Raw genomic sequence first — 45,839 nt, forward strand, 5'->3', positions numbered from 1 at the left:
AGCGGCGATCCGCTCAACGACCCGAACCGGCGGACCAGACTCCAGAAGCTGTACTGGAACGCGGACGGCACCCCGAACTTCGGCATCCCGGTGCCCGACGGAGCCACGCCGGTTCGGCTGCGGGCACACGACCTGAGCGGCAGCTACGTACGGCACTACGACTACCGGGCCCGGGTCGAGCCGAACGTGACCAACCTGGCCGACTCGCAGTTCCGCATCGTCAACGGCCTCGCCGGCGGCGGCTCGGTGTCGTTGGAGTCGACCAACTTCCCCGGCTACTACCTGCGGCACCGTGGCTATGTGCTCTACGTCGAGAAGAACGACGGGTCTTCCCTCTTCGGCAACGACGCGAGCTTCCAACGCCGATCCGGCCTGGCCGCGAGCGATGGGCTCTCCCTGGAGTCGCAGAACTTCCCCGGGCGGTACGTGCGCCACCGCGACGGACTGCTCTACCTGGAACCGGTGACCTCGACCGCCGAGCGTGGTTCCGCCACCTTCCACCTCGAATAGCCGCCACCAGCAGGAGGACCCATGTCCCTCACCACCACGCCATCCAGCGCCGAGCCGGTCCGCCGTGCGGGGCGTTCCGGTCTGGTGCTGGCCATGATCACCACGTTGGTCGGCGCGGCCGGTGCCGTTCTGGTCGTCGCACCGCCGGCAGCGGCGGCAACCATCGACACCAACGCCTACTACGTCCTGGTCAACCGGCACAGTGGCAAGGTCCTCGACGTCCGGGACACCTCGACGCAGGACGGCGCTGTGATCCAGCAGTGGTCCCGCAACGACGGCGAGTGGCAACAGTTCCAGTTCGTCTCCTCCGGGAGTGGCTACTACCGCCTCAAGGCTCGGCACAGCGGCAAGGTGGTCGACCTGTGGGAGTGGAACGCGGCCGACGGCGCCGACTACCGCCAGTGGTCCGATCTCAATGCCGCCAACCAGCAGTTCCAGGTTCTCGACTCCGACGGTGGTCATGTCCGGCTGATCAACCGCCACTCGGGTAAGGCACTGGAGACCTGGGAGCGGTCCACCGCCGACGGTGGCCGCATCAGTCAGTACACCGACATCGGCGGCACGAACCAGCAGTGGCAGATGATCGCGGTAGGCGGCGGGAGCACCGGCTGCGGCAGCGGGTCGACAAACGCGGAGGCCGTCCTGAGCGGAAGTACCTGGACGGCTCGTAACGGCTCGTCGACGGTCTATTCGGGATCCAGCATGTTGTCGGCGATGCAGGCGGCGGTCAACTCGCTGTCGGCGGGTCGGACGTCCAAGCAGCGCGTGGTGGTGCGCGGCTCCGGGTCGATGAGCGCGGGTTCGCGGTTGTCGCTGCCGTCGTACACGACACTGGCGGTGTGCGGCACGATCAACGTGACCGGGTCGGGTTCGGGCGACCAGGCGCCGGTGTACTCGCGCGGAACCACGGACGTCGAGGTGCAGAACCTGACGCTGACCGGGTCGCCGCTGTACGGGATCTTCACGCGCAACGTGAACAACCTGACGCTCGGGCAGATCGACATGCGGCTCTCCGGCGGTCTGGGTGTGCGGATCGACAACCACGGTGGGGATCGGTCGGTCAAGGTCCGCAACGTACGCATCGACAACGTGTACGTGTCGGGAACCGGCGCGCACGGGGTGGAGACGTACGGGGTGGACGGACTGACCATCGGAACGGTCACGGCGCGGAACACCGGCTACTCCGGCCTGCTGCTCAACGACACGATCAACGCCACGGTGGGCACTGTCGACGCGCAGAACGCCGGTGCCGGGACCGGGTACGCGGCGTTCCGGATGGCCAACCGCAACGGCCGGGTGGACAGCTCGTATCCGACCAACATCCGGGTCGGGAACGTGATCGCGTCCGGGGGCGGCCGGGGGATCTTCTGCGTGTCCGAGTCCGGTGGCGCGGTCATCGACCGGGTGACGATCTCGAACACGGGAAACAACTCGATCCTGGTGGAGAACTGCTACAACGTCGTCATCGCCGGAGTGTCCGGGACGGTGACGGGCGGCGGCGAGATGAGGATCGCGTCGCGGACGGAGTTCCCGATCTCCTCCGGCATCCGGTTCCAGAACCTGAGCGTCAACGGCACCAACATCACCCAGAACCCCTGCGGTGGTGCGAACAACACGATCAGCAACGTCACGAGGGTCAACTCGACGCTCACGTGGTGTTGATGGCCGCCGCCGCGTCACCCCATTCCCTCCAGGACAGCGGCAACGAACCCGAGGCCGACCGCGTACGCCAGCGTCTCACCGCCATGGTGGACCACGTCGCGGCGTACCTCAGGAAGAACCCCGACCTCGTCGAGGCGACCGGCCTGATGCTCGACGCGGCCATCGCCCAACTGCCTCGACCAGCCGAACAGGATCTCGCCAAGGTCCTGCCCCTGTTCCCGCACCTCGTCGACGACGGCGGGACCATCCGACCCCTCAGTCAAGGAGGCTGGTTGCACAACGCTTTTCACGCCGCCGGCTGGACACACTGAGCGGGACCGCTGCTGGCCGACGGGTTCGGCCGGACGCGTCGACACGAGCGCGCCGCCCGGCGGTCACCCCGCCGGGCCGCGCGCTCGGTTACCGCCTCACGGGCAGGGCCTGCCCGGGCAGACGTCGACGACCTTGCCGGTGAGCAGGAAGACCGCCTTCTGTTTCTGGGCGCCGGCCTGGGCGCGCGGGAACTCGTGCGAGTCGTCACCGTACTCCGGTCCGGCCGGGGCGAGGTTGGTCGGCGGCGGCGCGTGGGCCGCCCCGCTGTTCCAGACCACCATCGCCGAACCGGTGTACGGGTACCTGCGGATCGGCGTGATCCCCCAGTACGGTCGCACGTCCGACGACCAGCCGTCGGCGAGCGCGGGAGTGTGCAGGCGGGCACCGATGGTGCGCGCCTGGACCTCCGCCGCGGCGGGCGACACCTGCTGGTCGGCGAAGGCCACGTGCATCAGCACCTGATGGGCCGGGGTACCCGGCAGCGGCCGGTCGGTCATGTGCTGCGCGTACCCGTTGGCCTCGGCCCGGTCCCACAACATCTGCAGCAGCGCGAAGACCAGCTGCTGGTCGGCCCTGTCCGGATAGTAGCCGTCCAGGACCGTCTGGAACGGGGCGAAGTCCACGCTGCGTTGCAGCAGCGTGGAGTAGTTCATCGCCGGTACGCCGAGGACGGAACGGGTCCAGTCCTGGGCGATGGCGGTGAGTGCCCCGCCGTTGATGCCGCCCTGGCTGTTGCCGTCGTAGTGCAGCCCACCAGCCAGGTCGATCAGCGGTCGCGCGGTGGTGTCCCGGAACGCCGGATGGGCGGCGAACCCGCCCGGGTGGATCATCGCGCGGCCCAGGAAGAGGAAGTTCAGGAAGCTCTGCTGCAACCGGTCCGCCACGGCGGGGAAGGCGCTGAGATCGGTGAAGGCGCCGGCCACATAGGGGACGTCACCGGCGGCCATGCCGATCCAACTGGTCGCGCAGAAGGTGAAGTTGTGGGTGTTCGACATCGTCCTGACGTTGCCGGCGTTGATCTCGGTCGGTTTGCCGAGCAGGCCGTGTCCGTAGAGCGAGAGATGCGCCGGCTTCGCGGCGGTGGCGCTGCGCGGGATGTTGCAGACGAAGTCCGCAGCGATGGTCGCGCCGGACGGCGTGGGCGGGGCGTTCGGCGTCTGCGGCGTCCCGGGGCCGCCGGCTGGCCCGTAGTGCAGCCGGGAGCCGGGCCCGCCGTCGCCGGTCAGATATGACGGTACGCCGATGGTGCCGGTCACCTGCCGGGCGATCAACGGCTCCTGCTCAGGTGGGTAGTCGGTCACCTGGGTGACGGTGATCGACGGTGCGGCCCGACGAAGGGCGGCGAACGCGCCGTCCCGCATCGCCAACATCCGCCCGGTCAAGCCGTGCCGACTGGCCACGGTGAAGTCCCAGGCCAGGTAGAGGCTGTGCCGCTTGACGCCGGCCCTGCTCAGGTCGGCGAGGATCCGTTTCATCTGCGGCGCGCGACTGTCCCGATGGCCGAGGCCCGCACCTTTCACGTACGCCGTGAACGCCTTCGGCGTCGGGATCGCCGCCCCGGTGCCGTCGCGCATGCCGCGCAGGCCGACGACGTAGCGGGTGCCCTCGGTCAGTGCCACCGCCGGACGGATGATCAGCACCTGCCGGTCCGGCTGGCCGACCGCGTGTGCGTCCAGTTCGGCCCAGTACGGCGTGCGCCTCCCGGTTCGCGCGTCGAGCAGGACGATCGGCGCGTCCGGCGCCAGCGAGCGACCGATGTCGGTGACCGGTGCGATTCCGGTCGCCGCCGCGTCGAGGCCGGGCACACGAACCAGGATGGGTGAGCCGGGGCTGAACCCGTCCTGCCGGTTCCATTCGGTCGGGTCGATCGGGGTCCCCTGCACATTGGCAGGCATGGCGGAGGCGGCCAGTCGGACCCGCTTGCCGGTGGGGCTGGTCCGATCCGGCACTGTGAAGTAGTCGTTCGGGAACGGCAGCAGGCAGGCCGTCGGGTCGATCGGGTCGCAGGACGGCCGCCCCGCTGGTCCGGGAGTCGTTGGCGGTGCCGCGGGGGCCGCCGTGCCGAGCAGGACGGCGCCCGCGGTCACCAGCACGGACACGGCGAGACGGAACCCTCTGAATGTGGTCACACGCATCTCCTTCGACGCTGGACAGCGGGTCGATGCAGGGCCGACGGTGGTGGATCGTGATGTTCTTCCTACGCTCGTGAAAGAAGCTCAGCAAGCGTCGATCCGTCTGCCCCGCACCCGGCCGCTGTCCGAAGGAGTACGCCACCCCCGTCAGGCGGTGATCACCGGCCAGGCGTACGCGAGCAGGGCGCAGGCCGCGCCCAGAAGCGCGAGCGAGACACCCCGGGTCGGCAGCGGCAGGGCTGCGAGCACGATCAGGATGACGGCGACGACGTAGAGAAAGGCCTGGGCGGACATATTGGTCTCCTCGATCGGGGAATGACTGGCGAGTGAATCTCCCCGCCGAGATGCCCCAGGCCGTGATCGCGGAAACGTCCTGCCGGTCACGATCGGGTCCACAGTGGCGTGCTCGGCGCTCGTCGTCGACCGCGATCGCCACGGAGGCGATCCGGACGATCCGGAGGGATTGACCCGCACAGACCGCGAGCTGGAAGCGACAGCCCTAGCGCAGTTCCACGATCCTGGCCCGGGTGTTGGCTGGGGCTTCGGGGTGCCCGCGTTCGACGTCGGCCCTGACGTCAGCGACGGTCTTGCCGGCCAGCTCCCGCCGCCAGGCCAGGTCGGCACCCCGCATGGCTTGGGCGAACGCGCAGGACTGTCGATAGTCGACGCCCGCGTGCTCCCCCGGCCCCTTGCTGAGGATCTGGTCGCACTGGAACAGTTCCTCCGGGCCCTCGATCGCGGCCACGATGTCCAGGAGAGAGATCGCCGCAGGGGCCCGGGCCAGTTGGAAGCCCCCGCGCGGCCCTGAGGTCGACGTCAGGATGCCAGCCCGGACCAGGGCCTGAAGCTGCTTGTTCAGGTAGGCCGGCGGCAGCTCGTAGAACGCTGCGAGGGTGCTGGTTGGCACCGGGGCGTCCACCCAGCTCAGGTTGAGGCACGTGTGGAGGGCCCATTCGACGCCCTGACTCATCCGCATGATCCTGGACTCTACATGTCCAGATTTTGTGATGCATGCCATGATCACTGGCGCCGAAATGATCCTGGATATCTAATATCCAGGAAGTGGCATACAGCGAAGGAGCCGACAATGACACTGGTACGCGCAGCCCAGGCCGAGGTCCTTGACAGCGACCCGGCCAGCGTGATCACGCTGCTCCTCGACCCCGAGCACACCGGCGGCGCCCTGACCAGCAACCGGACCCTGCTCAAGCACGGCACCGACGGCGCGCCGCCGCACCTGCACACCCACTCGGGCGAGTTGTTCTTCGTGCTCGACGGCGCCCTTGAGATGCTCGTCGGCGACGAACTGCACACCCTGCACAAGGGAGACGTGCTCTTCGTCCCGCCGAAGACCCCGCACGCCTTCGCCCCCGCCGACGGCCAGGACGCCGACTTCCTCGTCGTGATCACCCCTGGCAAGCCCCGGTTCGACTACTACCGCCTGCTCGACAAGGTGCATCAGGGCGAAGCCACCTGGCAGGAAGTCGGCGAAACCCAGGATCGCTACGACAACCACTACGTGGACAGCCCGTTGTGGGCAGGTCGACGCGGCTAACCGGCTCGACCTGTTCCTGCCGAAATTCGATGGCGCACGACCGGTGCCCCGTCGGCGCGGGTAGACCGCACCAACGGGGCACCGACTATCGGAAAGGCGCTACCTCGTGGCGATCCTGATCGTCGCCGTACGGTAGTTGTTGCGCTTGTCCTTCTTCGTCGGGTCGTAGTTCCGCTCGATGTTGCCGGCGCTGTCGACCGAGAACCAGCGGAACGTCGTCGTCTCGGTCACGTGGAACACCTGCCCCGGCTCGCGGAACTCGGTCGCCGCGTAACGGGGCGATTCGAGGGTGGGTCGGCTGCCGTCCGTCGTGTAGTAGACGGTGGCCGGTTCGCTGGTCTCGAAGCGCACGTCGACGGGCTTGGAGTAGCGTCCCGCGCCCGGGACGAGCTGGGACGTCGGGTCCTTCTTGTCCCGACCCCAGTCCGCCGCGACCCGGAACATCTCCATGATCCCGTTGGCGTACTCCATCGTCTCGGCGTGGCCACTGACGAGGTCGGGGTTACCCACCCACTCCGGTTGGAACGAGCCGCCCTGCCAGTCGCCGGTGGCCGGGTTGTAGACGGAGCCGCCGACCTCCCAGCCGAACGCGTAGATGCCGTAGGTGTGGTACAGGTCCTCGCGCACGTTGCCCGCCGAGGAGTAGAGGACGTCGGACGAGCCGCCGACGTTCTCCGGCGTGACGACGGTCTCCCGGTGTGCCTTGACCTGCGACAGGATCCGGGCGGCCGACTGCCAGTAGAACGCCTCGTCACCCAGTGGAGGACGTGGCGTGGTGATCCGGCCGTCCGCGATGTAGGCGCCGGGCTGCCAGAAGAGCTGACCGCCGTTGGAGTGCACCGACATCATGAACTTGATGTTCGAGTACTTCTCGACCAGCCAGATGATGTTCTTCGACTCGGGCTCGGACAGCTCCGCCGGCCCCTGGTAGGTGCCACTGACGCAGTTGGTCGACGCTCCCGCGTAGCCGTCGTGGCCCGACCCGACCCGGTAGTTCCGGTTCAGGTCGACGCCCCAGGAGTTCCGCTGCGCCGGATCGGCGCTCGCGTCCGGGCAGTGGTTCGTCATGTTCTTACGCTGCGAGGCGAAGTTGTAGAAGCTGTAGTTCGCCCCGTCCGGGTTGTTGGACAGGATGAAGAAGACGTCGGTGTTCTCGACGATCTCCTTCGTCTCCCGGTCGCTCCGGTAGTTGTGCACCAGACGCTCGGCCGACTCCAGACTGGTCGTCGCCGGCACCCACTCGCGGGCGTGGTCCTGCGCCTGGATCAACACACCAGGCTTCCTGCCGTCACGGTGCTTGCCGATCCGCAGGACCGGAATCGTGACCGGGCCCCGCGGCACCTCGCCCGCCGGTGCGCCGACGCGCTTCTGGTCGAGGAAGTCGGTCAGCGCTACCGGGCCCGTCGTCGGCGCGACGACGCCGGTGCCCTCGTTGGCGCGGTACGGGTGCGCCCGGTCGATCAGACCCTGGGAGCGGGTCCGCAGTGCCTCCGCCACCTCGGTGGCCGTACTCGCCGGCACGCCGGAGGCGTCCTTCGCGAGCAGGACGCGGACGGCCTTGCCCGCGACCTCCACCGCGAGCGGAAGGTCCGCACCCGGCCGGTCGACGAAGTCCACGGTGATGTCGTTGCCGCCTTCATGGCCCCACGCCGCCGAGGTGACGACGACCGCCGCCTGCCCCGTGCCGCCGATCTGGGCCTGCGCCTTGCGCTGGTACCCGTTCGTCTGGTTCGGCAGGTAGACGATCTCGGCGATGTCCGGGTACTGACGGGCGATCTCCTTGGCGCGGCTGTAGAGCTGCTGCGGGTGCTTGTAGCCGTCCACGAAGTCCGACTTGTAGGACGGGTTCGCCGTCAGCGGCGGCGGGGCGTTCTCCAACCAGTTCGAGACGACACCGGTGGCGATCCCACCGGTGGAACTCGTCACCTGGATCTTGGACGGGCGGGCGTCGAGCTTGAACAGGTTCCGGTGGAACATGTACTGCCCGGAATCGACGAACCGGCTCATCGTCCGGGTGAAGCCGAACGCGGTGCCCTTGCCCGAGTCGTTTTCGAGCTGCATCCCGACGATCGGCTCCGCCTGCTGTCCCTCGGTGGTCCGGGCCTCCACGTAGAGGAAACCCTGGCCCTTGGTGGTGAACCAGTCGGCGCGGACGATGCGGACCGTCGCCTGGTGACTCGACGGCTGGACCACCCGCGCGCCGGCGGCCCCGATGCCGCCGTCGGCCTGGTCGGCCCAGGCGAAGCCCGCGTCGTCGTCGAGCACCTCGACGCCCATCGCCGTCAGTGTGGCGACCTGCTCGGCGGTCACCACCGCCTCGGCCTCGATGCCGGTCGGCACGCGCCGGAGACCGTGTTCGAGGTCGAAGCCGGCAGCGGTCACCTTGTCCAGCATGTCCGCGCCGGTCAGTCGAATGTGTACGAGGCGTACCGAATCACGATCTTCGAGCTGGGACGGGCCGGCGGTCGCCGACGGTCCCGTGGGGTCCGCGCCCGCGGGCCCGGTCGCCACGAGGATGCTTCCCACCAGGGCGGGCAGTGCGAGAAGCGCGATGCGCTGTTGTATGCGCCGCATTCCCCCTCCTTCTGCTTGGACGGTGATCGGGTTGGGTGGCCGGGCTCCGTACGCGTCGCCCCCGGTAGGACAGCCATGCCGAACGCGCGGTGAGCCTGGATACGACGACGATCGCCGTCGCGAGAAGGGACGGGAGGGCGTGAGCGGGCCGGGTCCGGTGAGCGTATGTGCGTTCGAGGGTTCAGCGGCTCGCGTCGATCGAATTTGAGCAATCCTTGAGGAGAACGGCGGGTCCCGGCCCAAGGCCGCGGATCGACAGCTGGATACTCCTACTGACCAGAGCCGGCGAGCACCCGGTTCCGAGGCTCTCCACGGTCGCGCGGCTGGAGTTGCGGCCCCGTATGCGGAGGTGGGTGTTGGGCCGTCCGGAGAAACCGGTGGACCCGGAGGCAGGCCCGGTACAGCGGTTGGCATGGCAGTTGCGGCAGCTACGGGAGCGGGCCGGCAACCCGAGCTATCGGCTGCTGGCCCGGCGTGCGCACTTCTCGGCGAGCACCTTGGCGGACGCGGCGAAGGGTGACCGGTTGCCGTCGCTGGAGGTGACGCTCGCGTACGCCCAGGCGTGTGGCGGCGATCTGGCCGAGTGGCGGGCCCGGTGGTCAGCCACCGCCGCGCCGACGTCCACCTCCGGGACCACCGCGACCACTGTGGAGCACAGCCCCTATCAGGGGTTGACAGCCTTCCAGCCCGAGCAGGCGGAGATGTTCTTCGGCCGCACGGAGCTGGTCGAACGGCTGCTGACACAGGTCGATCGGCGGTGCCTCACCGCCGTCGTCGGAGCATCCGGAAGCGGCAAGTCCTCCCTGCTGCGGGCGGGCCTGCTGGGAGCCGTCGCCGCCGACCCCGGGCTCACGCAACGGTGGCGGACGATGTTGCTGACGCCGACCGATCACCCGCTGGAGGCATTGGCCGCTGAGGTCGCGAAGCTGACCGGCCAGGACGCGCATCAGATCCGGAAGGACCTGGCCACGGATGTCACCGGGCTCGACATCGCGGTGCGTAACACCTTGGCCGGCGGCCCGCCGCAAACCCGCGCGCTGCTGGTGGTGGACCAGTTCGAGGAGGTGTTCACCCTCTGCGCCGACAAGGCGGAACGGCGTCGGTTCATCGAAGCGTTACTGGACGCCGCACACGGGCCGCACCGCCGCACCACTGTGGTGCTCGGCGTACGCGCCGACTTCCTCGCCCACCTCATGCAGCATCCGGAACTGACCGACGCGCTGCACGACGAGGCGTACCTGCTGGTGCGGCCGGTGACGGCCGCCGACCTCCGGGAGATCATCCTCCGGCCGGCCGCCCGGGTCGACATGGGCGTGGAGCCCGATCTGCTCAGCACGGTGCTCGCCGATGCCGCCGACGAGCCGGGCGCGTTGCCGCTCGTGTCCCACGCGCTCCTCGAAACGTGGCAACGACGAAGCGGGGTCGCCCTCACCCTGTCGGCCTACCACGCGAGCGGCGGTGTGCGCGGGGCGATAGCCCAGACCGCCGAGCGGGTCTACGGCGACTTCGCGACGGCCGAGCAACAGGCCGCTCGCCGAATCTTCCTGCGGCTCGCCGCGTTGGGCGACGGCACCGAGGACACCCGCCGGCCAATCATGCGCACGGAACTCGACGGCATCGCCGACGAGGCCGTCACCGCCCGGGTCCTGGGCCAGTTGGCCGAAGCCCGACTGGTGGTCATGGGTGACGGAACGGTGGAGGTGGCCCACGAGGCACTCATCCGGGCCTGGCCACGGCTACACCGATGGTTGACCGACGATCGCGCGACTCTACTCACCCATCGGCGACTCACCGAAGCCGCACACACGTGGGCCGTGATCCAGCGAGATGCCGGGGCGCTGTATCGAGGAACCCAACTCCTGGCCGCGCGGGCCTTCGCCGAGGACCATCCAGAAGAGCTGAACCAGCTCGAAAGTGCCTTCCTGCGGGCCAGTTCGGCCCTCGTCGAATCCGAACAGAACAGCGCACGACGGCAGGCCCGCCTGTTCAAGCATCTCGTCGCGGGCATGTCCGCGCTGCTCGTGCTCGCCCTGCTGGGCGGAGCCATTGCGGTACGACAGCGTCAGGACGCCCGCCGGCAGCAGGTGGCCGCGCTGTCCAGTGAGTTGTCGCTGCAAGCCCGATCCCTGCTCGCCACCGATCCCGACCTGGCCGGTCTGCTGGCGGTCGAGGCCGACGAGCTGAACTCGACCACCGAAACCCGGGGCAGTGTGCTGAGCGCGGCCTCCGCGCCCCGCCGCACCGAACTCAACGTCGGCGGCCCGTCCATCTACACCGTCGCGTTCAACCCGGACCATTCCGTCCTGGCCTCGGCGGCGGGCGACGGCACGATCGGACTGTGGGACGCCGCACGTGGCGATCGGATCGCCACCCTCTCCGGGCACACCGGCCGGGCCGAGGACGTTGCCTTCGCGGACGACGGGAAGCTGCTCGCCTCCATCGGGATCGACGGCGCCACCGGGTCCATCATCGTCTGGGACGTGCCGACCCGCCGACAGAAGACCCGGTTGACCGAGTACGGCCTCGGGTCGAGCATGGCCTTCAGCCCCGACGGCACCAAGCTCGCCGTCGGTCTCGCGGGCGGCCCGGACGCCGCCACGAATGCCGGCAGGGCCGGCGACATCGCCCTGTACGACCTGCGGGCCGGAACTCGCACCCTGCTTCGCGAGCACCGGAGCACGGTCAGATCGCTCACGTTCAGCCACGACGGCAAACTCCTCGTCTCCACTGACGGGGTGGAGCACCCGGCCGCCTGGCGGGTGGACACCGGTACCGTGTACGCCAGACTGCCCGCCGAGCACGTGTTCTCCGTTGCCTTCAGCCCCTCCGGGTACGTCCTCGCGGGATCCGCCGACGACCGGGGGGTGTACCTGTGGGATCTCGCTGGCGTTCAGCCGGTCGGCCTTCCGTCGTTGCCGCTGTCCGGCCGCTACGCGTGGACGATCTCCGCGCCCGCCGACGGCAAGCTCGCCGTGGCCGACGAGAACGGCGCGATCACCATCTGGGACCTGTACCGCCGTGAATCCGTGCAGACCTATCAGGACCGGGGCCGCACCGAAACGGTCTCCGTCGCGCTGAGCCAGGACGGGGCGATGCTCGCCTCCGCCGGCTTCAACGGAACCATCGTGCTCCACAATCGGGCCGACAGCCCGTTCAGCGGGTTCGTGGCACAGGTGAAGGACGTGAAGGTCAGCCCGGACGGCAGCAGGGTCGCCTCGGCGGGTGGTGACGGCACCGTCCGGCTCTGGGACACCGATGGCAGAGCGGTGGCGGTCCTCGGTGGGCACCCCGACGAGGTGCAGGCCGTCGCATTCAGCCCGGACGGGCTGCGGCTGGCCTCGGTGACCCGGAACAACATCGTGACCATCTGGGATCTCCCGCGCCGACAACACGCCCTGCCACCGATCAGGTCCAAGGGGATCGGCGCCTCGACTGACGTCGCCGTCGATCCGGCCGGCCGGCTGGTCGCGGCCGCCACGCTGGGGCCCTTCGTCTGGGACGTCGGCGACATCGGAAGGCCGACCGAGATAACGGCGAGGTTCCGGTCCCAGATCGTCACCTCGCTGGCCTTCGCCCCAGACGGCCGCCGCCTCCTGGGAGCCAGCGTGGGTGGATACGTCAACACGTGGGACGTCATCACGGGCAAGCTCCTCAGCCGGGTCAACAGCCGGCAGGGCACGGTGCAGGACATCGCGGTCAGCCCCGACGGCGCACTGTTCGCGACCGCCGGGGACAGCCGCACCATCAAGCTCTGGGACGCCGTGACCGGGAGTGAACTCGCAGTTCTCCAGGGCCACACCGCGCCCGTCCAGGTCCTTGCGTTCAGTCGGGACGGCCGCAGGATCGCCTCCGCCGGTGACGACCGCACCATCCGGGTCTGGGATACCGGCACCCGGCAACACGTCACCACCCTCACCGGCCACAGCGCGAGAATCCGCGGACTCGCCTTCACGGCGAACGGAGCCCTCATCTCCGGCGCCGAGGATGGGAGGATCGTCCGCTGGTCCTTCGACCTCGATGCTGCGAAGGCCCAGATCTGCGCTGCCGCCGGACGTGAGCTGAGCCGGCGGGAGTGGACGGCGCACGTCCGCTCCCAGCCGTACAAGCCGTCCTGCGGAGCACCGCCGAGTCGCTGACGTGGCGTTCCGGCGACGATCGGCGCCGTGGCCACCTGGCAGCCCCGAGCTGGGCAGCCGTCCGACGATTGTTCGACGTTGATTGTCCGGTGCTACCGGCGCTGTCGGACAACCTCGCCCCGCCCCAGCCTGACACCGGGGCACCTGTCCTGCGACGGGTGTTCAGCGAGGACACGGGACAATCGAGGTGAGGGAACAACCTATGAAACGACTGACCGCACTGCTCACGTTGCTCGCGGCCATGATCGCGGGCGCGCTCGTCTCCGCCAGCCCCGCCCACGCTCGCAGCCAACCCGAGTGCGAGTCCTACACGTACGTCAGCAACCAGGCGGGCTACCAGGTCGCCGCACCGATCGGCCAGTACGGCGCCCTGCCGTGCTCGCTGGTCTGGGGCGACGGCGGGCCGGGCACGCTGGCGCTCCAGTGGGCTCTGAACGACTGCTACCTCGCACCCGCCGGCAAGACGCTACTCAACCAGGACGCGTCGTTCGGCCAATTGACCTACAACGCGCTGAAGTTCGCCCAGAGCAAGGCGGGCATCAGCTCGGACGGCCAGTTCGGGCCGACGTCACGCGCCACCCTGAAGTTCCCGTCCCTCTCGGGCGGCACCAACACCTGTGCCCGCCTGGGCCGTCCGTTGCCGTAACGGCCGACCGGCCGCCCGCCCATCGGCCACGGGGGCCAGTGGTCGCACCGGCTGACCGAATTGTCCGACATACCCACGTCGGCGGTGACAGCGCAATGGCTGTCACCGCCGGCGATGCTCGTACGGCGCGGTTGGGCGTTCGAGTGGCAGTGGGCCGAGCCTCCGCGGGACCGGTGTTCCGTATTGGGACGCGGGGTTTCGGCGGCTGTCACTTCCGGGTAGCGGACGGGTCATGAATCGCAATCTCGTGCAGGGTCTACAGGCTGCCTGGGGGTTGCCGGAGTTCCGCAGCGGGATACGCGAACTCGTCGATCTCGACGAGGTGGCGATGCTGCTGGCCGCGCTGTCCGACCCGGACCATGACCGCGAGGTCGAGGGCAGCCTGTTGAGCCTGTTGCGATCCGGCCTCGACACCACCGAGATTCGGGAGGCGGTGTTGCTGCTGTTGGAGCAGGACGAGGTGCGCCGGCCACTGGTCGCGGCGATGGCGGAACCCCTGGCAGACCGACCGCGCCAGGTTGCCGCCATCGCTTCGGCCTCCGAGGATCCGGCGGTGCGGCGCGAGCTGCGGGCGGTGCTGGACAGCGCAGAGGCGCGCGAGCTGATCTGGCAGGCTGTCGACAACCAGGTCAACGACAACCACTTCGGCCTGATCCACCGGGTGGCGATCCTGTTCGTACGACACCGCAGCGTCCGACGCCTCGCCTGGGCTCTGCGCCGGCACGGCGTGCTGCGCGAACTACGCCGCAAGCCGGACGAGCCTCCTCCGGCCCACTGAGCGGGGTGGACCTCGACTACGGTGACCATGAATGGGGGTGGCCATGGCGCCGGAGGTGTCGCCGCGACGGGCCAGAGCCGTGCTCGTCGCGCTCTCGCTCGGCGCGTTCGCGTTCATCACCACCGAGCTACTGCCGGTCGGCCTGCTGACGCACATCGCTCCCGATCTCGACCGGTCCCGCTCACAGGTGGGTCTACTGGTCAGCGGGTACGCCGTCGTCGTCGTGCTGGCCTCCATACCGTTGGCCCGGCTGACTCAGCGGATCCCCCGGCGGCACCTGCTCGGCGTCACCATGCTGCTGTTCGCCGCCGGGAACGCCACCGCCGCGCTCGCGCCGACGTACGCCGTACTCGCCGGCTCACGTGTCGTGACCGCCCTCGCGCAGGCGCTGTTCTGGTCCGTCGCCACGGCGACGGTGACCGGGCACTTTCCCGTCGCGGTACGCGGCCGGGTGGTGGCGCTTTTCGGCGCCGGGGCGACGCTCGCTCCGGTGCTCGGCGTACCCCTCGGCACCTGGCTGGGGCAGCAGGCCGGTTGGCGGGTGGCGTTCGCAGTGCTGGCCGGGGTGGGTCTGGTCACCGCCGCCGCGGTGTTCGTCCTCCTTCCCTCCTATCCCCCGGCCACCGGCGGCGCGGCGCGGGGCACGGCACCGGACGGGCGACGCTTCATCCTGTTGCTGGTCGCGACCGCGCTCGGCATCGGCGGCTTCATGACCCTGCAGACGTACGTCACACCGTTCCTGCTCGACGTGAGCCGCTTCCCCGACGCGATGTTGGCGCCGCTGCTGTTCGTCTCCGGTGCCGCCGGCGTCGTCGGCACCCTGGCTGCGACTCGCACTCTGGACCGCTGGCCGATCGTCTCCCTGCTGACGCCGCTGAGCATCGGCACCGCCTCGCTGTTCGGCCTGTACGCACTCGGCGCGCTCCGACCCGGCGTGGTGGTCCTCCTCGCCGGAATCGGTCTCGGTTACGCGGCGTTCGGTTCCGGGGTGCAAAATCGGATGCTGCACCTGGCTCCCGGTAGCACCGACATGGCGTCGGCCGGCGTCAGCACCGCGTTCAACGCCGGCATCTGCGGCGGTTCACTGCTCGGAGGTGCGCTCCTGTCCGCCTCGGGGGCACGCCCGCTGGCGCTCGTCGGCGGGCTGTTGACGCTGGTCGCCCTCGCGCTGCTCGCCGTCGACGCGCGGCGACCCAGGCGCTCAGGCCCATCCCGACCAGGCTCCGCCGAACCTGCGCCGACCAAGGCCGGGCTGCCCACCAGCCCCACGGCCGCCGGGCGCACGGCCTAACCGTTCGGCTGACTTCCGCCGCGTTGCACTGCGGTTGAGGGGGTCTGACTAGGGGTTATTCGCCGACGATATCTAGTGTTATCTATTCCACACCGAACCTCCTACCCCCATCGGAGCGCGACGTGCGGAAATCCCGTCTGGCAACCCTCGCCCTGAGCCTGGCCACGGCCCTGGGCACCACCCTCACCCTGGCAGCGCCCGCCGAGGCTGCCCCCGCCGACCACTACGTCGCTCTCGGCGACTCCTACTCCTCCGGGGTCGGCGCCGGCAGCTACACCGCCGAGAGCGGGTCCTGTCAACGCAGCACCAACGCCTACCCGGCGCTGTACAACACCAACGTGCGACCCGCGTCGTACCGCTCGGTCGCCTGCTCCGGTGCCACCACCACGAGCGTGGTCAACACCCAACTCAGCGCGCTCAGTGCCACCACCACCCTGGTCAGCGTCACGGTCGGCGGCAACGACGTCGGGTTCGCCAACATCATGACCACCTGTGTGCTCTACGGGACCACCGAGTGTGTGAACGCCGTCCAGACCGCCGAGAACAAGGCCCGGGCTGACCTCCCCAACCTGTTGGCGACCGTCTACAACGGAATCCGCAGCCGGGCCCCCTCGGCCCGGGTGGTGGTCGTCGGCTACCCGGTCTTCTACCAACTGGGCACAACCTGCCTCGGGCTCAGCGCCACCTCGCGCGCGAAGATCAACGAGGGCATCAACCTGGTGGACGACATCATCCGAAGCTCTGCCCTGGCTGCCGGCTTCACCTTCGCCGACGTCCGCTCCCAGTTCGTCGGACACCAACTGTGCAGCTACGGCGAGAAGTGGCTGCACGCATTGAACATCACCAACATCGGTGTCTCCTACCACCCGACCGCGGCTGGTCAGTCCAGCGGCTACTACCCGGTCTTCCGCTCCGTCGCCGGCTGACGATCGGGGCACGCGGGGCTCTGCCCGGCGCCCCGCGTGCCCACAGCTCCTGCCGCCTGGCTTACTGGCGGTCCCGCTCGGCCGTAGGCAGGCGGGGCTCAGTGGCCGCGGAACGCCTCCTCCAGCCACCAGGAGCCACGCGCCGAGCTGACCTTGGCGTCGACCACCAGCGGTCGGGCACGGGAACCGGCAAGCCACTGGCGTACCGGCCGGAGGTCGTCGACGGTCCGGACGGTCAACCCGTCGCAGCCGTAGCCACGGGCTATCGCGGCCAGGTCGGTCTCGGGGAAGGTGACCGTCTCCAACGGGTGCCCGTCCGGGCCGAAGTGGTGCACCTCGGCGCCGTACGCCGAGTCGTCGTAGATCACCACGAGGAGGGGTAGCGCCAGCCGGACGGCGGTGACCAGCTCGGTCGCGGACATGACGAACCCGCCGTCGCCGACCGCGGCGACGGTGAGCCGGTCCGGACGGGCGACCGCCGCGCCGAGCGCACTGGCCAGGCCGAGCCCGACCGACTGGAACGCCTGGGTGAAGCAGAACCCCGCCACGTCCGGCACGTCGAGCCACATCGACGGGTAGCCCATGAAGTTGCCGGAGTCGACCACCACCGTCCGCTCGGCCGGAAGCAGGTCGTCCAGGGCCGCCGAGAGCGTCCTCGGGTCGATCGTCGCCGGGCCACCCTCGTCCCGGTACGGGACCGTCCGCCACCGGCCGTGGTCGCGAATCCGCTGTGCCAGCTCCGGCGTTCGCCAGCCGCCGGCGTCCACGGTTCCCGTGGTACCGGCCTCCAGGCGGCCGAGCACCGCCTCGGCGACGGCCGCCACCTCGCCGGCCACCGTCACGTCGACCGGACGGTTCACCCCGAGCGCAGCCGGATCGTGGTCGACCTGGACGACAACGGCGGTCTGTGGGATCAGCTCGCCGTGCCGGGTGGTCCACATGTTCAGCGTGCTGCCCCAAGCGACGACCAGGTCCGCCGTGCCGATCAGCTCGGCGGCGAGCGGGGTGGCGAAGCCGCCGGCCACGTCGAGGTACCACGGGTTGCCGGCGAACAGTCCCTTCGCCGCAGCGGAGACCGCGAGCAGCGCACCACACCCGTCGGCGAGTCGCGTCAGCGGCTCCCGGGCCGACCGGGCGCCTCGACCCGCGATGAAGACCGGTCGGCGTGCGGCCCGGAGCGCGGCCAGTAACGGCTCGACCTGCGGTTCGGCGGCCGAGGTCGGCACCACCCCAGGCATCGGGCCGGACCACGGTTCGGTCACCGCGCCCTGCACGTCCAGCGGGAGGCCCAGCACCACCGTCGCACCCCGGGCGGCAGCGCGGTACGCCGCGCCCGCGTCCTCGGCCGCGTGCGTCGCGCGTACCCGACGGAATTCGGCCCCGACCGCGGCGGCGAGCGCCGGCAGGTCGATGAAGAAGTTCGACCGGGGCGCGGTCGCCTCCGGGGCCAGGACCACCATCGGGGTACGACTCTTCGCGGCCTCGGTGAGGCCGGTCAACGCGTTGGTGACGCCCGGGCCCTGGTGCACCGAGAGCAGGCCCACCGACCCGGAGGTGCGGGCGTACCCGTCCGCCATGCTCGCCGCGCCGCCCTCGTGGGCCGCCGCCACGAACCGGGCGCCGGCCGCCACCAGTGCGTTGGTGACATGGAAGTTGCCGCTGCCGACCACTCCGAAGACGTACCGTGCGCCGTGTCCATAGAGGACCCGCCCGACCACCTCGGCTACCCGCATAGGTGGACCGGTCCTACCGTTCGACGAGCGCGAGGACCCGGCACGGGCTGCCGGACCCGGAGACGATCGGCAGTGGCCCGGCGATCACCACCGCGCCGGTCGCCGGCAACTGCGCCAGGTTACGGAGTTGGGTCAGGCCGTACTTCTCCTGGCCGAGCAGGAACGAGTGGCACGGGAACGGCGGGTCGAACGAGTGCGCGGCGCCCGCGTCGGTGCCGACCGTCTCCACCCCGACGCCCTGGATCGGCGACTCCTCCGCCAGCCAGCGGGCGCACTCGACCGAGATGCCCGGAGTACGGCCGGCGTTGGCGTACCGCTCCGGGTCGTCGCCGTACGCGTCCCAGCCCGTGCGGTAGAGCAACCAGCCGCCGGTGGGCAGAGCGCCGTGTTCCGCCTCCCACGCCTTGATGTGCTCGACCTCGAGCAGGAAGTCGGGGTCGTCGGCGGCGTCGGCAGCGTGGTCGATCACCACCGCCGGTGCGATCAACTGGCTCACCGGGACCTGCGACACGTCCGCGCCCTGTCGACCGGTGACCCAGTGCACCGGAGCGTCGAAGTGGGTGCCGGTGTGCTCGCCGGTGGAGAAGTTGTTCCAGTACCAGGCCGGACCACGATCGTCGTACCGGCTGATCTCGCTGAGCCGGAACGGCCAGGTCTGGCCGAACTGCTCGGGCAGGCCGAGGATCGGGGTCTGGTCCGAGAGCGGAGCGGTGAGGTCGACAACCTGGATTCGGCCGCTGGAAAGAGCGGCGACAAACTCCTGCAGCACCGTCATGCGGCGACGGTACACCCCGCTTCACTCCACGATGGACCTTCGAACGGACGGTGTCGGAGACCGTCGCCACCGATCCGGGTCAGTGAGTGCCTGCGGTGCCTGGGCCACACAAATTCCGTGTCGATGTGGCACCGCGACGGCTAGCGTACGCGGATGAGCACTGTCCCGATGGCCGGGCTGCGGCTGCGGTTCCTCACCGATCCCGAAGAGTTCCTGGCCGCGGCGGATGACTACCTGCGCGCCGATCCGGTCGTCTGCACGGTCGTCACCACCATATCGCACCGGCTGATGTCGCAGCGTGCCGAGGGGATCGACCAATCCGACCGCAACTGGTGGCTGGTGGTGGCCGACGACTCCGGCGCGGTGGTCGGTGCCGGAATGCGCACGGCGCCCTATGCCCCCTTTCCGCCTTTCCTGCTGCCCATGCCCGACGAGGCGGCCGTTGCGCTGGCCCACGCGTTGTACGGGCGGAACGAGGAGGTACTCGCGGTAAACGGGGCCCTGCCCGCCGTCGACCTCTTCGCCGCCGAGCTGACCCGGCTCGCCGGGGGTCGAGTCCAGGTCGCCCAGCACACGCGGCTGCACGAGCTCGGCGAGCTGGCATGCCCACCACCTGTGCCCGGCCACCTGGTGGTCGCGACCGAGGACGAATTGGGCCTGGTCACGCAGTGGTTCACCGCCTTCATGGGCGACGCCGACGAACAGGCCGGTCGCCCGCGCAGTACCAGTGCGCACGACGTGCCCGAGCGCGCGGAGATGCTGCGCCGGCTCCGAGCCGGACGGATGTGGTTCTGGGTCGACGAGACTGGGCAGCCGGTGCACCTCATCGGCGCCAACCCACCGTCGTTCGGGGTGGCACGCGTGGGCCCGGTGTACACACCGCCAGGCCAGCGCGGGCGTGGTTGGGCCAGCAACGCCGTCGCCGAGGTCTCCCGGCGGATCCAGGCCGAGGGGGCGCGGGTCTGCCTGTACACCGACCAGGCCAACCCGACGTCGAACAAGATCTACGCTGCCCTCGGCTACCGACCGGTCGTCGACATGGCCAACCTCACCATCGTGCGCTGACTCCGGATGCTGGACCGTCAGTCCGCCCGGGGTGGCATGTGCGGACGCTCACCGACCGGGAGTCAGGAGGTCCTCGCCACTGATCACGAGGCACCCAGCGACCTGCGCTGCACCGGCACCGTGAGGTCGAATCGGGTGTTCAGCCGCTGGGGTGCTCGAAGACCGCGCGTTGCGTGAGCACGTAATCCGCGTCATTCAAATATTGGACGTGGTGCCCTGCGGCGAGGTGACCAGCATAGGCGGTGTTGCCGGCCGCGGCCTGGGTCCGCATGAAGTCGACGAGCGCGTGCAGCCTGGCGACCACCGTGTCGACGAGCCCGGAACGTTGGGCGTCGTCGAGCCCGTACTCGTCGCAGAACACCCGGAGCCGGATCGCCTGCTCGACCGGGTCGCCGAAGCCGTCGGCGTTGCCGGGCGCGGTCAGCGGGACCCAGCGGTACGCCGCGTAGGCGACGTCCCACAGCCGAGGCCCGGGCTGCGCGTGGTCGAAGTCGATGACGCCGACCACCCGGTTGCCGTCGAGGACGCAGTTGTGCGGGGCGTAGTCGCCATGGCAGATGACCTCGACGGGTTCGGTGGCGGCGACCTGCCAGCCGTCGCGTGGCGCGCGGCGGGCGTACTCGACTGTGGCGTCGTGGTACGCGCGGAGCAGTTGGGCTGCGGTGGCCAGCGCCTCGGCCGACGCCGCAGCCGGGGTGGCCGGATAGTTGGAGACCTCGCCGGGCAGGAAGTCGAGGATCTCGTGACCGTCGTCGGTGACCCGGTGGAAGCGGGGCGCGCCACGAAAGCCACGCGCGGCCAGGTGTCGCAGTAGATCGTGCACCCGAGGCGACCACGGTCCGGTGGGCCGGCGCACTGTCGCACCGACGCGAATCACCTCGTTGACCCCACCGCCGGCCAGCACTTCCTGATCGACCATCTCCGCCCGTCTCCCGTCTGACCGCGTGACTGTCATCGGGACGATGATGTCCGAGTCGACCGGCGCCCGCGTCGGAGTGGCTCCCCCTCCGTGAAGGCGTGTCGGAACACGTGGAAGGGCACGCCTCATTCCGTCAGGCGGTGGCCAGCCGGACCATGAACTGGCAGCCGTCGGGGGTGTTGCGCACCTCGACCCGACCTCCGTGCGCCTCCACCAGGCCATGGACGATGGCCAGGCCGAGCCCTCCGGAGGCTCCACCGTCACCGGGGCCGGGGGTGCGGGCCGGTTCACCGCGGAATGCGATGTCGAACAGTCGGGGAAGGTCGTCCGGGGGGATGCCGCCACAGGTGTCGGCGACCGACAGCCAGGCGTGGTCCTCCTCGCGGCCGGCTTCGATGCGTACCGTGCCGTCCTCTGGGGTGTAGCGGACCGCGTTGAGCAGCAGGTTGGCCACGACACGAGCCAACTCCGGTTCGCTCGCGGCAACCGTCGGCCATCCCGACTCGCTGGCGACGAGCTTGATCCGGCGAGCATCGGCCAACGGGAAGGTGGTGGCCAACGCGTCCGACACCACCTCTCCGAGCGGCACCGCCGTCAACGACAACCGCAGCGCCCCCGCGTTGATCCGGGACAGCTCGAACAGGTCGTCGACGAGTCGGGTCATCCGGTCGGTCTCCAGCCGGATCCGTCGGTGGTAGTCGTCGACCGTGTCCGGGTCACGGACCACCCGGTCCTCCAGCGCCTCGGCCATGGCCCGCAGCCCGGCGAGCGGGGTACGGAGGTCGTGGGAGACCCAGGCAACCAGGTCACGCCGGCCCTTCTCCAGTTGCCGTTCCCGCTCGCGGGCCTGGTCGCGCCACACCGCGGCGCGGGCCAGCCGGCGGCCGAAGTGCCCTCCGACGGCGAGGCTGACCACCGCTGCCGCCGCGACGGTGATCAGGACGACCTCGAGGTCGTGTGGGGAGAGGAACATCGCCTCCGCGACCGCCATCACCCCGACGGCGACGGCGATCACAGTGGTGGTGAGCAGCACGCTGAGGTGCACGGTGATCGACCTGCGCCGAAGCGCACGGAGCAGCAGCGCGCCGGCGAGTCCGATGCCCAGCGCCGCGCCCAGGGCGATGGCAAAGATCAGCAGTAGGTCACGCATGGGCCGGCTCGTAGCGGTAGCCGACGCCCCAGACGGTCACGATCCGCTGCGGATCGGCCGGGTTGGCCTCGATCTTCTCGCGCAGTCTGCGTACGTGCACGGTCACGGTCGAGTGGTCCCCGAAGTTCCATCCCCAGACCTGCTCCAGAAGTTCGGCCCGGCCGAACACCGTGGACGGGTGCCGCATGAGGTGGACGAGCAGGTCGAATTCGCGCAGCGTCAGAGCCAGCTCTCTGCCGGCGAGGTGGGCGGTTCGGGAGGTGGTGTGCACCACCAGGCCACCATCGGTGAGCGCCTCCGGCCGCTCGGGCGGCGACCCGCCGCCGGCGCGACGGAGCACCGAACGGACCCGCAGCACCAGTTCCCGGGGGGAGAAGGGCTTGGTCAGGTAGTCGTCCGCGCCGAGCTGCAACCCGAGGATCCGGTCGGACTCGTCTCCGCGCGCGGTCAGCATGACGATCGGTACGCCGTCCGGCCGTACCCGCAGTTCCCGGCACACCTGCAGACCGCTGATCCGGGGCAGCATCAGGTCGAGCACGACCAGGTGCGGGGCCTCCCGCTCCACCGCCGCCAGCGCCTCCGCGCCATCCGCCGCCAGGCTCACCTGGAAGCCGTCGTTCTCCAGGTAGCGACGAATGACGTCGCTCACGGTCTGATCGTCGTCGACCACCAGCACCCGCTGTGTCACGAACCTCCCCCGTTCCAGCCCGTCAACTCTTCCCCCGCAGGTCCATCGGCCCAGCGTAGCCACGCACCGAGCTGCGCCCCCACCACGCAAACCTTGCGAGGTTCTTACGGCCGCGTGCATACCACCACCTGGGTGTACGCGAGGTCATACGGTGACCGGAATGCGGATACTCGTCACTGGTGCGGCCGGCTTCATCGGCTCACACATCGCCGACCTGCTCACCGATCACGGGCACGAGGTCGTGGGCGTCGACGCGCTCCTGCCGGAGGCGCACGGTGCGACAGCACCGCCCTGGACCGATCGGCACGACCTCGTGGTCGGCGACGTACGCGACACCGACCTGCTGACCCGGCTACTGGCGGGGGTCGACGCGGTCTGCCATCAGGCGGCCATGGTCGGCCACGGCATCGACCCGGCCGACGCCCCCCGGTACGCCGCGCACAACGACCTCGGCACGGCCACCCTCCTCGCGGCGATGCACGCCACCGGGGTGCGCCACCTCGTCCTGGCCAGTTCGATGGTGGTCTACGGCGAGGGCCGCTACCACTGCCCGTCCCATGGAGTCGTCCGGCCTGCCGGCCGTCGGGCCGCCGATCTGGCCGAGGGCCGGTACGAGCCGACCTGCCCTCGCTGCGCCCAGACGCTCTCCCCCGGTCTCGTTCCGGAGGACGCGCCGTTGGAGCCGCACAGCACGTACGCCGCCACCAAACTGGCCCAGGAACATCTCGCCGGAGCCTGGGCCCGGCAGACCGGCGGATCGGTCTGGGCACTGCGCTACCACAATGTCTACGGAGCGCGAATGCCCCGTGACACCCCGTACGCCGGGGTGGCGTCGATCTTCCGGTCGGCCCTGGCCTCCGGGCGACCGCCCCGGGTCCTGGAGGACGGCCGGCAGCGGCGCGACTTCGTGCACGTGACGGACATCGCCGAGGCCAACCTGCTGGCCCTGACGACACCGGCACCGGATCCCATCGTCCCGATCAACGTCTGCTCGGGTGAACCGCACACCGTCGGCGAGTTGGCCCAGGAGCTGGCTGCGGCGATGGACGGGCCACTGCCCGTAACGGTCGGGGGCGGGCGGGCGGCGGACGTACGGCACGTGGTGGCCGATCCGGCCCGCGCCACCCGCCTGCTCGGTTTCACCGCCCGAGTCGGCTTCGCCGCTGGCATCGCCGACTTCACCACCGCCGTGATGCGGGATCCGGCATCGGTCAGGACACCGTCCACAGTAGGTGGTTGACGGCGAGGGCCGTGGCTGCCTGGCCCGCCAACCACCACCGTCGGTGCGCCCTGGGCAGGTGTGCGGTCGCGACGAGCAGCCAGACGGCGAACGGCAGCCAGATCCGCTCCACCTCGGCCTTGCTGAGCGCGGACAGATCCGCCGCGAGCACGGCCACCGCCGCCGCGACGGGCAACCACACCGTCGGTCCGGCGGTGGTGATCCACTGGCGGAGGGCCGTTGCGCGCGGCGGGTGCGGTGCCCGGATCGACATGGCGGACACCGTCCGCCGGATCGACATGGCGGCGACCGCCCGCCGGATCGACATGGCGGCGACCGCCCGCCGTAACGCCGGCCCGGCCACCGGGCCGGCCGAGAGCAGCAGAGCGGCGAGATTCGCCCAGATCCAGTAGCCGTACGGGCGATCAGCCGCCCAGCCCTGGTAGTAGCGCTGTGTCACCAGATGGTAGCCGTCCAGCCACCAGAAGCCGGACAGGGTGAACGCGGCGACGACGGCCGCGCCCGCCGTCGCCGCGACCAGGAGGACGGCGAGGCGATCCCGTGCCCGGAGCAGCACCACGGTCAACGCGAGCAGCCCGACCAGGACGAAGCCGTACGACAGGTACAGCGCGAAGCCGAGCAGCAGCCCGCCGAGTACGGCCCCGGGTCGGCCGCCCACCGCCAGCAGTGCCAGCCCGGCCGCGACCACCGCTGCGAAGATCCCGTCCGCGGACACGCCCACCCAGACCGCCCCCGGGAAGAGAACCAGGAACGGCCAGACCGCCCGAGCCGCATCCTCCGCGCCGAGTGCCCGCAACGTCACCGGAACCGATACCGACACCGTGGCCCCGATCAGCACACAGGCGAGCCCGGCGGCGGCCCCACCGCCCAGGCCGATCCGGTCCAGGCCGACGAAGAACAGCAGTGCCCCCGGCGGATGAGCGGCGGTGTGGGTGGACCACGAATTCGGTTGGAAGTCGAGGATGCGGTCGGCGAAGCCGGACAGCATCATGCCCACGTCCGCCACCCGGGGTACCTCGTGCAGGTACTCGGCCTGCACGGTGAGCCGCTCGGTCAACCCGGCGGACCAGCCGTCCACCAGGGCCAGGGACAACGTCCAGAGCACCGAGGCGAGATAGCCGACGACCAGCAGTCGCGGCCAGCGCGTGTCGGTACCCCAGCGCGTACCGCGCCAGACGAACAGCGCCCCGACGAGAAGCGCGACGGGAGTGCCGAAGCCCAGATGGGGCTGCCAGGTGGCGTAGAGCGGAGCGGCGTCGGCATAGAGTCGCACGCCCCGGTGGTTGAGCAGCGCGCCGACGCCGACGGCGGCGGCGAGCAGGGCCACCTCGGCGCCGAGGACGATCAGGTCGGCGTTCCGGGATCGTCCCGGCCGGGTCATCATGGTCATGGTGACGGCCGACGATACGACCCGCGACCAGGGATTCGACAGCCGAACGGCGGGACGTCAGGGACTTGTAAGATCCGTTGCCGCGTAAGCGATTCGTAAGGCGGCACCACGGCCCGGACGGCCCATCGCGGGCCTAGCGTCGCCGGTATGCGCACAACGATCGACGTGGTGCTGCCGTGTCTGGACGAGGCGGCCGCACTGCCTGCCGTACTGAGCGGGCTGCCGCCCGGCTACCGCGCCATCGTGGTCGACAACGGCTCCACCGACGGCTCGCCGGGGATCGCGGCCGAGTACGGGGCCCGGGTCGTCCACGAGGCACGACGCGGGTACGGCGCGGCCGTACACACCGGCCTGCTGGCGGCCGAAGCCGAGATGGTCTGCGTACTCGACGCGGACGGCTCGTTCGACCCCGCCGAGTTGCCCAGGCTCGTCGCGACGGTGCTCGACGGTCGGGCGGATCTCGCTGTCGGGCGGCGTCGACCGGTCTCGGCAGACGCCTGGCCGTGGCATGCCCGTACCGGAAACGCCCTGGTTGCCGCGCTGCTGCGGCGCCGTGGCGTACCGGTGTACGACATCAGCCCGATCCGTGCGGCCCGCCGGGCGGCGCTGCTGGGACTCGGTGTCGACGACCGCGCGTTCGGCTACCCGTTGGAACTGCTGCTCCGCGCGTCCCAGGCAGGCTGGCGAATTCTCGAACTGGACGTCGCGTACGCCCCGCGGGCTGCCGGCACCAAATCGAAGGTCTCCGGATCGGTCCGGGGCACGTTGCGGGCGACCCGGGACTTCGCCGGAGTGCTGCGCGCCGGTGGTGGCCGGTGAACGTCCTGCTCCTGGTCGCGAAGGCACCGGTTCCGGGGCTGGCCAAGACGCGACTCTGCCCGCCGGCGAATCCCACGCAGGCGGCCCGGATCGCAGCGGCGGCGCTGTTGGACACCCTCGCGGCGGTACGCGCCACCCCGTCGACCATCCCCGTGCTGGCCTACACCGGCCGGTTCGCCGACGCCGAGTACGGCGCGGAGCTGACCGCCGCGCTGGCGGGTTGGCATCTCCTTCCACAGCGCGGCGACACCTTCGCCGGCCGCCTCGCGAACGCGCACGCCGACACTGCCGCAGCCTTTCCGGGCCGACCGGTGCTGCAGATCGGCATGGACACGCCGCAGATCCGGCCGGCTCTGCTCACCACCGCGCTGGAGCGGCTCGCCGACCACGAGGCGGTGTTCGGACCGGCACTCGACGGCGGCTGGTGGGCACTCGGGCTCCGTGATCCGGCGTGCGCGACGGTGTTGCGCGACGTGCCCATGTCGACCGACGACACCGGTCGACGTACTCTCGCCGCGCTTCGCGGCCACGGCACCCAGCCGGCGATCCTTCCCGTTCAACGCGACGTCGACGACTGGCCGACCGCGTTGGCGGTCGCGGCCGACCTGCCCGGCACCCGGTTCGCGGACGCCGTCGAGTCGGTGGTCGGCCACCTGTCGAGCGGACGCCTCAGGTGACCTCGACGATCACCCTCGATGGTTTCGATCTCGTGTGGGGCAGACGCGACAGCCGGTCCACCGACCATGACGCCTGCGGTACGCCGGTAACACCGCCACCCCACGTCGACCACTGGCTCGTGCACACCGACGGGCGACGTGACCCGTTGCCGGTGCGGCGCTGGCACGGCCCGCCCGAACCGGCCATCACGTCCATCGCCGCACGCTGCTCCGGCCCCACGATCGATCTCGGTTGCGGCCCCGGGCGGCTGACCAGGGCACTCGCCCAGCAAGGGCTCGTCGCGCTGGGCGTGGACATCTCCGCCGAGGCGGTACGACTGACCCAGGGCCGAGGTGTGGTCGCCCTGCGGCGCGACATCTTCGAACCACTTCCCGGCGAGGGCCGCTGGGCGCACGCCCTGCTCGTCGACGGCAACATCGGCATCGGCGGCGATCCGGTCCGACTGCTGCGCCGCTGTGGCGCGCTGATCGCGGCGGACGGAACGCTTGTGGTCGAGGTCGAACCCCCGGGCGTCGGGCTGTGGCAGGGGCAGGCGTACGTCCTGTCCGGAACCGCCGACGAAGGGGCACGACAGGGACCGACGTTCCGATGGGCGCGAGTCGGGGCGGAGGCGGTGGCCGGTGTCGCAGCCACTGCCGGCCTGCGGGTCGCGAACACCTTCCGACTCGGTCCACGCTGGTTCGCCGAGTTGGTGAGCGCATGACCCGCCGGCCACGCATCCCCGTCTCCGAGGACTTCACCGCACCGTCGCACTCGCCGCTGGTCGCCGCCCGGCTCGGACTCTGGCTCGGGGTGGCGTTCGGGCTGTGCTTCGTCACCGGTCTCCTCAGTCACTACATCCAGCACCCGCCGGGCTGGTTCACCTGGCCGAGCCGACCGGTCAACCTCTACCGGATCACCCAGGGCGTCCACGTGCTCTCCGGAATCGCCGCGATCCCGCTGCTGCTGGCCAAGCTGTGGAGCGTCTATCCCCGACTGTTCGTCCGTCCGCCCCTGCGCCACCCGATCCGACTGTCCGCGCACGCCCTCGAACGGATCTCCGTCCTGGTCCTGGTCTGTGCCGCGTTCTTCGAACTGGTCACCGGCCTGTTCAACGTCGCCCAGTCGTACCCGTGGGGATTCTTCTTCCCGGCGGCGCACTACGCGGTCGCCTGGCTGCTGGCGGGCGGGGTGCTGCTGCACATCGCGGTGAAGCTCCCGATCGCCCGCGCCGCGCTGGGCACTCCGCTGCGACGGGACGACCGGGACTCGTCCGGACGGCGTGCGTTCCTGCGGACCTCGGCGGGTGTCGCCGGCGTGGCCGTGCTGGCCACCGCCGGGGTCACCGTGCCGTGGTTGCGTCGGGTGTCCCCGCTGGCGTGGCGCTCCGCAGCCGGGCCGCAGGGCGTCCCGATCAACCGTACGGCGGCAGCCGCGCGCATCGTCGTTCCCCCTGACTGGCGGCTGGAGATCGTCTGGCCGGGTGGCCGGGATGTCTTCTCCCGTGCCGAACTGGCAGCCCTGCCCCAACGCACGGCGAATCTGCCGATCGCCTGCGTCGAGGGCTGGAGCGCCTCCGCCGACTGGACGGGTGTGCCCGTCGTCGATCTGCTCCGGCTGGTCGGCGCGCCGACCAACCGAGCGGTCCGGATCTCCTCGCTGGAAACCGACGGCCTGTACGCCACCAGCACACTCCCGGCGACCCACGTCGGTGACCCGCTCACCCTGCTCGCGCTGAGGATCAACGGCCAGGAGCTGTCCGCCGACCACGGTTACCCCTGCCGCCTCATCGCTCCGAGCCGGCCGGGTGTCCTCCAGACCAAGTGGGTGGCCCGGCTGGAGGTGCTGCGGTGAGAGCCGTCCGGCTGCTCCTGCTCGTGCTCGGTGCCGCGGCGGTGGCGTACGGCGGTTGGCTGCTCCTTCCGCAACTCGGCACCACCCTGCCGTGGCTGATCGGCGGTCCGGTGCTGCACGACCTCCTGGTGGCGCCGCTGGTCGGGCTGGTCGGTCTGACGCTGGGCCGACTGGTGACGAACCGGCTGCGGCTGGCCTGGATCACCGCAGGCCTGCTGGCGAGCGCCACGTTGCTGCTGATCGCGGTGCCACTGCTGTGGCGACCGCCCTCGGCACCGCCGAACCCGGGCCTACCGGACCGCGACTACCCGCTGGCGCTCACCACCGGGCTGGCCGTCCTCTGGGCCGTCATCGTGATCGTGTTGGTCGTCGACGCCATCGTCGGTCGCCGCGACCCGGCCCGGGCATCCGAGCATCCCCCCGAGGCCACGTGAAGGAGAAGTCCCATGTCTGACGGAGGAACCCCCACGACCGGTCGTCCGCCGATCGGCGTGATCGGCGGATCCGGGTTCTACGAGTTCCTCGACGACATCACCGAGGTCACGATCGACACTCCGTACGGACCGCCGAGCGACTCGCTCTCCATCGGGAACCTTGCCGGGCGGACGGTGGCGTTCCTGCCTCGCCACGGCCGCCGGCACACCCTCCCCCCGCACCGCATCAACTACCGGGCCAACCTGTGGGCGCTGCGAACAGTCGGCGTCCGCCAGGTCCTCGCACCGGGTGCCGTGGGCGGGCTGCGACCGGAGTTGGGCCCCGGCACCCTCGTCGTACCGGATCAACTGGTCGACCGGACCACCGGACGCGAGCATACCTACTACGACGGGAAGGTACGCCCGGACGGGCAGCTCCCCCGGGTCGTCCATGTTCCGTTCGCCGACCCGTACTGTCCGGTCGGACGGGCCACAGTCCTCGACGCCGCCCGGACCAACGGCTGGCAGCCGGTCGACGGCGGGACCATGGTCGTCATCGAAGGGCCCCGGTTCTCCACCCGCGCCGAATCACGGTGGTACGGCCAGGCGGGCGGGTCGACCGTCGGCATGACCGGCCACCCCGAAGCGGTGCTGGCACGCGAACTGGCCCTGTGCTACACCGCGCTGTCCCTGGTGACCGACCTCGACTCGGGCGTCGAGGTCGGCCACGGCGTGACCCAGCAGGAGGTCTTCACCGTCTTCGCGCAGAACATCGAGCGCCTGCGCGTCCTGCTCGGCGACGCGGCGCAGATGTTGCCGCCGGGGCAGGACGGCTGCTCGTGCGGACAGGCACTGGCGGGCACGGAGATCGGCCTCACGCTGCCGTGACGTCGGCTGGCATCCACGCCGTAATGGTTCTGCAAGGGTTCGCGACCGGTTCGGTGGCGGTGCTGGCCATACGCTGTGGACGTGGGAAAATGGATCCTCCGGTCGCCGCTGGCGCGGGCCGGTCTCGCCGCCGCTGTCGTCGTGGCCATCGTGGCCCTCTACTGGTTCCAGCCGTGGAAGCTGTTCACCGACACGTACGTCGACGACGCGCTTCCCCCCGCCGGGACGACATCGGTCACCTCCGCTCCCGCGTCCACCCCGGCGTCCGCGACCCCGACCCCGACCCCGGCGGCCTCGGCGACCGCAGCAGCGGCGGACGAGATCCTGGCCGCCGGCGAGTTCGTCACCCATGAGCACGACACCACCGGCAGCGCCGAGATTCGTCGGCTCGCCAACGGGCGTCACCAGCTCGTCATCCGCGACCTGAACACGTCGAACGGCCCGGACCTGCGGGTGTGGCTGACCGATCAGCAGGTCATCCGGGGCACGGCCGGCTGGCGGGTGTTCGACGACGGGAAGTGGGTCGAGCTGGCACGGCTCAAGGGCAACAAGGGCAACCAGGTGTACGAGCTGCCGGCATCGGTTGATCCGGCCGACTTCCGCAGCGTCTCCATCTGGTGCAAGCGATTCGCGGTCTCCTTCGGCGCGGCGGATCTCACGACCACCTGACCGGTCCGCCTGCGTTCAGTGCCCGTACGCGGGGTGCGCCTGCCAGTTCTCGACCGCGGTGAGTGGAACCGGCGTGGGCCGCTCCGCCACCGTCGTCAGCTCGATCCGCCGGCCTTCGGCTGCCGAGCGGAGCAGGGTCGTCATCGTTTCGAGTACGTGCAGCGCGACGTCGCCGCCGGCGCGCGGCTGACGCTGACTGTCGGCGCTGACCAGGTCGATCAGGCCGATGCCCCGTGTTCCCTCGGCGTAACCGGCCTGCGGTTCGAGTACGCGCCAGCCGGTGCCGCCGAGCGTGAAGAGTCGGACCTCACCGTCGAAGTAGTTCGGGTCGGGCACGGCGAGCGTGCCGGTCTCCCCGTGGACCTCGATCGGCGCGGCCGTCGTCGTGACGCCGTCGAAGCTCGTGGTGATGGTGGAGAGAGCCCCGTTGGCGTGTTCGAGCACGCCTGTCACGTGGGTGTCCACCTCGACGGGGATCCGCTGACCGAGGCGTGGGCCGGAACCGATGACCCGCTCGGCGCGGAGGCGGCTGGCGGCTCCGGTCACCGCGCGTACCGGCCCGAGCAGGTGGATGAGCGCCGAGATGTAGTACGGCCCCATGTCCAGCAACGGGCCGCCGCCCGGGGCGTAGTAGAAGTCGGGGTGGGGATGCCAGCGCTCATGCCCCGCCGTGACCATGACGGCCGACGCGGACATCGGGCGCCCGATGAGCCCGCCGTCGATTGCCGCCCGCGCCGTCTGCGTACCCGTGCCCAGGACGGTGTCCGGCGCGCATCCCACGAGGACGCCGGCCGACGCGGCCCGTTCGATGATCGAACGGCCGTCCGGAAGCGTCACGGCGAGCGGCTTCTCGACGTACACGTTCTTGCCCGCGTCGATCGCGCCGAGCGAGATGTCGGCGTGGGCTGCGGGGATCGTGAGGTTGAGCACCGTCTGCACGTCCGGGCGGGCGAGCAGGCGCTCGACGCTCACCGCCTCGGCACCGGGAATCATGGCTGCGGCCTCGGCCGACCGGGAGGCGTCGAGGTCGGCCAGCGCGACGATGCTCACCGCGGGATGGTTCGCGAGAGTGTCCAGGTACGCGCGGGAGATGACCCCGAGGCCTATGACGCCGACGCGGTGCGAGTCGCCCACACCATCCCCCTCTCGATCACGGTACGGACGCTTGCGTGCTCCAGCACGTCGAGGCTGTGTCCCGGGGTCGTCACGACGATCCGCCCGGCACCCCACCGTCGGGTCCAGATCGCCGGCGAGGTGACCGGCCGGTGCCACGGGTGCCATTCCCGCGTGGGGTGGGTGGTGACGGCCAGCACGTCGACCAGGTCGTCGTGCAGCACCCAGTACTGCTCGGTGACCAGGTCGAAATCCTCGATGCCCGTGGTGATCGGATGCTCCCGGCCGAGGTCGGTGATGTGCACGGTGTGCGGCAGGAAGTTGTCCTCAGCCTCACCGTGACGCTCGCACGGTTCCTTACCCGGGTGGGTCGCGAACTGGCCGCCCACCAGGTGCAGGTATTCCGACGACGCCCGGAACGAGTCCACGATGCCGCCGTGCCAGCCGGTGAAACCGGTGCCGGCGATGACCGCCGCGCTCAGGCCGGCCGCCTCGGCCGAGGTGATCTGCGACATCGTCACGCACTGCACGACGAGGTCGGTGTCGGCCATCTCGGCCGCGTCGGCGTAGACCTCGGTCGACTCCTCGACCCGCACGGCATAGCCGCTGCCCTCGAGGAAGGGGATGAACAGTTCCGTCGCCTTGACCGGCTGGTGTCCCTCCCATCCGCCCCGAACCACCAGTGCCCTTCGCTGCGTCACCCGCGCTCCCTCCCACGACCCGTCGCCACCGGACTGGCGGCTCCCGCCCCGCAGGGGGGAGCCGCCGACACCCGTGCTTGTCGATCACCGAAACCGTACTCGGTCATCGACGAAGTCGACATCTGTCGGCTCCGGTGTCACCTCGCCCGGCCATCCACTCGGGACCGTGCGGCCGTGGAGGTGGGTCTTCTGGACATCCGGTGTCGTCCGTCAGACGGCGGTGCGCGACCACTGCTGGTTGGCTCCGGTATTACACGTGTACTGCTTGAGGATCACGCCATCGGCGGTCGACGCGGCCGGCACGTCCACGCACTTGCTGCTGTGTCGGGCGCGGAGCTGGAAGTAGCTGCCGTTGGAGACCATCTGGAACTGCTGGTTGGTGCCGGTGCCGCAGGTGTACTGGACGAGCTCGGCGCCGTCGGCGGTCGACGCGCTCACCACATCGAGACACTTGCCGCTGTTTCGGCTGACGATGCGCCAGTAGCCGCTGCCGGCGTCCTGGAACTGCCACTGCTGCCAGGCGTTGCCGCCGTAGGTGTACTGGCCGACGCGTGCGCCGTTTGCGGTGTTCGGTGACTGGACGTCCATGGCCTTGCCGCTGTGCCGCACGTTGATCCGGTAGAACGTCCCCGTGGACGGCGGAGGCGTCGTCGGGTCGCCGCCGATGGCGTCGCCCCACGCGTACCGGATCCGGTCCGCACCGGAGGTGTTGCGGACGGTCAGGTTGAGGTCGGTGCCGCTGCCGGTGAGGGCGAACATCGAGTACCAGTCGTAGCCGATGGTGCCGGTCTTGCCGCCGAGGGCGGGCCAGTAGGTGCCGCCCATCTGGTTGTCCCGCATGACCTGGGCCATGGCACGGATGTAGCGCACGAAGTTGTCGGTGCTGCCCGCGTCGGCGTAGTTGCGACCGTCGTTCATGGGCGCGCCGAACTCGGTCGCGACCGCGCGGGAGGCGCAGTTGCCGAGGCGGGCCTGGATGTGGCTGCGGAAGGCGTCGTAGGTCATCGCGCCGTAGAAGAAGGCGTAGTAGTGGAAGGACAGCAGCGTCGCGTTGAAGCGGCTGTCGTTGCAGATGTCGCGGAGGTCCTGGCTGAAGCCGGTGCCACCGATCAACACCCGGCCGGGCACCGCCGAGTAGTGGTAGCTGAGCCAGTTCGCGGCGACGTTGCGCCACTCCGCCGAGCTGTAACCGTGCGGCTCGTTCATCGGCTCGAAGTAGACGTTGCTGTTCGAGCCGTACGCGTTGGTCACGGTGGACCACATCGCGTTCCACGCGGCGAGGTTGGTGATCCTGCCGCCGGAGGCGGCGCCGTCCTCCCAGTAGGCGAGGATGACCTTGAAGCCGCGGGCGGTGGCGGCGTCGATGGCGCCTCGGTACGCCTCCCACCACGCCGTTCCCACCGTGTGGGTGTTGATGGGGAGCCGGATGGTGTTGACGCCCATGGTGGACGCCATGTCGTCGTAGAGGGCGTTGGCCTTGGCCCGCACCGTCGCGTTGCTGTCCGACGAGCTCAGGCCCTGCACGACGAGCGGGCCGGTCGTGAAGTTGTCGCCCAACACCGCCCAGTTCATGCCTCGGAACTGGTTGGTGGCGGCGGTGGCCGGCGACGACGCGACGACCATGACGCCGGCCATCGCGGTCAGCGCGGTCACCAGGACGATGAGCAGCCGGCGCATCGACCGGCTGCTCGGTGCTGCTGGTCCCGATCCGTAATCGTCAGTCGACGTGCTTCGTGTCATGAGATGTCCAATCGACCTGGTGCCGTTGTCGGGGTTCGCTTGTCGGGTCGGGTTCAACTGGTCACCCGGAACGTCGCGTCGGCGCGGCTCTGCGCGTCGGCCACCGGATCGAGCCGAAGCAGGTAGCTGTGGTGCCGGAGGTAGCGGTCCGGGTGGCTGTAGGACTGGAACGACGTCCAGGAGGCGTTGGCCAGGCCGGCCACCTGCCGGAAGGTGGCGTCGGCGGCGAAGGTGGTGGTGCCGTCGTTGGCTTCCAACCGGAAGTCGAATCCGTAGTGACGCAGGTAGTAGCCCGGGTAGTTGACCGACTGGATCGAGACCGTGCCGGAGCCGGCCAGACCTGGCACGAGCCGCCACTGACCGTCCTGGGCCGGGCTGACGTTCGGGTCGATCCGGGCGTCGTAGTCGGCGTGCCGCACGTACCGGTCCTGGAAGTTGTACGACTGGATCCGGTTGACCGCGGCGTTGGGCCAGCGGGCGAGCACCCGGCTCTGCTCGGCCGCCGTCAGGTTGAGGACCGAACCGTGCCGCTTCTTGGTGCCACCCAGGCTGTACGAGCCGGATGCCGGCAGCCGGAAGTCGCCCGGGTTCGACGGGTTGGTGGTCAGCACGGGCAGGTAGCCGCGCCCGCTGGAATACTGGTCCAGGTAGAGAACCCACTCGTTGCGGGTGTTGAACCTCATCCACATCGGGCCTTCCACCTGGGCTCCCGTCAGCCCGATGCCGGACAGGTTTCCGAGGGTGGTCCAGGTGCCGAGGATGGAGTTGCTGCCTTCGATGGTGATCTGGCCGTCCCGGGACGCCCGCACGTAGCGATAGGCTCCGACGCCGGCCGGCACCTCGACGATCTGGGTGTCGATGAGCTCCTGGCTGCCAGGTCGATTGATGTACGTCTGTGGCGCGGTGATGCTGCGGAAGTTCGACGTACGCGCGTAGTAGATGCGGTGCTTGGTCACCCCGTTGAGCGGGACGTTCGTCGCCCAGTAGAGGACGTAGTCGCCGGTTTCCGGGTTCCAGATCGCCTCCGGCGCCCAGGCGTTGCGTCCGTCCGGGATCGCGCCGGCTACGTTCAGCAGCCACGGCGCCGACCAGTTGACCAGGTCGGTGGACTCCCACACGACGAGGTTGCGACTGCCGTTGTTGATGGCGGCCGACCAGTCCTGGCCGCAGCCGATGCACAGGTCCGTGGCGACGATCCAGTACCGGTCGCCGGCGGGCGAGCGGACCAGCACGGGGTCGCGGACTCCACGGGTGCCGATGGTGGAACGCAGGACGAGACCACCGTTGTTGAGGTCCGTCCAGCGCAGGCCGTCGGTGCTGTGGGCCAGGTAGATCTGTTGGTCGGTCGAGGACTCGCCGGTGAAGTGCGCCATCAGGTACCCGACGGTCGGGTCGAGCGCGGTGGCCTGCTTCGGTGTCGCCGCCGACCACGTGGTGAACAGCAGGAACGCGGTGACCGTAACCGCACAGAGCCGGGAGAGGACTCTCGACATGGGTCTTTCTCCTTCGCGCAGGGGCGTACGAGTCAGCTAGAGAGTCGGTACGACGGGGCGGATGGCGCCGTCGGCGTTGAACTCCATCCGGTCGATGGCGGTCTCGCGGTTGGTGCCGTTGCCGGCGGGTACGGCGAACCGGTGGTAGGCGATGTGCCAGGTGTCGCTGTTGGGCGCCCGAACCACCGAGTGGTGGCCGGTGCCCCTGATGCCGGCCTCGAGCCGCTTCTGCAGCACGGCCCGGACCCCCCTTCAGGAAGATCATCAATGTTAGCGCTAACAAGATCAATGCGTGCATGACGCGGGTCTTTCCGACTGCGGGAGGCAGCGAGCTGACGGGCGGGGCAGCCCGGGCACACCACGCGCGGGTGTCGGTGCACATGTTTTCTGTTCGTTAACGTCGCGTTGCGGACAGTGTTAGCGATAGCATCGATGAGTGTCAAGGAATCGAGCGTCGACACCCCTGCCGCTCGGAGAGCCCTGCCCACCCCCACCCCGGGAGTCGGCCCGCAACCTGCCGGACACGGCATTGACACACTTCGCTGCCTGATCTAGCGTCGGGCCGAATCGATTCGACAGTCGACCGACCGGTCTCGCGTGGGCGGCGAGGCCGGTGCCGGGATCGTGTGCCGACGAGCCGGCCGGGCGTCGTGGCGCATCGCATCTCCCCGAGGTTTCGCCGGCGGCGAATGTGGTCGCCGGGATGGCCGGGAGCGGCGCGCGTGGATCGCCGCGGTCCCTTCTACCTGCATCAATTCGTGCCGAGTGGCGGGAGCCCCATCATGACAAGACGTAGACCCATCCTTGCTTCTCTGGCGACGGCGGCGGTCGTCGTCGTGACCGTGGCCGCGGCAGCGCTGGCCGGCGGCGTGAGCACCACCGCGTCGGCCGCAGACGTGGTGCCGGCCGCAGCGACCGCCGGGTGCGGCAAGGCCCCCACGCTGACCAGCGGTCAACGGTCCATCCAGAGCAGCGGCCAGAACCGCAGTTTCATCCTGCGGATCCCGGACAACTACGACCGCAACCACCCCTACCGGTTGATCTTCGGATTCCACTGGAACGGCGGCACCGCCAACGACGTCGACGGCGGCGGGTCGGACGGGGCGGCCTGGTCCTACTACGGGCTGCGGCAGCAGGCGAACAACAGCACCATCTTCGTCGCCCCCCAGGGCAACGGGAACGGCTGGGCCAATCCCGGCGGCCAGGACGTCACCTTCGTCGACGACATGATCAGGGTGATCGAGGCAGACCTCTGTGTCGAGACGACGCAGCGCTTCGCGCTCGGCTTCAGTTACGGCGGAGGCATGAGCTATTCGCTGGCCTGTTCCCGGGCGGACGTCTTCCGCGCCGTCGCGGTCTACGCCGGCGGGCAGCTCAGCGGCTGCAGCGGCGGCACCCAGCCGATCGCGTACATGGGCATCCACGGCATCGGGGACTCGGTGCTCAACATCTCCGCCGGACGGTCCCTGCGGGACAGGTTCGTGCGGAACAACGGATGCACCGCACAGAACCCGCCCGAGCCGAGGTCCGGCAGCCTGACCCACATCACCACCACCTACTCCGGCTGCCGGTCCGGCTATCCGGTGGTGTGGGCAGCCTTCGACGGCGGGCACACCCCCGGCCCGGTGGACGGCGGCGGCGACAGCGGCGCCAGGACCTGGACCAAGGGCGAGGTGTGGAGGTTCTTCACCCAGTTCGGCAGCACCGACCCGACCACCCCGCCGACGACCCCGCCGCCGACCACCCCGCCGCCGGGCAACACGTCGTCCCTGCGCAACGCGTCCTCCGGACGGTGCCTGGACGTCAACGGCGCTTCGCAGTCCAACGGCGCGACGGCGATCATCTGGGACTGCCACGGACAGAGCAACCAGAGCTGGACCTCGACCGCAGCCCAGGAACTGCGCGTCTTCGGTGGCAAGTGTCTTGACGTGAACGGCGCCAGCACCGCAAACGGCAGCTCGGTGATCATTTGGGACTGCAACGGCCAGTCCAACCAGCGGTGGCAGTTCAATGCCGACGGTTCGATCACCGCAGTTGGCTCGGGCCGGTGTCTGGACGTGGTCAGCAACGGCACGGCCAACGGCACACGCCTCCAGATCTGGGACTGCAACGGCGCTGCCAGCCAACGATGGAGCCGGACCTGAGCCCCGGCTCCGCCGCCGAGCTGCCCGGCACCGATCTGATCGATGTTCCTTCACCAACGAGGAGGCTGAGCTGTGCGACTTCGCAAACTTTCCACCCCCTGGATAGGGGCCGCCATGGCGGTCATGGTCCTAGCCGTCGTCGGCGCGTACGTCGTCACGACCGTCGGATCGGCGGTGGCGGCCACCACCGCCGGCTGCGGTAAGGCGCCTGGACTGAACAGTGGCACCCACACCATCCAGAGCGGCGGGAAGAGCCGGAGCTTCATCCTTCGGCTCCCCGACAGCTACAACAACACCTACGCCCACCGGCTGGCCTTCGGGTTCCACTGGTTGGGCGGCACCGCCAGTCAGGTCGCGTCGGGCGGAAGCGACGGAGCCCCGTGGGCCTACTACGGCATGCTCTCGCAGGCCAACAACACCACCATCTTCGTCGCCCCGCAGGGCCTCAACAACGGCTGGGGCAACTCGAACGGCGAGGACGTGACCTTCACCGACGACATGATCCGCACGATCGAGAACGCCCTCTGTGTCGACACGACGCAACGATTCTCAGTCGGGTTCAGCTACGGCGGCGCCATGAGCTACTCGTTGGCCTGTTCCCGACCGACGGTGTTCCGGGCGGTCGCGGCAATCGCCGCCCCCGGGGCGATCAGCGGATGCAGCGGCGGCACCCAGCCAGTGGCGTACCTGGGTATTCACGGCATCAACGACAACATCCCCAGCGGACGCTCGCTGCGCGACAGGTTCGTCCGCAACAACGGTTGTGCCGCGCAGAACCCGCCCGAGCCGAGGGCGGGCAGCCTGACCCACATCACCACCGCCTACTCGTGCCAGGCCGGATATCCGGTGGTCTGGGCCGCGTTCGACGGCGGCCACCAGCAAGGTCCGGTGGACGGGTGTGCCGGCTGTGAGAGCGGCGCGCGGAGCTGGGTCAAGCAGGAGGTGTGGCGGTTCTTCAGCCAGTTCGGATCCACCGTGCCGCCGACCACACCCCCGCCGTCGACCCCGCCGCCCGGCCAGCAGAACGTGCTGATCGCCGGGAGCCAGTCCGCCCGCTGCGTCGACATCCCCAACTCCAGCACCAGCAACGGCGCACGCCCGCAACTGTGGGACTGTCACGGTGGCACCAACCAACGCTGGACCCATACCACCAACCGCGCCCTGACCGTGTACGGCAACAAGTGCCTGGACGCCAGCGGAGGCGGCAGCAGCAACGGCACCGCCGTCATCATCTGGGACTGCAACGGCCAATCCAACCAACAGTGGAACCTGAACTCCAACGGCACCATCACCGGAGCCCAATCCGGGCTCTGCCTCGACGCCGTCGCCTCCGGCACGGCCAATGGGACGCAACTGCACCTGTGGGCCTGCCACGGTGGCGCCAACCAGCAGTGGAGCACGCGCACCTAGGGTCTTCGGGCACCTGAGACGGCCGGGAAGGACTCCTACCGGCCCTCAGGTGCCCGCTGATCCGTCCGACCGACCGAGGGGCCGGCCCGGAAGGGCCGGCCCTCGCCGTTCTCGGCGACGTTACGCCGACAGTGCCGCGTCGATCGCGCCGATGAGGATCTGCTCCACGCCGTCGGGAGATGTCGCTGTCGGTTTTCCTTTCAGGTGCCCCAACCAGCCGTAGACAGTCATCGAGCCCCCGGCGATGCCCGGGAAGTCGGCGTCGATCCCGCCGGCGTACGTCGCGGTCCTCCGCAGCAGCTCGTCGCTGGGAAGGTACGCGCTCACCTCGTTCGCGTAGCCCGCGAACAGCAGCTGGCTGGACGTGCCGTATCGCGCCCGGAAGTAGACGGCGTATCCGGACACGATCTCGCCGCCGGCCAGCAGCAGTCGAAGGTCTGGGCTGCCGGTGAACCTCCAGGACTGCACGGGGACCGGAATCGACGTCGCGAACGTGCCGGCGTCGATCTGCGCGCTCATCTGCCGCGCGTGCCGCTGGTAGTAGCCCGGCAGGGAAAGATCGTGGAAACGCGCGGCGTAGGCCGCGGACACGTCCCGAAGATTGTCCTCGGTCGGCGTCACATCCAGCGGCAGGCTCACCTCCCGGTAATGGGTCGTCGTCGGACCAGCGACCGGCCGACCCGGCCGCAGCAGCGCCGTCGTGACGGCCTGCGCGAGTTCGGCGCCCCGCAGGCTCCGCTGGGCCCAGCCCCGCGCGCCGGCAGGGTTCTGGTCACCGGCCGGCCCGAGGAGGAACTGGGCGAAGGCCCCGGTCGCCTGCTCGATCCGGGTGACCGCGTCCCCCGGGTAGTCCGGGTCGAACATTGTCTGGGACCCGGCTGTCACCGGGTGGCACCCGTAGCTGAACAGCACGGCCAGAGGCTCACCACCCGGCGTACGAGCCGTCAGGACCGGCACATCCGACTCGACGTACGGCAGGCTCTCCCGGTTGTACGAGAAGTTCTGCTTGACGACCTGGTAGTCGAGGGTGCACGCCGTTCGCGGGCCGTCGAGCGTGTCACGGACCAGCTGCACAATGCGCGTGGCCAACTGGTCGCCGAAGGCACGCACCTGTGCCCGCACAGTGGAATTCATCGCGTACGCGATGAACGGGTCCAGTTTGTCGGGGAGCACCGGACCGTTGTGCGTGTGCGTGGCGGTCAGCGCGAAGTTCTCCGACGCCAGGCCAAGAGCGAGCACCTGGCTGCGGATCGACTGGTGCAGGCCACGCGCGAAACCGAGGACGTCGGCGCTGACGATGACGTGGGGCACACCCGCATGCCACAGGATCGTGCACCGCGCGAACAGCGCGGCAGCGGTCCCGGTCGACCTGCGTGGCACGTCCACGCCGTAACCGGCCAGGTACGTGCCCACCGGTGGAGTGATCTCCACCTTCCCGACTGACAGCTCGGTGACCGCCGCGCCCAGTGCGGCGCTCCCGACGAGGCCCTGGCCGACCAGCGACGCGGCGACGATGGACCCGCCGACGAGCAGGCGGCGACGACCGACGGTCAGTCGCCGATCATTCGGTTTGTCGTGCTCGGCCGCCTGCGCCCGGATTTCGGGCGTGGTGGCAGCGCTGATCCTGGACATGGTCATTCGGCAACGATCTCCCCCGTGAGACGCCGACGCATGCCCGCCGCCTCGCATCAGCAAATGGATGCACGAGCGACGGGCATCAGTATCAAGTTGAGGGTGATCATGGCGTACGCCACGACCGCGGTCAATGGGTTCGCGGGCAACCACGGGGCGGGCTACGACGGCACCGACGCGAGTGTGGCGAGAAGTTTGTCGACACGCTCGGTGCCCGGCTGATGACCGCGCTGCAAACCCTCGCGGCGTGATCCGGCACCTCGTCACGGCCATCGCGCGACAGCCACAGTTGTCGCGCGATGGCGGTGCCTCCTCGAAGGTGCCGGGAGCCGGCTCGGCGCGCGTCCGGGCAACGGGTCAGGGCGTCCAGCGCACGCCCGGGTTCACCCGCCGGACCAGTCGAAGACGGCCATGTTGTCCCACTGGTTTCCGGTGCCGTTGATGTTGGCCGGGTCCCAGCCGTTGCCGCGGACGGCGTACCAGGTCGGTTCCCAGTAGAAGACGCCCATGGCCCCCGCGTTGCGGGCCGTGTTCTGGACCCAGTCGAACTCCTGGGCCTGCCCGGCCCAGGTCGCGCTGATGCCGTCACAGGTTGCGTCACCGATGGCGTTCGGCTCACTGTCCGCGTTGTCGCGGGTGAAGGGGTACGCGGTCTCCGCGGCCGACGCGCCACTGACGGTCACCGAACGTGAGGCGCCCACGCCGGGGCGGGCGAGGTCCTCGTCAGCCGCGGCGACACTTGCCAGCCTGGCACCCGACGGCTGGCTCGTGTTGTGTGGATACGATCCGGAGCCGCTGACCCTGCCCACCCAGCAGATGGTCCTCAACCGACTGCACGTCATGGTCAACCCGTCCGGCTCCCCGCACGACCTCCGCGACCCCCTCGCCTTCTCGGTGGCGCACGGCATCCTCCCCGACATCGAGGAGGTCGACCTGCGAGGGGCCAACGCGGTTCTCGACACCATGGCCAAGGGCATCCCCGGCAGGCGGTCGGTCATCACCTTCGACCGACCGCCTGCCGCCGCCGTCACGTCGCGTCGCCGTCGAACCTCGCTCGGTTCGGGTCCGGTTCGATCCAGTCCTGGGCTCGACGCCACCACACCTCGGCGAACGGCTCCAACCCGGTCGAGTCATCGAGGGTTCCGGCCTTGACGATCATCAGTTCGGGTCGTTCGTGAAGGACGGTGAGGATCGGAGTACCGCAATCACCGCAGAAGAGCCGGTCGCGCAGGTTGCCGTTCTCCACCCCGACGGTCCGGTACGACCTGGGCGTACCCCTGACTTCCAGGGCGTCGCGCGCCACCAGAACGTTGACCGAGAAGGCGGCACCGCTGTGGCGCTGACAATGAGCACAGTGGCACAGGACGACAGCCTCCGGCTGCCCGTCGAATCGGTAGCTGATCGAGCCGCACAGGCAGCTTCCGGTCCGGATACTGCCGCCAGGGGCATGATCGATGGTTGTCATTTGGCTACCTTCCTCATTCGGCATCAGGCGTTCCTGGGGAACGCGTGCTTTGCGCCGCCGATGACGGTTGCGGCTGCGGCGACCAGGAGGATCAGTGCTCCCCAGGTGATGGAGGCGGTGCCCAGGCCGGCGAGCAGAAGACCGCCGATGAAACCGCCGACCGCGATGGAAGCGGAGAAGACCGTGATGGTGATCGACTGAGCGACGGTCGCCGCTCCTCCTGTCGCGTTGATCGTGGCACCCACGAACAGGCTCGGGGAGCTGCCGAACGCGAGGCCCCATGCGGCGACGGCGCCGTAGACCAGCATCGGCGTATCCGCGAGGACGCCCAGGACGAGCACGCTGGCCCCGAACAGCAGGGTGCTGCCCACGACGAGCTTGCGCAGGTGTCGGTCGATGTGCGCCCCGACCACGAGAACGCTGAGCACGGAGGTGACCCCGAAGGCGAACAGCACCCAGCCCGTCTGGTCGGCCATCTCCGCGTGCAGGAGGAGGTCGGTGATGTAGGTGTAGAGAAGGTTGTGCGCGATCATGTACGTGGCGAGCGCGAACAGGATGGGCCGCAGTCCGGGAATGACCAGGATCTGCGAGATCGTGAAACGTGCGTCGACCGGCTGGCCGGGCAGATTCGGAAGCGCCACCAGGACCCAGACCATGGTCAGGACGCTCACGGCGGCCGAGGCGTAGAAGGCGAGTTGCCAGCCGCCGAGGCTGCTGAGCCAGGTCCCCAGCGGGACACCCAGAGCCAGTCCGATCGGGGTTCCGGCCAGAGCGATGGCGATGGCACGGCCCTCTCGTCCCGGTGGTGCGAGGCGGGCGGCGTAGCCGCCGAGAAGGGGCCAGATGAGTCCCGTTCCCAGACCGGCGATGAAGCGGAGAACCATTGTCAGCGTGAAGTCGCTGGACATCGCGGTGAGCGCATTGGTGACGGCGACCACGGCCAGAGCGAGTTGCAGGACGTGTTTGCGCGGCCAGGTCGCCGTCGCCCGCGCAAGAGGGATGGCGCCGAGCGCGGTGGCGAGCGCGTAGAGGGTGACGGTCTGACCGGTCAGTGAGACACCGGTGTGCAGGGTGCGGCTCATTTCCGGCAGGAGACCCGCCGGGAGGCATTCGGTGAGGATGCTGATAAAGCCGGCCAGGAAAAGGCCGAGCAAGGCGTTGCCCGGAAGGCGGTTCCGCCCAGTGGTCGCCGCCATCGAGGCTGTTGATGTGGTGACGATTTCAGTCATGGTGCTCTTTCAGGAACGGAACGGACCCCGCCAGGGATCGGCCAGGGGCTTGCGGCTCTTTTGCTCAGAACACGTCGAGCGTGCTTCAGCTGTGCGGTGTCAGCCAGCCACCCGCTTCGTCTACGTTTCGTGTGGCTATCACTGGCAGGGACAGGCTGGGCTGCGTAATCGGTGGGATAATCGAGACATGACCACCCGTCACGCTTCCTGGGCCGGCCGCTCAGCCGATTCAGGGTCGGATCCTGCATCCAACCCGCAGGAAAGGCTCGACCCCCGCGCAGAACTGAGCGACTTTCTGCGTACTCGCAGGGCCCGGCACAAGCCGGCGGATGTGGGGCTCACCGACTACAGCCGACGGCGCCGTGTCCCGGGGCTGCGGCGGGAAGAGCTCGCGCAGCTCGCCGGAGTCTCCGCGGCGTACTACACGCGATTCGAACAGGGCAATGCCCGCAACGTCTCACGTGAGGTGCTGGACGCGGTTTCCCGCGCACTCAAGCTCTCCGAGGCCGAGCATGCCCACCTATTGAGCCTGGCCCAGCCCGAGCGACAGCAGCACCAGCCCGCGCCGCCACGCCAACGGGTAAGGCCCGCGATACACGAACTGCTGGCCGCGGTGGAGGGCGTGCCCGCCTACGTATGGGGCCGCCGCACTGATGTGCTGGCCTGGAACCAGACCGCCTCTGCCCTCTTCGGTGACTGGGCAGCCCGTACCCCGGAGGATCGGAATTGGGCGAGGATCATTTTCCTCGACCCGGCCTCCCGGACGCTGTTCGCGGACTGGGAGTCCAAGGCGTACGACGTGGTAGGACAATTGCGGCTTGGGGCCGGCCCGCAGACAAACGACCCGCTGCTCGTCTCGCTGATCGGCGAACTCTTTATCAAGAGCGAGGACTTCCGCAGGCTGTGGGCCACCCACGACGTCAAGAAGAAGACGCACGGCATCATGCTTCTGTCACACCCACTGGTCGGTGAGCTGACGCTGCGCTACGAGACACTCGCGCTCCCCGGTGATCCGGAGCAGTTGCTGACCACCTACCACGCCGAGCCCGGCTCGCTCTCCGAAGAGGCGCTGCGGCTGTTGGCCAGTTGGGGAGCAGACGCCGCACAAGAGGCGGCTGCGGGCACATCCCATCAACGGATACCACGATAGGCGGACGACGAAGGTCCCCTGCCGACCTCGTGCGTTTCGGCCCGGGCGGGATGACCGTTGTCGTGCGACCGACGGCGTGGCGGATCAGGAACGATCAAAGGGGTTGTTCGCCCAGGGCGCGGAGGAAGTCGAAGCTGTCGGCGGCGGCCGTGCCGGGCTGAGGTCGAAAGATGACCAAGCGCTGACCCGTGGTGGTGCTCAGGACGAAGTCGCACTGTACGTCCAGACGTCCGGCCTGCGGATGGACGAGGATTTTGCGGGTGGCCTGTAGTGGGGCGACCTGCATGTCGGACCAGTACTGGGCGAATTCGGCGCTGGCGATGGTGAGATCGGCGATCAGTTGGTCGGCTACCGGGTCGGGGCCGATGCTGGCGGCGGCTGCGCGTAGGTCGGCGACGTAGCCGCGTCCGATCGCCTCGTGTTCCTCCGGCACGTTGAGCGCGCGGGATTCGGGGTGGGTGAACCAGCGCCAGGTCACGTTCGAGTGGCGGGCGTCGCCGTCGGTCCATGAGCCCAGCAGCGCGCGGCTGAGGGTGTTCTGGGCGAGGATGGCAGTACGGTGGTCGATGACGTGCGCGGGCACGGTGGTGAGTGCGTCGAGTAGGAACATCATCGCGGGGTCGACGTACCCGCTGAGGGTGCTGGGCGTCGGCGCCGGATGTCCGGCGAGACGGTAAAGGTAGTCCCGCTCGTCGACGGAGAGGCGCAGCGCCCGGGCGAGGCTGCCGAGCAGAGCCTCGGAGGGGTTGCTGTTGCGCGACTGCTCAAGTCGTTCGTAGTAGTCCACGGACAGACTTGCCAGGAGTGCGACTTCTTCGCGGCGTAGGCCAGGGGTGCGGCGTCGCCCGCGCGATGGGAGCCCGACGTCGGCCGGGCGGAGCGCCTGTCGGCGAGCTCGGAGGAAGTCGCCGAGTTCGGTTCGTGCCACGAACTACCCTTTCCGGATCGCGGTGCCACCAGCGTCGCGGGGGGGGCCCCGC

The 45,839-nt window shown here is 69.7% G+C and carries 40 protein-coding genes and 1 pseudogene (1 of these 41 cut by a window edge); 21 read left to right on the forward strand and 20 right to left on the reverse strand.

Annotated features, from left to right (window positions below; translation table 11 throughout):
• The 3 genes in view from ABGB10_RS02500 to ABGB10_RS02510 are tightly spaced (at most 21 nt apart) and all read left to right on the forward strand, a layout consistent with a single transcriptional unit that may run on beyond the window.
• On the forward strand, positions 1–510 hold the end of the coding sequence (locus tag ABGB10_RS02500) for a family 43 glycosylhydrolase (RefSeq protein ID WP_347659178.1). The gene continues 1,005 nt to the left of window position 1, outside the view; 510 of the gene's 1,515 nt are visible here — the last part of the coding sequence; its start codon lies beyond the left edge, outside the window; the stop codon is at positions 508–510.
• 21 nt (positions 511–531) lie between these two features.
• Complete coding sequence (locus ABGB10_RS02505) at positions 532–2,172, forward strand: RICIN domain-containing protein (RefSeq protein ID WP_347659179.1); 1,641 nt, start codon at positions 532–534, stop codon at positions 2,170–2,172.
• The gene (locus tag ABGB10_RS02510; RefSeq protein WP_347659180.1) at positions 2,172–2,483 is read left to right on the forward strand and encodes a hypothetical protein; all 312 of its coding nucleotides are present in this window, start codon (positions 2,172–2,174) and stop codon (positions 2,481–2,483) included. The genes ABGB10_RS02505 and ABGB10_RS02510 overlap by 1 nt, the downstream gene beginning before the upstream one ends.
• Positions 2,484–2,579: 96 nt before the next feature.
• On the opposite strand, the gene ABGB10_RS02515 is transcribed toward ABGB10_RS02510, so the two are convergent.
• The 3 genes from ABGB10_RS02515 to ABGB10_RS02525 form a co-directional block, all read right to left on the reverse strand.
• Positions 2,580–4,613, reverse strand: coding sequence for a hypothetical protein (locus ABGB10_RS02515; RefSeq protein ID WP_347659181.1), 2,034 nt, complete (start codon positions 4,611–4,613; stop codon positions 2,580–2,582).
• A gap of 150 nt (positions 4,614–4,763) precedes the next feature.
• A complete protein-coding gene (locus ABGB10_RS02520) occupies positions 4,764–4,910 on the reverse strand; it encodes a hypothetical protein (RefSeq protein WP_347659182.1) in 147 nt (48 codons plus the stop codon).
• 205 nt (positions 4,911–5,115) lie between these two features.
• Entirely contained in the window at positions 5,116–5,592 is a 477-nt protein-coding gene (locus ABGB10_RS02525) for an Rrf2 family transcriptional regulator (RefSeq protein ID WP_347659183.1), read from the reverse strand.
• Positions 5,593–5,703: 111 nt separating this feature from the next.
• On the opposite strand from ABGB10_RS02525, the gene ABGB10_RS02530 reads away from it, so the two are divergent.
• Positions 5,704–6,171: a cupin domain-containing protein gene (locus ABGB10_RS02530; protein WP_347659184.1), complete on the forward strand. Its 468-nt coding sequence runs from the start codon at positions 5,704–5,706 to the stop codon at positions 6,169–6,171.
• Between the two features lie 99 nt (positions 6,172–6,270).
• Here ABGB10_RS02530 and ABGB10_RS02535 read toward each other — a convergent pair whose 3' ends face one another.
• Positions 6,271–8,745 (reverse strand): M14 family metallopeptidase, encoded by a 2,475-nt coding sequence (locus ABGB10_RS02535; RefSeq protein WP_347659185.1) that lies wholly within the window; start codon positions 8,743–8,745, stop codon positions 6,271–6,273.
• 377 nt (positions 8,746–9,122) lie between these two features.
• On the opposite strand from ABGB10_RS02535, the gene ABGB10_RS02540 reads away from it, so the two are divergent.
• The 5 genes from ABGB10_RS02540 to ABGB10_RS02560 all read left to right on the forward strand — a co-directional run bounded on the left by ABGB10_RS02540 (position 9,123) and on the right by ABGB10_RS02560 (position 16,522).
• Entirely contained in the window at positions 9,123–12,881 is a 3,759-nt protein-coding gene (locus tag ABGB10_RS02540; RefSeq protein ID WP_347659186.1) for a helix-turn-helix domain-containing protein, read from the forward strand.
• A 202-nt stretch (positions 12,882–13,083) separates the two neighbouring features.
• Positions 13,084–13,527 carry a peptidoglycan-binding protein gene (locus ABGB10_RS02545; protein ID WP_347659187.1) on the forward strand — a complete coding sequence of 148 codons (444 nt, stop codon included), beginning with the start codon at positions 13,084–13,086 and terminating at the stop codon, positions 13,525–13,527.
• Positions 13,528–13,759: 232 nt separating this feature from the next.
• Complete coding sequence (locus ABGB10_RS02550) at positions 13,760–14,305, forward strand: hypothetical protein (RefSeq protein WP_347659188.1); 546 nt, start codon at positions 13,760–13,762, stop codon at positions 14,303–14,305.
• Between the two features lie 31 nt (positions 14,306–14,336).
• The gene (locus tag ABGB10_RS02555; protein ID WP_347659189.1) at positions 14,337–15,596 is read left to right on the forward strand and encodes an MFS transporter; all 1,260 of its coding nucleotides are present in this window, start codon (positions 14,337–14,339) and stop codon (positions 15,594–15,596) included.
• Between the two features lie 122 nt (positions 15,597–15,718).
• The gene (locus tag ABGB10_RS02560; RefSeq protein ID WP_347659190.1) at positions 15,719–16,522 is read left to right on the forward strand and encodes an SGNH/GDSL hydrolase family protein; all 804 of its coding nucleotides are present in this window, start codon (positions 15,719–15,721) and stop codon (positions 16,520–16,522) included.
• A gap of 98 nt (positions 16,523–16,620) precedes the next feature.
• Here the strand turns inward: ABGB10_RS02560 and ABGB10_RS02565 are convergent, their stop codons facing one another.
• Both ABGB10_RS02565 and ABGB10_RS02570 read right to left on the reverse strand, forming a co-directional pair.
• The gene (locus tag ABGB10_RS02565; protein ID WP_347659191.1) at positions 16,621–18,255 is read right to left on the reverse strand and encodes a thiamine pyrophosphate-binding protein; all 1,635 of its coding nucleotides are present in this window, start codon (positions 18,253–18,255) and stop codon (positions 16,621–16,623) included.
• Positions 18,256–18,268: 13 nt separating this feature from the next.
• Positions 18,269–19,030 carry a cyclase family protein gene (locus ABGB10_RS02570; RefSeq protein WP_347659192.1) on the reverse strand — a complete coding sequence of 254 codons (762 nt, stop codon included), beginning with the start codon at positions 19,028–19,030 and terminating at the stop codon, positions 18,269–18,271.
• 153 nt (positions 19,031–19,183) lie between these two features.
• Here ABGB10_RS02570 and ABGB10_RS02575 point away from each other — a divergent pair, with 153 nt between their 5' ends.
• Positions 19,184–20,095, forward strand: coding sequence for a GNAT family N-acetyltransferase (locus ABGB10_RS02575; RefSeq protein ID WP_347659193.1), 912 nt, complete (start codon positions 19,184–19,186; stop codon positions 20,093–20,095).
• Between the two features lie 139 nt (positions 20,096–20,234).
• Here ABGB10_RS02575 and ABGB10_RS02580 read toward each other — a convergent pair whose 3' ends face one another.
• The 3 genes from ABGB10_RS02580 to ABGB10_RS02590 all read right to left on the reverse strand — a co-directional run bounded on the left by ABGB10_RS02580 (position 20,235) and on the right by ABGB10_RS02590 (position 22,852).
• Positions 20,235–21,014 (reverse strand): aminoglycoside phosphotransferase family protein, encoded by a 780-nt coding sequence (locus ABGB10_RS02580; protein ID WP_347659194.1) that lies wholly within the window; start codon positions 21,012–21,014, stop codon positions 20,235–20,237.
• A gap of 133 nt (positions 21,015–21,147) precedes the next feature.
• Entirely contained in the window at positions 21,148–22,164 is a 1,017-nt protein-coding gene (locus tag ABGB10_RS02585; protein ID WP_347659195.1) for an ATP-binding protein, read from the reverse strand.
• Entirely contained in the window at positions 22,157–22,852 is a 696-nt protein-coding gene (locus tag ABGB10_RS02590; RefSeq protein ID WP_347659196.1) for a response regulator transcription factor, read from the reverse strand. The genes ABGB10_RS02585 and ABGB10_RS02590 overlap by 8 nt, the downstream gene beginning before the upstream one ends.
• A 160-nt stretch (positions 22,853–23,012) precedes the next feature.
• On the opposite strand from ABGB10_RS02590, the gene ABGB10_RS02595 reads away from it, so the two are divergent.
• The gene (locus ABGB10_RS02595; protein ID WP_347659197.1) at positions 23,013–24,092 is read left to right on the forward strand and encodes an NAD-dependent epimerase/dehydratase family protein; all 1,080 of its coding nucleotides are present in this window, start codon (positions 23,013–23,015) and stop codon (positions 24,090–24,092) included.
• Here the strand turns inward: ABGB10_RS02595 and ABGB10_RS02600 are convergent.
• A complete protein-coding gene (locus ABGB10_RS02600; protein ID WP_347659198.1) occupies positions 24,064–25,473 on the reverse strand; it encodes a hypothetical protein in 1,410 nt (469 codons plus the stop codon). The two genes, ABGB10_RS02595 and ABGB10_RS02600, sit on opposite strands and share 29 nt — an antisense overlap.
• Before the next feature lie 156 nt (positions 25,474–25,629).
• Here ABGB10_RS02600 and ABGB10_RS02605 point away from each other — a divergent pair, with 156 nt between their 5' ends.
• The 7 genes from ABGB10_RS02605 to ABGB10_RS02635 all read left to right on the forward strand — a co-directional run bounded on the left by ABGB10_RS02605 (position 25,630) and on the right by ABGB10_RS02635 (position 30,782).
• A complete protein-coding gene (locus tag ABGB10_RS02605) occupies positions 25,630–26,301 on the forward strand; it encodes a glycosyltransferase family 2 protein (RefSeq protein ID WP_347659199.1) in 672 nt (223 codons plus the stop codon).
• The gene (locus ABGB10_RS02610) at positions 26,298–26,978 is read left to right on the forward strand and encodes a DUF2064 domain-containing protein (RefSeq protein ID WP_347659200.1); all 681 of its coding nucleotides are present in this window, start codon (positions 26,298–26,300) and stop codon (positions 26,976–26,978) included. The genes ABGB10_RS02605 and ABGB10_RS02610 overlap by 4 nt, the downstream gene beginning before the upstream one ends.
• A 119-nt stretch (positions 26,979–27,097) precedes the next feature.
• Positions 27,098–27,682, forward strand: coding sequence for a class I SAM-dependent methyltransferase (locus ABGB10_RS02615; protein WP_347659236.1), 585 nt, complete (start codon positions 27,098–27,100; stop codon positions 27,680–27,682).
• A complete protein-coding gene (locus ABGB10_RS02620) occupies positions 27,679–28,812 on the forward strand; it encodes a molybdopterin-dependent oxidoreductase (protein ID WP_347659201.1) in 1,134 nt (377 codons plus the stop codon). Before ABGB10_RS02615 ends, ABGB10_RS02620 begins: the two co-directional genes overlap by 4 nt.
• Positions 28,809–29,246 (forward strand): hypothetical protein, encoded by a 438-nt coding sequence (locus ABGB10_RS02625; protein ID WP_347659202.1) that lies wholly within the window; start codon positions 28,809–28,811, stop codon positions 29,244–29,246. Before ABGB10_RS02620 ends, ABGB10_RS02625 begins: the two co-directional genes overlap by 4 nt.
• Positions 29,247–29,258: 12 nt before the next feature.
• Positions 29,259–30,113 carry an S-methyl-5'-thioadenosine phosphorylase gene (locus ABGB10_RS02630; RefSeq protein ID WP_347659203.1) on the forward strand — a complete coding sequence of 285 codons (855 nt, stop codon included), beginning with the start codon at positions 29,259–29,261 and terminating at the stop codon, positions 30,111–30,113.
• Positions 30,114–30,194: 81 nt separating this feature from the next.
• A complete protein-coding gene (locus tag ABGB10_RS02635) occupies positions 30,195–30,782 on the forward strand; it encodes a DM13 domain-containing protein (protein ID WP_347659204.1) in 588 nt (195 codons plus the stop codon).
• Positions 30,783–30,797: 15 nt separating this feature from the next.
• Here ABGB10_RS02635 and ABGB10_RS02640 read toward each other — a convergent pair whose 3' ends face one another.
• The 5 genes from ABGB10_RS02640 to ABGB10_RS02660 form a co-directional block, all read right to left on the reverse strand.
• A complete protein-coding gene (locus tag ABGB10_RS02640) occupies positions 30,798–31,916 on the reverse strand; it encodes a Gfo/Idh/MocA family oxidoreductase (RefSeq protein WP_347659205.1) in 1,119 nt (372 codons plus the stop codon).
• Positions 31,886–32,596, reverse strand: a complete 711-nt coding sequence (locus ABGB10_RS02645; protein WP_347659206.1) for a ThuA domain-containing protein — start codon at positions 32,594–32,596, stop codon at positions 31,886–31,888. The genes ABGB10_RS02640 and ABGB10_RS02645 overlap by 31 nt, the downstream gene beginning before the upstream one ends.
• A gap of 210 nt (positions 32,597–32,806) precedes the next feature.
• Positions 32,807–34,273 (reverse strand): RICIN domain-containing protein, encoded by a 1,467-nt coding sequence (locus ABGB10_RS02650; RefSeq protein ID WP_347659207.1) that lies wholly within the window; start codon positions 34,271–34,273, stop codon positions 32,807–32,809.
• Positions 34,274–34,389: 116 nt separating this feature from the next.
• On the reverse strand, positions 34,390–35,829 hold the full coding sequence (locus ABGB10_RS02655) for a glycoside hydrolase family 43 protein (RefSeq protein ID WP_347659208.1): 1,440 nt from the start codon (positions 35,827–35,829) through the stop codon (positions 34,390–34,392).
• A 36-nt stretch (positions 35,830–35,865) separates the two neighbouring features.
• On the reverse strand, positions 35,866–36,066 hold the full coding sequence (locus tag ABGB10_RS02660) for a family 43 glycosylhydrolase (RefSeq protein WP_347659209.1): 201 nt from the start codon (positions 36,064–36,066) through the stop codon (positions 35,866–35,868).
• Positions 36,067–36,611: 545 nt separating this feature from the next.
• Here ABGB10_RS02660 and ABGB10_RS02665 point away from each other — a divergent pair.
• Positions 36,612–37,973 carry a lectin gene (locus ABGB10_RS02665; RefSeq protein WP_347659210.1) on the forward strand — a complete coding sequence of 454 codons (1,362 nt, stop codon included), beginning with the start codon at positions 36,612–36,614 and terminating at the stop codon, positions 37,971–37,973.
• A 123-nt stretch (positions 37,974–38,096) separates the two neighbouring features.
• A complete protein-coding gene (locus tag ABGB10_RS02670) occupies positions 38,097–39,383 on the forward strand; it encodes a ricin-type beta-trefoil lectin domain protein (protein WP_347659237.1) in 1,287 nt (428 codons plus the stop codon).
• Between the two features lie 120 nt (positions 39,384–39,503).
• Here the strand turns inward: ABGB10_RS02670 and ABGB10_RS02675 are convergent, their stop codons facing one another.
• From ABGB10_RS02675 to ABGB10_RS02690, 4 genes and pseudogenes are all read right to left on the reverse strand, one after another.
• A complete protein-coding gene (locus ABGB10_RS02675; protein ID WP_347659211.1) occupies positions 39,504–41,021 on the reverse strand; it encodes a hypothetical protein in 1,518 nt (505 codons plus the stop codon).
• A 351-nt stretch (positions 41,022–41,372) separates the two neighbouring features.
• Positions 41,373–41,671 (reverse strand): annotated as a pseudogene (locus ABGB10_RS02680) (glycosyl hydrolase 53 family protein); the annotation flags it as partial.
• Positions 41,672–42,042: 371 nt separating this feature from the next.
• Complete coding sequence (locus ABGB10_RS02685) at positions 42,043–42,480, reverse strand: GFA family protein (RefSeq protein WP_347659212.1); 438 nt, start codon at positions 42,478–42,480, stop codon at positions 42,043–42,045.
• A gap of 23 nt (positions 42,481–42,503) precedes the next feature.
• Positions 42,504–43,709: an MFS transporter gene (locus ABGB10_RS02690; RefSeq protein WP_347659213.1), complete on the reverse strand. Its 1,206-nt coding sequence runs from the start codon at positions 43,707–43,709 to the stop codon at positions 42,504–42,506.
• 187 nt (positions 43,710–43,896) lie between these two features.
• Here ABGB10_RS02690 and ABGB10_RS02695 point away from each other — a divergent pair, with 187 nt between their 5' ends.
• Positions 43,897–44,859 carry a helix-turn-helix transcriptional regulator gene (locus ABGB10_RS02695; RefSeq protein WP_347659214.1) on the forward strand — a complete coding sequence of 321 codons (963 nt, stop codon included), beginning with the start codon at positions 43,897–43,899 and terminating at the stop codon, positions 44,857–44,859.
• 94 nt (positions 44,860–44,953) lie between these two features.
• Here the strand turns inward: ABGB10_RS02695 and ABGB10_RS02700 are convergent, their stop codons facing one another.
• Complete coding sequence (locus ABGB10_RS02700) at positions 44,954–45,787, reverse strand: helix-turn-helix transcriptional regulator (protein ID WP_347659215.1); 834 nt, start codon at positions 45,785–45,787, stop codon at positions 44,954–44,956.
• Positions 45,788–45,839 lie beyond the last annotated feature (52 nt).

The organism is Micromonospora sp. B9E7, from assembly GCF_039871815.1.
Classification (GTDB): domain Bacteria; phylum Actinomycetota; class Actinomycetes; order Mycobacteriales; family Micromonosporaceae; genus Micromonospora.

Bases quoted from the DNA above. Each gene is read 5' to 3' on its own strand.
- ABGB10_RS02690 (WP_347659213.1), bottom strand. From the start codon at position 43,709: ATGACTGAAATCGTCACCACATCAACAGCCTCGATGGCGGCGACCACT.
- ABGB10_RS02580 (WP_347659194.1), bottom strand. From the start codon at position 21,014: ATGGTCGATCAGGAAGTGCTGGCCGGCGGTGGGGTCAACGAGGTGATT.
- ABGB10_RS02630 (WP_347659203.1), top strand. From the start codon at position 29,259: ATGTCTGACGGAGGAACCCCCACGACCGGTCGTCCGCCGATCGGCGTG.
- ABGB10_RS02600 (WP_347659198.1), bottom strand. From the start codon at position 25,473: ATGACCCGGCCGGGACGATCCCGGAACGCCGACCTGATCGTCCTCGGC.
- ABGB10_RS02555 (WP_347659189.1), top strand. From the start codon at position 14,337: ATGGGGGTGGCCATGGCGCCGGAGGTGTCGCCGCGACGGGCCAGAGCC.
- ABGB10_RS02655 (WP_347659208.1), bottom strand. From the start codon at position 35,829: ATGTCGAGAGTCCTCTCCCGGCTCTGTGCGGTTACGGTCACCGCGTTC.
- ABGB10_RS02650 (WP_347659207.1), bottom strand. From the start codon at position 34,273: ATGCGCCGGCTGCTCATCGTCCTGGTGACCGCGCTGACCGCGATGGCC.
- ABGB10_RS02510 (WP_347659180.1), top strand. From the start codon at position 2,172: ATGGCCGCCGCCGCGTCACCCCATTCCCTCCAGGACAGCGGCAACGAA.
- ABGB10_RS02545 (WP_347659187.1), top strand. From the start codon at position 13,084: ATGAAACGACTGACCGCACTGCTCACGTTGCTCGCGGCCATGATCGCG.
- ABGB10_RS02570 (WP_347659192.1), bottom strand. From the start codon at position 19,030: ATGACGGTGCTGCAGGAGTTTGTCGCCGCTCTTTCCAGCGGCCGAATC.
- ABGB10_RS02520 (WP_347659182.1), bottom strand. From the start codon at position 4,910: ATGTCCGCCCAGGCCTTTCTCTACGTCGTCGCCGTCATCCTGATCGTG.
- ABGB10_RS02675 (WP_347659211.1), bottom strand. From the start codon at position 41,021: ATGACCATGTCCAGGATCAGCGCTGCCACCACGCCCGAAATCCGGGCG.
- ABGB10_RS02550 (WP_347659188.1), top strand. From the start codon at position 13,760: ATGAATCGCAATCTCGTGCAGGGTCTACAGGCTGCCTGGGGGTTGCCG.
- ABGB10_RS02565 (WP_347659191.1), bottom strand. From the start codon at position 18,255: ATGCGGGTAGCCGAGGTGGTCGGGCGGGTCCTCTATGGACACGGCGCA.
- ABGB10_RS02695 (WP_347659214.1), top strand. From the start codon at position 43,897: ATGACCACCCGTCACGCTTCCTGGGCCGGCCGCTCAGCCGATTCAGGG.
- ABGB10_RS02505 (WP_347659179.1), top strand. From the start codon at position 532: ATGTCCCTCACCACCACGCCATCCAGCGCCGAGCCGGTCCGCCGTGCG.
- ABGB10_RS02665 (WP_347659210.1), top strand. From the start codon at position 36,612: ATGACAAGACGTAGACCCATCCTTGCTTCTCTGGCGACGGCGGCGGTC.
- ABGB10_RS02535 (WP_347659185.1), bottom strand. From the start codon at position 8,745: ATGCGGCGCATACAACAGCGCATCGCGCTTCTCGCACTGCCCGCCCTG.
- ABGB10_RS02575 (WP_347659193.1), top strand. From the start codon at position 19,184: ATGAGCACTGTCCCGATGGCCGGGCTGCGGCTGCGGTTCCTCACCGAT.
- ABGB10_RS02530 (WP_347659184.1), top strand. From the start codon at position 5,704: ATGACACTGGTACGCGCAGCCCAGGCCGAGGTCCTTGACAGCGACCCG.
- ABGB10_RS02670 (WP_347659237.1), top strand. From the start codon at position 38,097: ATGGTCCTAGCCGTCGTCGGCGCGTACGTCGTCACGACCGTCGGATCG.
- ABGB10_RS02585 (WP_347659195.1), bottom strand. From the start codon at position 22,164: ATGCGTGACCTACTGCTGATCTTTGCCATCGCCCTGGGCGCGGCGCTG.
- ABGB10_RS02685 (WP_347659212.1), bottom strand. From the start codon at position 42,480: ATGACAACCATCGATCATGCCCCTGGCGGCAGTATCCGGACCGGAAGC.
- ABGB10_RS02525 (WP_347659183.1), bottom strand. From the start codon at position 5,592: ATGCGGATGAGTCAGGGCGTCGAATGGGCCCTCCACACGTGCCTCAAC.
- ABGB10_RS02595 (WP_347659197.1), top strand. From the start codon at position 23,013: ATGCGGATACTCGTCACTGGTGCGGCCGGCTTCATCGGCTCACACATC.
- ABGB10_RS02605 (WP_347659199.1), top strand. From the start codon at position 25,630: ATGCGCACAACGATCGACGTGGTGCTGCCGTGTCTGGACGAGGCGGCC.
- ABGB10_RS02620 (WP_347659201.1), top strand. From the start codon at position 27,679: ATGACCCGCCGGCCACGCATCCCCGTCTCCGAGGACTTCACCGCACCG.